General features: G+C 68.8%; 57 protein-coding genes, 1 tRNA gene and 1 pseudogene (1 of these 59 only partly in view). 29 read left to right on the forward strand and 30 right to left on the reverse strand.

Going from position 1 to position 55,386, the window contains the following annotated elements; all coding sequences use genetic code 11:
- Positions 1-261: aquaporin (locus E3T54_RS06430; protein WP_174844398.1), on the reverse strand; the 261-nt coding region annotated here is incomplete at its 3' end.
- 252 nt (positions 262-513) lie between these two features.
- On the opposite strand from E3T54_RS06430, the gene dhaK reads away from it, so the two are divergent.
- Genes dhaK through E3T54_RS06450 form a run of 4 tightly spaced genes read left to right on the forward strand, consistent with a single transcriptional unit; the run spans position 514 to position 3,213 of the window.
- Positions 514-1,515, forward strand: coding sequence for a dihydroxyacetone kinase subunit DhaK (dhaK, locus tag E3T54_RS06435; RefSeq protein ID WP_134475038.1), 1,002 nt, complete (start codon positions 514-516; stop codon positions 1,513-1,515).
- Positions 1,516-1,522: 7 nt separating this feature from the next.
- Entirely contained in the window at positions 1,523-2,161 is a 639-nt protein-coding gene (dhaL, locus tag E3T54_RS06440) for a dihydroxyacetone kinase subunit DhaL (protein WP_134475039.1), read from the forward strand.
- Between the two features lies 1 nt (position 2,162).
- The gene (gene dhaM / locus E3T54_RS06445; protein WP_241977094.1) at positions 2,163-2,858 is read left to right on the forward strand and encodes a dihydroxyacetone kinase phosphoryl donor subunit DhaM; all 696 of its coding nucleotides are present in this window, start codon (positions 2,163-2,165) and stop codon (positions 2,856-2,858) included.
- Positions 2,859-2,907: 49 nt separating this feature from the next.
- Positions 2,908-3,213 (forward strand): hypothetical protein, encoded by a 306-nt coding sequence (locus E3T54_RS06450; RefSeq protein ID WP_134475040.1) that lies wholly within the window; start codon positions 2,908-2,910, stop codon positions 3,211-3,213.
- A 49-nt stretch (positions 3,214-3,262) separates the two neighbouring features.
- On the opposite strand, the gene E3T54_RS16735 is transcribed toward E3T54_RS06450, so the two are convergent.
- Complete coding sequence (locus E3T54_RS16735) at positions 3,263-3,409, reverse strand: hypothetical protein (RefSeq protein ID WP_166804854.1); 147 nt, start codon at positions 3,407-3,409, stop codon at positions 3,263-3,265.
- A gap of 677 nt (positions 3,410-4,086) precedes the next feature.
- Positions 4,087-6,474 carry an excinuclease ABC subunit UvrA gene (locus E3T54_RS06455; protein ID WP_134475147.1) on the reverse strand — a complete coding sequence of 796 codons (2,388 nt, stop codon included), beginning with the start codon at positions 6,472-6,474 and terminating at the stop codon, positions 4,087-4,089.
- Between the two features lie 11 nt (positions 6,475-6,485).
- Here E3T54_RS06455 and E3T54_RS17680 point away from each other — a divergent pair.
- Positions 6,486-6,953: pseudogene (locus E3T54_RS17680) on the forward strand (DUF308 domain-containing protein); the annotation flags it as partial.
- A gap of 51 nt (positions 6,954-7,004) precedes the next feature.
- On the opposite strand, the gene E3T54_RS06465 reads toward E3T54_RS17680, so the two are convergent.
- Entirely contained in the window at positions 7,005-9,047 is a 2,043-nt protein-coding gene (locus tag E3T54_RS06465; RefSeq protein WP_134475041.1) for a S9 family peptidase, read from the reverse strand.
- Between the two features lie 12 nt (positions 9,048-9,059).
- Entirely contained in the window at positions 9,060-9,836 is a 777-nt protein-coding gene (locus tag E3T54_RS06470) for an SDR family oxidoreductase (RefSeq protein ID WP_370255022.1), read from the reverse strand.
- 83 nt (positions 9,837-9,919) lie between these two features.
- On the opposite strand from E3T54_RS06470, the gene E3T54_RS06475 reads away from it, so the two are divergent.
- The 4 genes from E3T54_RS06475 (at position 9,920) to E3T54_RS06490 (ending at position 12,560) form a co-directional block, all read left to right on the forward strand.
- Positions 9,920-10,393, forward strand: a complete 474-nt coding sequence (locus tag E3T54_RS06475) for an NfeD family protein (protein ID WP_092321874.1) — start codon at positions 9,920-9,922, stop codon at positions 10,391-10,393.
- Positions 10,393-11,331 carry an SPFH domain-containing protein gene (locus tag E3T54_RS06480; RefSeq protein ID WP_134475042.1) on the forward strand — a complete coding sequence of 313 codons (939 nt, stop codon included), beginning with the start codon at positions 10,393-10,395 and terminating at the stop codon, positions 11,329-11,331. The genes E3T54_RS06475 and E3T54_RS06480 overlap by 1 nt, the downstream gene beginning before the upstream one ends.
- A gap of 9 nt (positions 11,332-11,340) precedes the next feature.
- Entirely contained in the window at positions 11,341-12,108 is a 768-nt protein-coding gene (locus tag E3T54_RS06485; RefSeq protein ID WP_092321877.1) for a glycerophosphodiester phosphodiesterase, read from the forward strand.
- An 86-nt stretch (positions 12,109-12,194) separates the two neighbouring features.
- Entirely contained in the window at positions 12,195-12,560 is a 366-nt protein-coding gene (locus E3T54_RS06490; protein ID WP_134475043.1) for an RNA polymerase-binding protein RbpA, read from the forward strand.
- Here E3T54_RS06490 and lnt read toward each other — a convergent pair.
- The 10 genes from lnt to E3T54_RS06540 all read right to left on the reverse strand — a co-directional run bounded on the left by lnt (position 12,557) and on the right by E3T54_RS06540 (position 22,952).
- Positions 12,557-14,137 carry an apolipoprotein N-acyltransferase gene (lnt, locus tag E3T54_RS06495; RefSeq protein ID WP_134475148.1) on the reverse strand — a complete coding sequence of 527 codons (1,581 nt, stop codon included), beginning with the start codon at positions 14,135-14,137 and terminating at the stop codon, positions 12,557-12,559. The two genes, E3T54_RS06490 and lnt, sit on opposite strands and share 4 nt — an antisense overlap.
- 12 nt (positions 14,138-14,149) lie before the next feature.
- Entirely contained in the window at positions 14,150-16,594 is a 2,445-nt protein-coding gene (locus tag E3T54_RS06500) for an RNA helicase (RefSeq protein WP_134475044.1), read from the reverse strand.
- 9 nt (positions 16,595-16,603) lie between these two features.
- Positions 16,604-17,356, reverse strand: a complete 753-nt coding sequence (gene tatC, locus E3T54_RS06505; RefSeq protein WP_092321883.1) for a twin-arginine translocase subunit TatC — start codon at positions 17,354-17,356, stop codon at positions 16,604-16,606.
- A gap of 45 nt (positions 17,357-17,401) precedes the next feature.
- Complete coding sequence (gene tatA, locus E3T54_RS06510) at positions 17,402-17,623, reverse strand: Sec-independent protein translocase subunit TatA (RefSeq protein ID WP_092321885.1); 222 nt, start codon at positions 17,621-17,623, stop codon at positions 17,402-17,404.
- Positions 17,616-17,957, reverse strand: a complete 342-nt coding sequence (locus tag E3T54_RS06515; protein ID WP_134475045.1) for a hypothetical protein — start codon at positions 17,955-17,957, stop codon at positions 17,616-17,618. The genes tatA and E3T54_RS06515 overlap by 8 nt, the downstream gene beginning before the upstream one ends.
- Positions 17,958-17,960: 3 nt before the next feature.
- A complete protein-coding gene (locus E3T54_RS06520) occupies positions 17,961-18,953 on the reverse strand; it encodes a YafY family protein (protein ID WP_092321889.1) in 993 nt (330 codons plus the stop codon).
- The gene (locus tag E3T54_RS06525) at positions 18,950-20,035 is read right to left on the reverse strand and encodes a YafY family protein (protein WP_134475046.1); all 1,086 of its coding nucleotides are present in this window, start codon (positions 20,033-20,035) and stop codon (positions 18,950-18,952) included. The genes E3T54_RS06520 and E3T54_RS06525 overlap by 4 nt, the downstream gene beginning before the upstream one ends.
- A gap of 107 nt (positions 20,036-20,142) precedes the next feature.
- Positions 20,143-21,108, reverse strand: coding sequence for an FKBP-type peptidyl-prolyl cis-trans isomerase (locus E3T54_RS06530; protein WP_166784367.1), 966 nt, complete (start codon positions 21,106-21,108; stop codon positions 20,143-20,145).
- Positions 21,109-21,210: 102 nt separating this feature from the next.
- The gene (locus tag E3T54_RS06535; RefSeq protein ID WP_134475048.1) at positions 21,211-22,212 is read right to left on the reverse strand and encodes a tRNA (adenine-N1)-methyltransferase; all 1,002 of its coding nucleotides are present in this window, start codon (positions 22,210-22,212) and stop codon (positions 21,211-21,213) included.
- On the reverse strand, positions 22,209-22,952 hold the full coding sequence (locus tag E3T54_RS06540) for an HAD family phosphatase (protein WP_255452836.1): 744 nt from the start codon (positions 22,950-22,952) through the stop codon (positions 22,209-22,211). The genes E3T54_RS06535 and E3T54_RS06540 overlap by 4 nt, the downstream gene beginning before the upstream one ends.
- A gap of 88 nt (positions 22,953-23,040) precedes the next feature.
- Here E3T54_RS06540 and E3T54_RS06545 point away from each other — a divergent pair, with 88 nt between their 5' ends.
- A complete protein-coding gene (locus tag E3T54_RS06545; protein WP_134475049.1) occupies positions 23,041-23,982 on the forward strand; it encodes a proteasome assembly chaperone family protein in 942 nt (313 codons plus the stop codon).
- 92 nt (positions 23,983-24,074) lie between these two features.
- Here E3T54_RS06545 and mshC read toward each other — a convergent pair whose 3' ends face one another.
- From mshC to E3T54_RS06560, 3 genes are read right to left on the reverse strand one after another with little or no spacing between them, the layout of a single operon-like run.
- Positions 24,075-25,340 carry a cysteine--1-D-myo-inosityl 2-amino-2-deoxy-alpha-D-glucopyranoside ligase gene (mshC, locus tag E3T54_RS06550; RefSeq protein WP_134475050.1) on the reverse strand — a complete coding sequence of 422 codons (1,266 nt, stop codon included), beginning with the start codon at positions 25,338-25,340 and terminating at the stop codon, positions 24,075-24,077.
- Positions 25,341-25,354: 14 nt separating this feature from the next.
- Positions 25,355-26,209: an undecaprenyl-diphosphate phosphatase gene (locus E3T54_RS06555; RefSeq protein WP_134475051.1), complete on the reverse strand. Its 855-nt coding sequence runs from the start codon at positions 26,207-26,209 to the stop codon at positions 25,355-25,357.
- Between the two features lie 19 nt (positions 26,210-26,228).
- Positions 26,229-27,554 (reverse strand): M20/M25/M40 family metallo-hydrolase, encoded by a 1,326-nt coding sequence (locus E3T54_RS06560; RefSeq protein ID WP_134475052.1) that lies wholly within the window; start codon positions 27,552-27,554, stop codon positions 26,229-26,231.
- Positions 27,555-27,662: 108 nt separating this feature from the next.
- Between E3T54_RS06560 and E3T54_RS06565 the strand changes: the two genes are divergently transcribed.
- The 10 genes from E3T54_RS06565 to E3T54_RS06610 all read left to right on the forward strand — a co-directional run bounded on the left by E3T54_RS06565 (position 27,663) and on the right by E3T54_RS06610 (position 37,346).
- Positions 27,663-27,746 (forward strand) — tRNA-Leu (locus tag E3T54_RS06565).
- Between the two features lie 223 nt (positions 27,747-27,969).
- The gene (locus E3T54_RS06570; RefSeq protein WP_092321905.1) at positions 27,970-28,860 is read left to right on the forward strand and encodes a xanthine dehydrogenase family protein subunit M; all 891 of its coding nucleotides are present in this window, start codon (positions 27,970-27,972) and stop codon (positions 28,858-28,860) included.
- Between the two features lie 4 nt (positions 28,861-28,864).
- Positions 28,865-29,359, forward strand: a complete 495-nt coding sequence (locus E3T54_RS06575; protein ID WP_092321907.1) for a (2Fe-2S)-binding protein — start codon at positions 28,865-28,867, stop codon at positions 29,357-29,359.
- Positions 29,356-31,749 carry an aerobic carbon-monoxide dehydrogenase large subunit gene (locus E3T54_RS06580; protein WP_134475053.1) on the forward strand — a complete coding sequence of 798 codons (2,394 nt, stop codon included), beginning with the start codon at positions 29,356-29,358 and terminating at the stop codon, positions 31,747-31,749. Before E3T54_RS06575 ends, E3T54_RS06580 begins: the two co-directional genes overlap by 4 nt.
- A gap of 1 nt (position 31,750) precedes the next feature.
- Positions 31,751-32,659, forward strand: coding sequence for an XdhC family protein (locus tag E3T54_RS06585; RefSeq protein ID WP_134475054.1), 909 nt, complete (start codon positions 31,751-31,753; stop codon positions 32,657-32,659).
- Positions 32,643-33,251, forward strand: a complete 609-nt coding sequence (locus E3T54_RS06590; protein WP_134475055.1) for an NTP transferase domain-containing protein — start codon at positions 32,643-32,645, stop codon at positions 33,249-33,251. The genes E3T54_RS06585 and E3T54_RS06590 overlap by 17 nt, the downstream gene beginning before the upstream one ends.
- Positions 33,248-34,171 carry a MoxR family ATPase gene (locus E3T54_RS06595; protein WP_092321915.1) on the forward strand — a complete coding sequence of 308 codons (924 nt, stop codon included), beginning with the start codon at positions 33,248-33,250 and terminating at the stop codon, positions 34,169-34,171. Before E3T54_RS06590 ends, E3T54_RS06595 begins: the two co-directional genes overlap by 4 nt.
- Positions 34,164-35,429 carry a VWA domain-containing protein gene (locus tag E3T54_RS06600; RefSeq protein ID WP_134475056.1) on the forward strand — a complete coding sequence of 422 codons (1,266 nt, stop codon included), beginning with the start codon at positions 34,164-34,166 and terminating at the stop codon, positions 35,427-35,429. Before E3T54_RS06595 ends, E3T54_RS06600 begins: the two co-directional genes overlap by 8 nt.
- An 18-nt stretch (positions 35,430-35,447) precedes the next feature.
- Positions 35,448-36,152, forward strand: coding sequence for an SRPBCC family protein (locus E3T54_RS06605; protein WP_134475057.1), 705 nt, complete (start codon positions 35,448-35,450; stop codon positions 36,150-36,152).
- 27 nt (positions 36,153-36,179) lie between these two features.
- Positions 36,180-37,346, forward strand: coding sequence for an XdhC/CoxI family protein (locus E3T54_RS06610; RefSeq protein WP_134475058.1), 1,167 nt, complete (start codon positions 36,180-36,182; stop codon positions 37,344-37,346).
- Between the two features lie 11 nt (positions 37,347-37,357).
- Here E3T54_RS06610 and sufU read toward each other — a convergent pair whose 3' ends face one another.
- The 3 genes from sufU to E3T54_RS06625 are packed head-to-tail and all read right to left on the reverse strand — an operon-like array spanning position 37,358 to position 39,607.
- Entirely contained in the window at positions 37,358-37,867 is a 510-nt protein-coding gene (gene sufU, locus E3T54_RS06615; protein WP_134475059.1) for a Fe-S cluster assembly sulfur transfer protein SufU, read from the reverse strand.
- Positions 37,864-39,180, reverse strand: a complete 1,317-nt coding sequence (locus E3T54_RS06620; protein WP_370255034.1) for a cysteine desulfurase — start codon at positions 39,178-39,180, stop codon at positions 37,864-37,866. The genes sufU and E3T54_RS06620 overlap by 4 nt, the downstream gene beginning before the upstream one ends.
- A gap of 55 nt (positions 39,181-39,235) precedes the next feature.
- Positions 39,236-39,607, reverse strand: a complete 372-nt coding sequence (locus E3T54_RS06625; RefSeq protein ID WP_134475060.1) for a hypothetical protein — start codon at positions 39,605-39,607, stop codon at positions 39,236-39,238.
- Positions 39,608-39,833: 226 nt separating this feature from the next.
- On the opposite strand from E3T54_RS06625, the gene E3T54_RS06630 reads away from it, so the two are divergent.
- Together E3T54_RS06630 and E3T54_RS06635 are read left to right on the forward strand one after the other, a co-directional pair.
- Entirely contained in the window at positions 39,834-40,640 is an 807-nt protein-coding gene (locus E3T54_RS06630; RefSeq protein ID WP_134475061.1) for a DUF4097 family beta strand repeat-containing protein, read from the forward strand.
- Positions 40,641-40,674: 34 nt separating this feature from the next.
- Positions 40,675-41,556 (forward strand): hypothetical protein, encoded by an 882-nt coding sequence (locus E3T54_RS06635; RefSeq protein ID WP_134475062.1) that lies wholly within the window; start codon positions 40,675-40,677, stop codon positions 41,554-41,556.
- Positions 41,557-41,564: 8 nt separating this feature from the next.
- On the opposite strand, the gene E3T54_RS06640 is transcribed toward E3T54_RS06635, so the two are convergent.
- Entirely contained in the window at positions 41,565-42,503 is a 939-nt protein-coding gene (locus tag E3T54_RS06640) for a J domain-containing protein (RefSeq protein ID WP_134475063.1), read from the reverse strand.
- Between the two features lie 99 nt (positions 42,504-42,602).
- On the opposite strand from E3T54_RS06640, the gene E3T54_RS06645 reads away from it, so the two are divergent.
- From E3T54_RS06645 to E3T54_RS06655, 3 genes are read left to right on the forward strand one after another with little or no spacing between them, the layout of a single operon-like run.
- The gene (locus E3T54_RS06645; RefSeq protein ID WP_134475064.1) at positions 42,603-43,391 is read left to right on the forward strand and encodes an alpha/beta fold hydrolase; all 789 of its coding nucleotides are present in this window, start codon (positions 42,603-42,605) and stop codon (positions 43,389-43,391) included.
- Positions 43,388-44,083 carry a triacylglycerol lipase gene (locus tag E3T54_RS06650; protein ID WP_134475065.1) on the forward strand — a complete coding sequence of 232 codons (696 nt, stop codon included), beginning with the start codon at positions 43,388-43,390 and terminating at the stop codon, positions 44,081-44,083. The genes E3T54_RS06645 and E3T54_RS06650 overlap by 4 nt, the downstream gene beginning before the upstream one ends.
- Positions 44,076-44,735 carry a DUF1345 domain-containing protein gene (locus tag E3T54_RS06655; RefSeq protein WP_134475066.1) on the forward strand — a complete coding sequence of 220 codons (660 nt, stop codon included), beginning with the start codon at positions 44,076-44,078 and terminating at the stop codon, positions 44,733-44,735. Before E3T54_RS06650 ends, E3T54_RS06655 begins: the two co-directional genes overlap by 8 nt.
- A gap of 30 nt (positions 44,736-44,765) precedes the next feature.
- On the opposite strand, the gene E3T54_RS16740 is transcribed toward E3T54_RS06655, so the two are convergent.
- From E3T54_RS16740 to E3T54_RS06665, 3 genes are all read right to left on the reverse strand, one after another.
- Positions 44,766-44,930, reverse strand: coding sequence for a hypothetical protein (locus E3T54_RS16740; protein WP_166784368.1), 165 nt, complete (start codon positions 44,928-44,930; stop codon positions 44,766-44,768).
- Between the two features lie 62 nt (positions 44,931-44,992).
- Entirely contained in the window at positions 44,993-45,478 is a 486-nt protein-coding gene (locus E3T54_RS06660; protein WP_092321934.1) for a DUF6328 family protein, read from the reverse strand.
- Positions 45,475-46,218 carry an SOS response-associated peptidase gene (locus E3T54_RS06665; protein WP_134475067.1) on the reverse strand — a complete coding sequence of 248 codons (744 nt, stop codon included), beginning with the start codon at positions 46,216-46,218 and terminating at the stop codon, positions 45,475-45,477. The genes E3T54_RS06660 and E3T54_RS06665 overlap by 4 nt, the downstream gene beginning before the upstream one ends.
- Before the next feature lie 135 nt (positions 46,219-46,353).
- On the opposite strand from E3T54_RS06665, the gene E3T54_RS06670 reads away from it, so the two are divergent.
- On the forward strand, positions 46,354-47,190 hold the full coding sequence (locus E3T54_RS06670; protein WP_134475151.1) for a DUF3097 domain-containing protein: 837 nt from the start codon (positions 46,354-46,356) through the stop codon (positions 47,188-47,190).
- Between the two features lie 239 nt (positions 47,191-47,429).
- Positions 47,430-47,633 (forward strand): cold-shock protein, encoded by a 204-nt coding sequence (locus tag E3T54_RS06675; protein ID WP_035840308.1) that lies wholly within the window; start codon positions 47,430-47,432, stop codon positions 47,631-47,633.
- Between the two features lie 314 nt (positions 47,634-47,947).
- On the opposite strand, the gene E3T54_RS06680 is transcribed toward E3T54_RS06675, so the two are convergent.
- The 3 genes from E3T54_RS06680 to E3T54_RS06690 form a co-directional block, all read right to left on the reverse strand.
- Complete coding sequence (locus E3T54_RS06680) at positions 47,948-49,240, reverse strand: DUF222 domain-containing protein (RefSeq protein ID WP_134475068.1); 1,293 nt, start codon at positions 49,238-49,240, stop codon at positions 47,948-47,950.
- A gap of 165 nt (positions 49,241-49,405) precedes the next feature.
- Positions 49,406-50,263 (reverse strand): DUF72 domain-containing protein, encoded by an 858-nt coding sequence (locus tag E3T54_RS06685; protein ID WP_092321938.1) that lies wholly within the window; start codon positions 50,261-50,263, stop codon positions 49,406-49,408.
- A 36-nt stretch (positions 50,264-50,299) separates the two neighbouring features.
- Entirely contained in the window at positions 50,300-50,779 is a 480-nt protein-coding gene (locus E3T54_RS06690; protein ID WP_092321939.1) for an Lrp/AsnC family transcriptional regulator, read from the reverse strand.
- Between the two features lie 106 nt (positions 50,780-50,885).
- On the opposite strand from E3T54_RS06690, the gene E3T54_RS06695 reads away from it, so the two are divergent.
- Positions 50,886-52,127 (forward strand): PLP-dependent aspartate aminotransferase family protein, encoded by a 1,242-nt coding sequence (locus E3T54_RS06695; protein WP_134475069.1) that lies wholly within the window; start codon positions 50,886-50,888, stop codon positions 52,125-52,127.
- Between the two features lie 135 nt (positions 52,128-52,262).
- Here E3T54_RS06695 and E3T54_RS06700 read toward each other — a convergent pair whose 3' ends face one another.
- Entirely contained in the window at positions 52,263-54,077 is a 1,815-nt protein-coding gene (locus tag E3T54_RS06700; protein WP_241977096.1) for a DEAD/DEAH box helicase, read from the reverse strand.
- A gap of 57 nt (positions 54,078-54,134) precedes the next feature.
- Here E3T54_RS06700 and E3T54_RS06705 point away from each other — a divergent pair, with 57 nt between their 5' ends.
- Positions 54,135-54,914 (forward strand): SGNH/GDSL hydrolase family protein, encoded by a 780-nt coding sequence (locus tag E3T54_RS06705; RefSeq protein WP_134475070.1) that lies wholly within the window; start codon positions 54,135-54,137, stop codon positions 54,912-54,914.
- 26 nt (positions 54,915-54,940) lie between these two features.
- On the opposite strand, the gene E3T54_RS06710 is transcribed toward E3T54_RS06705, so the two are convergent.
- Positions 54,941-55,386: the final stretch of a D-alanyl-D-alanine carboxypeptidase family protein gene (locus E3T54_RS06710; RefSeq protein WP_241977097.1), read on the reverse strand. It continues 790 nt past the right edge of the window; 446 of the gene's 1,236 nt are visible here — the last part of the coding sequence; the start codon falls outside the window, past its right edge — the gene reads right to left on this strand; its stop codon occupies positions 54,941-54,943.

The raw sequence follows: 55,386 nt of genomic DNA on the forward strand, positions 1-55,386 counted from the left end.
CGGCACGCCCGAGCCGAACTCGGTGGCGCCGGAGGCCACGAGGCCGAGCGTCACCGCCGGGTTCAGGTGCGCGCCCGAGTTGTAGGCGACGATCACGCCGGCGTAGACGCCGAGGCCCCAGCCGATCGCAACCATGAGGAAGCCCCCGCCGAAGCCCTTGTTCTTCGCGAGCGCGACGTTGGCGACAACGCCGCAGCCGAGGAGCACGAGGATGGCCGTCCCAACGACCTCCGACAGGAAAACCACACCGATGTTGTCCACGTCAACCTTCCACACTCAGTCTGGGGATGGGGTATCCGGCCCTTCGTGTTGACAGGTTGCGGCCCAGACTAGCGCGCGCCGCGCTCGGCTGTAATGGCAGGGCTGCATGGCGTCTCCGGGCCCTTTCGGGTCGTGCGCTCCTCGCGTAGGTTGAGCGGTGCGCCACGGACTGCAAGAAACCCGTAGCGGAAGAAACCCGGAGCGCAGGGCGTCGCCCAGCACCTCCGGCGCCAACAGATCCGAAGGACGGTCATGAAGAAGCTCATCAACGATCCGAGGAACGTCGTCAATGAGGCCGTCGCCGGCTTCGGCGCCGCCCACCCGGGCCTGGTCCGGGTGTCGCACGATCCCAACGTCATTGTGCGCACAGATGCACCGGTCGCCGGCAAAGTCGGCATCGTCAGCGGTGGCGGCAGCGGCCACGAACCACTGCATGGAGGCTTTGTCGGTCCGGGGATGCTGAGCGCCGCTGTGCCGGGAGCGGTCTTCACCTCGCCGACGCCGGACCCCATCGTCGACGCGACGAAGGCGGTCGACGGGGGAGCGGGTGTGCTGCATATCGTCAAGAACTACACCGGGGATGTGCTCAATTTCGAAACCGCGGCAGACCTCGCCGCGGCTGAAGGCATCGAGGTGCGGTCGGTGCTCGTCAACGACGACGTCGCCGTGAAGGACTCCGTCTTTACCGCCGGGAGAAGAGGGGTGGCCGGCACGGTCCTGGTCGAGAAGATCGCGGGTGCCGCCGCAGAGCGGGGAGACAACCTCGCCGCGGTCGTGGCCGTCGCCGAGAAGGTGATCTCCCGGGTTCGCACCATGGGCGTCGCCCTGACTCCCTGCGTCGTGCCGCACGCGGGAGAGCCCAGCTTCACCCTCGCCGATGACGAGATCGAGATCGGCATCGGCATCCACGGCGAACCGGGCCGGGAACGAATCAAGCTCGAACCTGCAGACGCCATCGTGGACCGCCTCCTCGAGCCCATCCTCGACGACCTTCCCTTCGTCAGCGGCGACAACGTGCTCCTGATGGTGAACGGGATGGGCGGAACCCCGCAGGTCGAGCTGTATATTGTCTTTCGACGAGCCGCCGAGGTCCTCGCCGAAAAGGGGATCACGATCGCACGTTCGCTCGTCGGCAACTACACGACATCACTCGAAATGCAGGGGACGTCCATCACGGTGCTGAAGCTCGATGACGAGCTGACCGGACTCTGGGACGCACCCGTGCACACCGCAGCGCTGCGATGGGGAAGGTAGAGATCGCGTGGGTCTGGGCGTGGGGTGGGCGGAAGCCTGGATCAGGCACGGTGCGGATGTCATAGCCGAGCACAGGCTGGAGCTGATCATCCTCGACCGAGACATCGGTGACGGGGATCACGGCGAGAACATGGACCGCGGGTTCCAGGCGGTTCTGCTCGAGCTGGACGGCCTGCCGCCCGAGGCCAATCCGGGGGACGTGTTCAAGCTCGTCGCCACCACGCTCATCTCCACGGTCGGCGGGGCTGCCGGACCCCTGTACGGGACGGCCTTCCTCCAGGGGGCCCTCGCGGTCGCCGGCGCATCGACGCTGGACGGGGCCGCTCTCGTTGCTCTGCTGACGGCGGCACGGGACGGAATCGTGCTGCGGGGCAAGGCGGAATCGGGCGACAAGACCATGGTCGACGCCTGGACCCCGGCCGTGGACGCCGCGGCCGCCGCTGCGGCGGGCGGCGCGGACGAGAGGGCCATTCTTCTGGCAGCGGCCTCCGCGGCCGAGGCCGGAGCCGTGGCCACGGAGCCGCTCGTCGCGCGGAAGGGTCGGGCAAGTTACCTCGGCGAGCGTTCGGCCGGTCACCGCGACCCGGGGGCGCAATCCTCCGCGTTGCTCCTGCGGGCGGCAGCCGACGCCGCGGCACGGGGGTAGCGTGACGGGAACACCCGGGAAAGTGGGACTCGTCTTCGTCTCGCACAGCGTGAAGATTGCCGAGGGGCTCGTCGATCTCGCCCGCCAGATGGCGGCCACGACGTCGCTGGTTCCCGCCGGCGGGACCGATGACGGGGGGATCGGCACGAGTTTCACCAAGGTCATCGAGGCGATCACGGCGGCAGATTCCGGGGCGGGCGTTGCGATTCTGTGCGACCTCGGCTCGGCCATCCTGACCGCCGAGACCGCGCGCGATTTTCTGGGCCATGAGGTGCGTTCCCGGGTGCACATCGTCGACGCCCCGCTGGTGGAAGGGGGAGTTGCCGCCGCGGTGGCCGCCGAAACCGGGGGAGACCTCCCCGCCGTCGTGCGGGCGGCCCACTCCGCACGCGCCCTCGCGGAGAAAGCGGGTGCGGTCCCGGCCGCCGCCGGCACCGCGATCACGCGCACGGTCATCCTGCGCAACAAGGACGGGTTGCACGCGCGGCCGGCAGCCGAATTCGTCAAGCTGGCCAGCGCGTTCGATTCCGAGGTGACGGTGAACGGCAAAGACGCCAAGAGCCTGCTCGGCATCATGTCCCTGGGTTTGAACTGCGGGGCAGCGGTCAAGCTATCGTCTTCCGGAGCAGAGGCGGAGGCTGCGGTGACGGCCCTGGTGCGGCTCATCGAATCGGGTTTCGACGAGTCAGGATCGTGAGCGCATATCACAGCTGGGCTCAGGAGTCCAATCGGCGTATTGTGGAGCCATGGTCCAGCACAAGAAAACTCAGGGGAGCGGTTCGCGCACACACCTCTTCGAATGGGTGGAAGACAAGCTGCGCCCCATCTTCGACTCTCCGCCCGTCGGCAGCTACGAGGCCGAGCACGCCGTGAACCTGCAGGAGTGCCCGATCTGCGGCCATTCCATGCGCGAGCACACGATCGACCATTCGGTGGCGAACACGATCCTGGTCTGTCCGGTCCCGCACCCCGGGGCCTGGGACCGCGACGCCTTTGAGCCGGTCAACGAGTTCGGCATGGTGCGCCGCGGCAGGTCGCCCGCACCGGAGTAACGACTTCTCGCCGGATTCGGGATGAGGCCCGGGGGAGTAGATCGAGGAACTACGGGAGCAGGTTGTCCAGGACACGCGCCGCGTATTCCTGGGCGAACACCGCGGCGAAGAACGTGATCGTGGGGATGATCAACGATCCCACCGCATGGCTCAGCGCCTGTCTCCGTTTCGGACTGGTGGGGGAGTCGCGGATCATGTCGTGCAGTTGGATCAGCTGCCGGACCCGCTTCAGCGCTATCGGAGGCAGCTCTCGCCGGAATGGTAGAGGATCATCACGAGGAGCGACGTGCTTCCGATCGGAAGCCGGCTGAGGGTGACCGGGGCGACCAGGCCGGCCAACAGGACGATGAAGAGCGTCAGTGCGCGACGTATGTGGAGAACAGGCGTTCGAAGGACTCGGCTCTCCTCTCGGGTCGCTGGTCGATCACGAAACCCCACCTCTTCAGAACCGCCTGACCTGGCCTGGCGTGGCGTCACAATACAGCCGCGTTTCGGTGCTGAATAGGGGTGAGGCGGGGCAGGGAGTGGCCGGGCATTGCGTATACCCAATTCACGACTTGACATAATGTGCATTATCGGACACATAATGCCTAGAAGGAGTTCGGACTCCCGGGGCTTGGTGATTGGGATGTTGCGCACCATCTGCCGGTGCAGAAATGCGTGTGCGCCCTCGCGAATGTGCGATCCAGTTGCAGCCGCAGTCGCAGTCGCAGCCACAGCCACAGCCACAGCCAATGCGACGGAGGCTCGACGCCGACCAGCGGCGTGCCGGTGGTCCAGATATCCACCCTCGACAAATCTCCCGGCAGGTCCCATGTTCTTGACATAATGTGCGGAAGGCGCCGGCCCGCCGGACAAGCCTCCGCAGCCCGGTCAGGCGCCGACGTAGGCCGCGAGGTGCACGCCGGTGAGGGTGGATCGGGCTGCGACGAGGTCGGCGGGTGTGCCCTCGAAGACGATCCGGCCTCCCTCGTGGCCGGCGCCGGGGCCGAGGTCGATGATCCAGTCGGCGTGCGCCATGACCGCCTGATGGTGGGCGATGACGATGACCGACTTGCCGGAGTCGACGAGCCGGTCGAGCAGGCCGAGCAACAGCTCGACGTCGGCGAGGTGGAGGCCGGCGGTCGGCTCGTCGAGCACGTAGACGCCGCCCTTTTCGGCCAGGTGGGTGGCCAGCTTGAGCCGTTGCCGCTCGCCGCCGGACAGCGTCGGGAGCGGCTGGCCGAGGCTGAGGTAGCCGAGCCCGACGTCGGCGAGCCGGTCGAGGATGGCGTGCGCGGCCGGCGTGCGGGCCTCCCCCGCGCCGAAGAATTCCAGGGCCTCGGTGACCGACATGGCGAGCACCTCGCTGATGTCGCGGCCGCCGAGGTGGTATTCCAGCACCGATGCCTGGAACCGCTTCCCCTCGCACACCTCGCAGATGGTGGCGACGCCGGCCATCACGCCCAGGTCGGTGTAGATGACGCCGGCACCGTTACAGGTGGGGCAGGCGCCCTCGGAGTTGGAGCTGAACAGCGCCGGCTTCACGCCGTTGGCCTGACCGAACGCCTTGCGGATCGGGTCGAGCAGTCCGGTGTACGTCGCCGGGTTGCTCCGCCTCGAGCCGCGGATCGCGCCCTGGTCGATCGACACCACACCGGCGCCGGCGGGGACCGACCCGTGCACGAGCGAGCTCTTACCGGAGCCGGCGACGCCGGTGACGACGACAAGCACCCCGAGCGGGATGTCGACGTCGACGTCCTTCAGGTTGTGCGCGCTCGCGCCCCGGATCTCCAATTTTCCAGTGGGGGTGCGCACGGTGTCTTTGAGGGTGGCACGGTCTTCGAGATGGCGGCCGGTGAGGGTGCCGCTGGCCCGCAGCCCCTCGACGGTGCCCTCGAAGCAGACGGTGCCGCCCGCCGTACCGGCCCCGGGGCCGAGGTCGACGACGTGGTCGGCGATCTGGATGGTCTCCGGCTTGTGCTCCACGACGAGCACGGTGTTGCCCTTGTCGCGCAGCTGCAGCAGCAGCTCGTTCATCCGCTGGATGTCGTGCGGGTGCAGCCCGATGGTCGGCTCGTCGAAGACATAGGTGATGTCGGTGAGCGAGGACCCGAGGTGGCGGATCATCTTGACGCGCTGTGACTCGCCGCCCGAGAGCGTGCCCGACGGTCGATCGAGGCTGAGATAGCCGAGTCCAATCTCGACAAACGAATCAAGGGTCCGCAGCAGCGCTCCCCGCAGCGGCGCCACCGACGGCTCGTCGAGACCGCGCACCCACGCGGCCAGGTCGCTGATCTGCATCGCACAGGCGTCGGCGATGTTGAGCCCTGCGATCCGCGACGACCGTGCGCCCTCGTTGAGTCGGGTGCCACCGCACTCGGGGCAGGCCGCGAAGGTGACCGCGCGCTCCACGAAGGCGCGGATGTGCGGCTGCATCGCGTCGACGTCCTTGGAGAGGAAGGACTTCTGGATCTGCGGGACCAGGCCCAGGTACGTCAGGTTGATCCCATCGACCTTGATCTTCGTCGTCTCCTTGTAGAGCAGGTCGTGCAGTTCCTTCCTGGTGTACTCGCGGATCGGCTTGTCCGGGTCGAACCAGCCGCAGCCGCGGAAGATGCGGCCGTACCAGCCGTCCATCGAGTAGCCCGGGATCGTGAGCGCGCCCTCATCCAGCGACTTCGAGTCGTCGTACAGCGCAGACAGGTCGATGTCGCTCACGGTGCCCATGCCCTCGCAGCGCGGACACATGCCTCCGGTGATGGAGAAGCTCTGCCTCACCGCCTTGCTGGACCCACGCTCGACGGTGACCGCCCCGGCGCCGTGCGCGGAGGCGACGTTGAATGAGAACGCCTGGGGCGAGCCGATGTGCGGCCGGCCGAGCCGGCTGAAGAGGATCCGCAGCATCGCGTTGGCGTCGGTGGCGGTGCCGACGGTGGAGCGGACATTGGCGCCCATCCGCTCCTGGTCGACGAGGATGGCCGTGGTCAGTCCGTCGAGCACGTCGACGTCCGGCCGGGCCAGCGTCGGCATGAAGCCCTGCACGAAGGCGCTGTAGGTCTCGTTGATCATCCGCTGCGACTCCGCGGCGATCGTGCCGAACACCAGCGAGCTCTTGCCCGAGCCCGAGACGCCGGTGAACACCGTCAGCCGGCGCTTCGGGATCTCGATGCTGACGTCCTTGAGGTTGTTCACGCGGGCGCCCTGCACGCGGATCAGATCGTGACTGTCGGCAACGTGCGGCGCAGGTGACTGCGTGTCGGTTCTCGTGGCCAGGCTCATCGTGTCTCCCCATGTTAGGCGGGGCCGCTTCGCGGTCTCCGCCAGCGACGCCTGGCTCGATCCAACCAGCTTCGAGCAGTACATCAGATTCTCCTGCGTCGGCGCGGTCGCGGCAACGGTCCCTGTCACGGGGAATCTTTGCGGGCGGAGCGGGTGTCGGCGGCCGCGTGCTCAGCATCCTGCTCGGAGTGCTCCTGGTCATCGCCGGCATCATCGGGATCAGGAACCGACTCAGCTCGCTCGCCCTGCTCACGATGGTGATCGGGATCTCCCGGATCATCGAGGGCGTTGTCGGCCTCGTCGAGACGTCCCACGACTCCAGCAGATGGTTCGGCTGGCTCTTCGGAATTGTCGCCATCGTGGCCGGCACCGTCCTGCTCCTGACGGCGATCGAGTCGCTGGGCGTGCTGGTCTGGATCGGCGGAATCTTCCTGGTCGGCTCCGGCGTCATCCAGCTGGTCCAGGCCTTCACCTTCGGCAAGCGCGCACGCACAGCGAATCGCGCTGAACCGAGGGCAGGAGGGGCCCGTTCAGCTAACGGCCCCCGGGTTCTCCGCGGTGGGCAGGTGGCGGGCCCACCAGTCGAGGATGATGTCGAATCGGTGAAGGCGGTGCCGAGGGCTGCCCCCGCGGCTGAGCTCGTGATTCTCGCCGGGGAAGATGACGAGTTCGGCGGGCACTCCCCCGCGTTTGAGCCCGGAATAGTACCGTTCGGCCTGGGACAGCGGGCACCGCAGGTCCAGCGCCGAGTGCATGACCAGGGTGGGCGTCCTGACCGCTCCCACGCAGGCCTGGGGGCTCTGCGCACGCACGAGGTCCGGATCGGTGCCCACGTACTCATCGGTGAACGAATCCCCGATGTCCGATGTCCCCACGAATGCCTCGGGGTCGAGGTAGCCGCGCTCGACGATCGCGGCGGCGAAACGGTGATCGTGCGCGATGGTCCATGCGGTCAGGTACCCGCCGTAGGAGCCGCCCATGATGCCGAGTCGGTCTGGGTCCAGCGACGGGTCCTCGGCCAGGGCGCCGTCCAGGAAGTCGAGCACATCGGCCTGGTCGAGGACTCCCATGCTCTGCCGGATGGCCCGGCCGTGTGCGTGGCCGTACCCGGATGAGCCGCGAGGGTTGCACATCACGACCGCGTAGCCGGCATCCGCGCAGACCTGGGCCTCGTCGAGGAGCGCGACCGTGTACTGGGCGAAAGGGCCGCCGTGGATGGTGAGCAGCACCGGGTGCGGGCCGGGCCCGGGAGGCGCGACCACCCATCCGTGCACGGGATAACCGTCCCCGCCGGCGACGGTGAGTTCCCGCGCGGACGTCATTCCCGTCCCGCGCAGGGGCGCGGAAAAATCGGTGAGCCGCCGAAGCCGCGGGGTCTCGGCCAGGGCGAGGTCGCCGGCGGTGAGCGCGTCCTGGAAGGCGAAGACGGTGTTCTCCCCCACGGTGTCGACCCCGGACACGACCACGGCGCTGTCCGTCACCTGCAGGACCACGCCGTCGGCCGATACGCTGACCAGGTGCACGCGGCCGCGCGATTTGCTGTGCGCGAGCACCAGCCCGTCGGTCGTGATGCCCAGCTCCATCTGGTTGTCGAGGTCAACCTCTTCCGGCTCGGTGAGCCGGACCGGTCCCCCCTCCCCGCGAATGCGATAGAGCCCGGTGGTGCGGGCAACGAAGTCCCGCCCGCTCTCCCCCACGGCCTCGGCCAGCGCGTAAATGGTGCCGTCGACCGCCCAGGCGACCTGGCCGATATGAAGGCCGGCCTCCGCTCCGACGGCGATTCGTTCCGGCACGCGGGGCGACGCGCCCGCCGGGTCGAGCAGGAGTTCGACCAGCTCGGTAGCGAGGTCTCGGTCCCGGCCCTCGTGGCGGGCGGAAATGGTGAGGAGCTTCGTGCCGTCGGGGGCGAAGGCCAGGCCGGAATGGTCGAAATCACCGGCCGTGACCTGGCGCGCCTGCGGCAAACCGAGCGGGACGCCGTCGCCCCCGGCCAGGCCGGCCGGTTCGTCGCCCGGCGAGGGCGCCGGGGCCGCCGGCGGCTCGGCCCAGACGTCAGGCACGTCGACCAGGAACAGGTGGGCGCGCTGGTCGACCGTGAAACCGACACCGTTCGACTGGTAGCGCAGGGTCGTGATCCGGCGCGGGGGTTCGGAACCAGGATCGATCCCGGGGACGGTGCCGTAGCGGCCGGGTTCAGGCACACGGGCGACGAAACCCAGGACCCGGGAATCGGGGCGCCAGCGGTAGTCGGTGACGCCGAGGGGCGCGTTTGTTACCCGGACGGGCTCTCCCCCGGCGGCGGCGACAACGTGCAGTTGAGCGGGTCCGTCGGGGGAAGTGCGGAGGAAGCCGAGGAGGCGTCCATCCGGTGAGAAGCGCGGGGCGGTGTCGCGGTGGCCCCGCGTTACTCGGCGCGGAGAGGGCTTGCCCGTCAGGGCGACCGTCCAAAGCTGGCCGAGGTAGTCGTCGGCACTGAAATCAGGGCGCACCACCGAGAAGACTGCCCGGCTGCCGTCGGGGTGGATGGTGGGCCGTGAAACCGTCGATACAAGAGGGAGGTCAGGCGCCTTCATCCATCGCTCCTTCTAGCCGCCGTTGAAGTCGGTGGTGTCGCCAACGTAGCGCGTATTGTTCTCCGGTACGGGCTCGACCGCAGCCAGGGCGATCTCCGCGGCGAATTCGCTCACGTTGTACAACCGGCCGGCGGCGTCCTTCCGGGCGCTGATCGCACCGGGGTTGGCTCGTTCGAGCAGGGTGGCCGTGATCGTGCCCTCGATCATGTCCCCGGACACCACGACGAATCCGATGCCGGCTGCCTGCAGTTCCGGGATGAGGGCGCGCAGGGCGTCCTCGCCGGCGCGCTTGCTGCGGGCCACCGGTTCGTACTCGGGCATCGTCGCCGTCGTCTCGATGAAGTGGGCCTGGTGGCTGGTCACGAACACCACGCGGGAGCCCGGCCCGAGCAGTGGGATGGCTCGGCGCAGCAGATCGACCTGCGCGTGCCGGTTGAGCTGCATGGCGTAGTCGGCGGCCATGCCGCTTTCCATGCCACCGGAGGCGTTCATCACGAGAATGTCCAGGCCGCCGAGTTCCGCGCGGATCGAATCGAACATGGCGGCGACGGAATCCGGGTCGGTCAGGTCGGCGCCAACGGTCATGGCCGTGCCGCCGGCCGCGCGGATGGCGTCGGCGAGCTTCTTCGCCCGTGCCTCCTTGTTGCGGAAGTTGATCACGACGTCGGCGCCGGCCTCCGCGAAGTATCCGACGGTGTCAGCTCCGATTCCGCGGGAGGAACCGGTGACGAGGACGCGCTTGCCGGTGAGGGAACCGGGTGCGAGGGGATTGTTCGAAGGGATGCTCACGAAAAACAACCCTAGCAACATGACTCGGCGCCCGGACCCGGGATGATAGCTTCTGAGATGTACCGACACGCGAGGGGGGCGGGATGCCCGATCTGACGCAATACCTGTGGATTATCTGGCTGGTCTTCATCCTGATCTGCGTGATCATCGAGCTGCTGTCCCTCGAGTTCACCTTCCTGATGATCGCCGCCGGCAGCCTCGCCGGCCTCGGCGCGAACCTGCTCGGCGCCGTCTGGTGGCTTCAGATCCTGGTCGCCGCCGTGCTCTCGGTCCTGCTGCTGCTGACCATTCGCCCGCTGCTCCTGCGCGTGATGGCGAAGGGGGCCGATCCCACCCCGACCAACGTCGCCGCGCTGATCGGACTGAGCGGCCGGGTGGTGTCCACCGTCGGCGGGGATACCGGCGGGCTGGTGAAGCTGGCCAACGGTGAGACCTGGACCGCACGACTCTCCCCCGGCACCGGTCACGGGGCACTCGAACCCGGCGACGAGGTCCACGTCGCCGCGATCGAAGGCTCCACCGCCGTCGTCACCCCCTCGGAAAGGAACACCGCGTAATGCTCAATCCTGGAGAATTCATCGGGCAGATCTTCGTCATCGCCCTCCTGGTCGTGATCGGGGTGTTCGTCATCGTGGTGCTCGCGCGGGCCATCAAGATCATTCCGCAGGCCAACGCCGGAGTCGTCGAGCGCCTCGGGAAGTACCACAAGACCCTCCTCCCCGGGCTGAACATCCTCGTGCCGTTCATCGACCGCGTGCGGCCGCTCCTCGACATGCGCGAACAGGTCGTCTCCTTTCCTCCGCAGCCCGTGATCACGGAGGACAATCTGGTCGTGTCGATCGACACGGTCGTCTATTTCCAGGTAACGGATGCCCGGGCCGCAACCTATGAGATCGCCAACTACCTCGGTGCCGTTGAGCAGCTCACCACGACCACCCTGCGCAACGTGGTCGGCGGACTCAACCTCGAAGAGGCGCTGACCAGCCGGGACAACATCAACGGCCAACTGCGCATCGTGCTCGACGAGGCAACCGGCAAGTGGGGCATCCGGGTCGGCCGCGTCGAGCTCAAGGCCATCGACCCGCCGCACTCGATCCAGGACTCGATGGAGAAGCAGATGCGCGCCGAGCGCGACCGCCGCGCGCTGATCCTCACCGCCGAGGGCACAAAGCAGTCGGCGATCCTGACCGCCGAGGGCGCGCGCCAGGCCGCGATCCTCCAGGCCGAGGGCCAGGCCCAGGCCGCGGTGCTCCGCGCCCAGGGCGAGGCCGAAGCCATCCAGATCGTGTTCAAGGCCATCCACGACGGCGATCCGGACCCGAAGCTCCTGGCCTACCAGTACCTCCAGACCCTCCCCAAGCTGGCCGAGGGCAGCGCGAACAAGCTGTGGATCGTACCGAGCGAACTCACCGAGGCCATGAAGAGCATCGGCCGCGCGTTCGGCCAGAACGCCGTTCCCGGTTCGCACGGCGGGCCTGCCCACACGTCGGAGTAGCGAAGCGCCATGCCGGCCGAGCAAGCGTCGCAGTTCCTCCTGCCGCCGGTGCCTCGCGTCTTCGCGCACCGGGGGCTGAGCCTGGAGGCGCCGGAGAACACGCTGCTGGCCTTCCTCAAGGCCCTCTCCAGCGGCGCCACGCACCTGGAGACGGATGTGCACGTGTCGCTCGACGGGGTCGCCGTGCTCAGCCATGACCCCGACCTGGCCCGTGTGGCCGGGAGCACGGCGCGCGTCGACCAGCTGACGATGGCGGAGCTCAGTCGGGTCGACCTGGGCGCCGGCCAGTCGTTCGTGTCGCTGTCCGAAGCGCTCAGCGCATTCCCCGAGGCCCGATTCAACATTGATGTGAAGGTGGCGGGAGCGGTGGAGCCCACCGCGGGGGCGATCCGGGATGCCCGCGCGAGCGCCCGGGTGCTGATCACGTCATTTTCCGAGTCCCGTCGCCGGAGCGTCGTGGGGCTTCTCCCCGGCGTGGCGACATCCGCGTCACCCTCCGTGCTGATCAAGGCCCTGCTGTCTTCCCGGATCGGCCTCACCTGGTCCGCCCGGCGGGTGTTGCGGGGGTTCGCAGCGGTCCAGGTCCCCGAGCGCTACGGCCGCGTGCGGGTGGTCACGCCGCGCTTCATCCGAGTCATGCACGCCGCCGATGTCGAGGTGCACGTCTGGACCGTGAACGATCCCGCCGCAATGAGCCGGCTGCTCGATCTGGGCGTGGACGGCATCGTCACCGACCGGTGTGACCTGGCGGTCGCCGTCATCGCCGCCCGAGCCTGAGAAATGACCGTGAGAACGCGCATAACGGAAAGATAACGTTCAGCTTCATGGTTTATACCTGAGAGTGCATCGAGAGGAGAAACACGATGGCGGATCGCAGTTTGCGTGGTATGAGGTTGGGCGCCCAAAGTCTTCAGAGCGAAGAGGGTGTCACGTTTTCACCCCGAATCAGTCACACGTACCGGTGTGCAACGTGCGATCGCGAGACGGTGATGGTTTTTTCGGCCGACGCAGAGGCTCCCGACGAGTGGGAGTGCCGGTTCTGCTCGCAGACGGCGACCCGGCTGGTGGATTCCAAGCCTGTTGTCGTCGACCACTCTGATGAGAAGGTCGCTCGTACCCACTGGGACATGCTCCTGGAACGGCGCACCCGTCCCGAACTCGAAGAACTCCTCGAGGAACGACTCACGGTTCTTCGTGAGCGCCGTGGCTCGCACAAGATCGGTGCCTAAGGCACGGTAGTCATCTGACGCTTGCTCCCAACAGACCGTCCGCGAGCGGGTGAGGGACGGCTCGTCACCACTCCCCCGAAGCACATCATCAGGCCGATAAGGCCGAGTCCGGTGACGAACCATTCGATCTGGCGTCCGAACGCCATGGCCGGCGTGATGGTGTCGCTGAGCGGCACGGTCTGCACCATCGACCCTGGCTGCCAGGTCGGAATGCTGTCGATCGTCTGCCCGTCCGGGGCGATGATGGCACTGGACCCGACCGTGGAAATGTTCACGACCGTCCGGCCGGCCTCGATCGCCCGGAGCCGGGCGATCGCCAGTTGCTGAACGCTTTCATCGGTGCGGCCGAAGTCGGCGTTGTTCGTCTGCGCCAGGATGATCTGGGCATCCTGGTCGATCATCTCGTGCACAAGCTGGTCGTCCGCGATGTCGAAGCAGATCGCGATGCCGGCCTGAAGGCCGTCGATATCGAACACGTTGCTCTGGGTGCCGATGCCGTAGTCGCGAGAGACCAGGTCGATCAGTTCCGGGGCGAACGGGCGCCAGAAGTCCCGATCCGGCATGTACTCGGCGAAGGGCACCGGGTGCACCTTGTCATAGACTGCGACGGCGCCTTCGCCGGCCTTCCAGAGCAGGGAACTGTTGTAGTAGGTACCGTCATCGCGGCGGGTGATGGTGCCGGTGATGAGCGGGGCGTCCATCTCCCGGCTGATGGCGTCGGCGACCCGGGCGGCGTCATCCGATCGGGTCGGATCGATGTCGCTGGCGTTCTCGGGCCAGACCACGAAGTCGACCTCCTCGCCGATCAACGGCAGGGTCTCCGAGACGTGGTCGTCCAGGATCTGGCCCGGCGAGAACCTCGCGAACAGTCCAGCGTCCGACGCGCCCTGGACCGCGGCAAGCCGGGTCGTCCCGGTCTCCACCGTGGGCCAGGCCGGAATCGCGAGCAGGAGGGCAACCGCGCCGACGGCGATGCCCGAGCGGAAGCCCCGGCCCACCTCCGCCTCGCGCAGCAGCTGCACGCACAGCGCGCTGAGCCAGACGAGCAGGAAGCTCAGGCCCGACAGGCCGACCCAGGCGGCCAGGGAATTGAATGGGCTCTCCGACTGGGAGAGGGCCACCCGCCCCCAGGCGAAACCACCGTACGGCCACACGGCCGAGAGCGCTTCTCGCGCCGTCCAGATCCCCGCCACGACCACGGGGACCATGCCCAAACGGCCCAGCGGTGTCGGCCAGACCACGGGGCCGACGCGCAGGACGAAGGCGATCAGCGCCAGGCCGACTCCGAAGAACAGCGCCTGCAGGACGGCGAGGGCGAGCCACGGCACCGGTCCGAGGTAGAGAGTGAGCCAGGAAATGTGGATCAGCCAGAAGGACAGCCCCGCAACCATGCCGACCAGGAGGCCCGTCCATGGTCCGCGCCCGAGCAGGGCGACGAGCATCAGACCAACGGCGAGCGGAGCGAGGAACCACCAGTCACGATCGGGGAAGGCGGAGTCGAGAATGGCGCCGGCGCCCGCGGCCACGATGAGGGATGCCCACAGCGGCAAGCGCAATGAACGTTCGGTGCCCTCCATCACGTCACCAGCCTAAGCGACGGACGAGTAGGCCACGATGCCGCGGCGCACGGCGTCCATCGCCTGGCGGGCGGTGCGGCCGACCGGGTCGTCGGCGACGACCGAGAGCTGGTCGAGCAGATCGATGGTCTGTTTGGTCCAGCGCACGAAGTCCCCGGCCGCCATCTCCGCCTCGGCGAGGACGTCGGTCAGGGCACCGCCCCGAGCCCATTTCCACATGGCCAGGCTGAGGCCGAGTGCCAGGGGGTTGCTGCCGGGCAGCTTGTTGTCGCGTTCGAGATCGTCCAGGCGGCTCCACAGCTCGTGAGTGCGGTCCAGGGCCGGCATGAAGGTTCCCCTGGGGAGATAGCGCTCATTGATCAGGCCCTCCTCGCGTCTTGGTTCGAACACCAGCGCGCAGGCCATCGCGGCCAGGCCGGCCGGGTCGAGCTCGGACCAGATACCCTGGCGCAGGGCCTCGGCGACGAGCAGGTCACGGTCCGCGTAGATGCGCCGCAGGATGCGCCCGCTCTCGCTGAGCCGCACGGCCCCAGCCTCGTCGTTCTCCAGGTAGCCGTAGCCGAGCAGCACATCGGTGACCCGGTCGAAGATCCTGGCGATGGCGCCGGTCCGCGATGAGATCTGCCGGCTGAGGACATCCGTTTCTCGCGTGAGTTTCCACCACCGTTCGGCCCAGCGGGCGTGCTGTTCGCGCTCGGGGCAGTTGTGGCAGGAATGCGCCTTCAGGCGCTTGCGCAGGCTCTGGAGCTCGCGCTGGCGGCGTTCGCGTTCCCCGCGCGACGCATGCTCGACCCCGTCGCCCCCGCGCTCCAGCGCGGTCAGGCTGCGGCGAAGGGACGAGTAGTCCGCGAAATCGCCGAGGTGGCAGGTCATCGACGTGGCGAAGCCGGCGAGGGACTCCTCCTGCTGCCGCACCTTGCGGGCCAGGTCGACGACCGCCCGGTCGGCCTGGAACTGGGCGAAGGAGGATTCGAGCACCTCGCGGGTGCGCTCCCGCCCGAACTGGTCGATCAGGTTGACGGCCATGTTGTAGGTCGGTTTGAAGCTGGAGTTGAGCGGATATGTGCGCCGGGAGGCGAGCGAGGCGACCGCCTGCGGGTCGAGCCCCTGCGCCCACTGGATCACGGAATGCCCCTCGACGTCGATTCCCCGGCGGCCGGCCCGTCCGGTGAGCTGCGTGTACTCCCCCGGCGTGATCGGCACCCTCGCCTCGCCGTTGAACTTCTCGAGTTTGTCGAGCACGACGGTCCTGGCCGGCATGTTGATGCCGAGGGCCAGGGTCTCTGTGGCGAACACGGCCTTCACGAGCTTCTTCTGGAACAGCTCCTCGACGACCTCCTTGAAGGCGGGCAGGAGGCCGGCGTGGTGCGCCGCGACGCCCCGTTCGAGGCCGTCGAGCCACTCGAAATAGCCGAGGACGCCGAGGTCCTCGTCGAGCAGGGTGCGACAGCGTTCGTCGACGATCCGGCGAATCTCCTCACGCTCGCGGGCGTCGGTAAGGCGTACACCCGCGCGCAGGACCTGGCGCACGGCCTGGTCGCAGCCGACCCGGCTGAAGATGAAGAAGATGGCGGGAAGCAGGTGCTTGCCGTCGAGCATCCGCACGATTTCCGAGCGGTCCATCCTCCCCGCGTCTGCCTGTGCCCGGTCGAGGTAACTCCCCCGGTCCGAGCCGCGCCGCCGGGACGAGGAGCGATCGCCGAGTGACCGCTGGCCCGACCGTGCCAGCTGCACGAGTTCCGGGTTGACCCTGTGGTCCTGGCCGAGTCCCGAGCTGTCGAAAAGGTCGATCATCTTGCTCTTGACCAGCACGTGCTGCTCGAGTGGGACCGGACGCTCCTCCGAGACGATGACATCCGTTCCGCCGCGCACGGCCTGCAGCCAGTCGCCGAATTCCTCGGCGTTGGAGACGGTCGCGCTCAGCGCGATCATCCGCACACTCTGCGGGAGGTGGATGATGACCTCCTCCCAGACGGCGCCGCGGAATCGGTCGGCGAGGTAGTGCACCTCGTCCATGATGACGAAGGCGAGGTTGGTGAGCAGGTCCGAGTCGGCGTAGAGCATATTGCGCAGCACCTCGGTGGTCATCACCACGATCCGGGCCTGCGCGTTGACGTTCGTGTCTCCGGTGAGCAGGCCCACGGATTCGGGGCCGTACTCGGCGACGAGCTCCTGGAACTTCTGGTTACTGAGGGCCTTCATCGGGGCGGTGTAGAACACCTTCGCCCGGGGCTCTTGCATCGCCAGGAACACCGCGAACTCGGCCACGATCGTCTTGCCCGCACCGGTCGGTGCGGCGACGAGCACGCTGTTTCCCTCCTCGAGGGACGCGCAGGACGCGAGCTGGAACGGGTCGAGGTCAAAGCGCAGGCCGGACCGGAAGGCCTGCAGCCGCGGATGACTCGTCCGGGACCGGGAGGCCGCGTACTGCTCGGCCGGTGAGGGAATGGTTGTCATGCGGTGAGCCTAAAGTCCCAATTCCTGCTCGAAAGCCAACGTGCGCCGGGCGACGCGGCGGTCGTGCAGGTAGGCGATGCCGTAGGCGGCGAAATACAGCACCACCATCGGGATGGCGAGGAGGAACATCGACACGACATCGGCGGCCGGGGTGGCGATGGCGGTGAACAGCACGATGACCAGGATGGCCACGCGCCAGGACTTGATGATCGACTCCGCGGTGATCACGCCGGCCAGGTTGAGCAGCACGAGGAAGACGGGAAGTACGAACGCCACCCCGATGGCGATCATCAGCTTGAGCACGAAGTCGAGGTAGTTCTGCGCGTTGATGAACGCCGCATCCTCGGACGGCGCGAAGCTCGTCATCAGCCCGACCACATTCGGGAGCACATACCAGCCCGCGGCGCAGCCGGCCAAGAACAGCGGGACCGCCGAGAAGAAGAAACCGAAGGTGTACTGCTTCTCCTTGCGCGTCAGGCCGGGCACGAGGAAGGCGAAGATCTGGTACAGCCAGACCGGGCTGGAAACGATCAGGCCGACGTAGAAGGAGATTTTGAGCTTCAGGTCGAAGGCCGAGGTGATGTCGGGGTAGTTGATCTGGGCGTTCCGATGTTGCGCCTGGATGATCGCGTAGATCGGCTCGCGCAGGGCGTCCCAGACGTAGTCGGACAGGATCCAGCCAATGACCGCACCGACAAGGATGCCGGCGGCCGCCAGGAAGAGACGCTTGCGGAGTTCCAGCAGATGTTGCCCGAGCGACATCTTCCCTTCGCTGCCCGCACGCCGCGAGGTGCGCACGGCCAAGGGTTACGACTTCGTCGTGGGATCGGCCGATCCGGCGGCCTTCGACGTCTCGTCGCCGGACTTGCCGGCCTCGTCATCGACAGCGTCGCTTTTGATCTCGCTCTTGAAGATCTTCATCGACTGGCCGAGGCTGCGGGCCAGACCCGGCAGCTTGGGCGCGCCGAACAGGAGCAGAACGACGACGAGGATGATCAGGAAATGCCATCCGGTCAGGTTGTTAAGCATGAGGGTCAGTCCTCTGGTTCAGGGCGGTTTGTGTCATTAGTTTACTCCGCTGAACCAACCGATCCCGACGCAGCTGCCGGCGGCGTTCCGCGGCGGCGCGCTGGAGCTGGGCCGCGTCGGACAACTCCTGGTGGCTGCGGAAGATGGCCGGGGTGAACCTCACGGCGTCCGATTCGACGGGGCCGGGATCCAGGTCGACCATCCCGCCGAGGTCCTCGAGGGCGCGGAGGGTTCTCATCAGCTTCCGGAACAGCGTGAAACCGAACCAGGCCAGCATGCCGAGCAGGGCCAGACCGAGCCCGGTCCAGATGAGCACCCACGACCACCAGGGCATGGGCTAGGCCCGGCCGGTGGGCTCGTCGTAGCGGGCCGCGCCGGCCGCGGCCCACTCGGCGACGACCTGCCGCGCCTCGGCCGGTTCGACCACGGTGACGAGTCCGGCAAGGCCCCCGACGAGTCGTTTCAGGCCGTGATAGTGGGCAACGCGAAGCGTCGTCCGCACGCGATCGCCGCCAACGGGAGTCGTCGCCCGATCCGGCGCGTAGTCGGCCAGGAGGGCCAGGGCCGACGAAGGCAGTTCGATGACGACCGAGAGGTCCTCGTCCGAAGCCTGGAAGAGCGTGTCCGAGAGCACGAGGCCGGCGTCGTGCGAGCCGACCGGTTCCGTCGTTGCCCGCAGGTCGCTCATCCGGTCGAGCCGGAAGGTGCGGGGAGCCTGCCGGAGGTGGCACCAGCCGCGCAGGTACCAGTCGCTGTCCACGGACTCCAGGCGCAAGGGATCGACGAACCGGTGTTCGTTCTCGCCGCGGGCGTTGAGATAGTCGAATTCGACCTGGACGCCGTCCCGCCCGGACGCCTGGATCACCGTCATCGCGGCATCCGAATCGGGGCTCGACACCGCGAGCTGGGTCGGGGTGGCGGATGCGCCGCGGGTGAGCTTGGCCATGAGCGACGCGACGGCGTCCCGGTCGGCGTTCTCGGGCAGTGAGGAGAGGTACTGGAGCCCGGCGATGAGGGCGGCCGCCTCCCGTGCGGAGAAGCGGGGGGAATCGTCGATGGCGACGAGGTGGGTGAGCGCGATCCGGTCGTTGTCCTCGAACTCGTCCCAGTGGATGTCGAAGAGGTCCCCGTCGAGGTACTGGTGCGTCTCGCCGGGAATGCCGGACACCGCGATGAGCCGGACGGCGTCGCGCACGCGCTCCGGCGGAACACCGAAGTGCCCGGCGGCCTCGGTGACGGTGACGTTGTCGTGGTCCATCAGGTACGGGATGAGCGAGAGCAGGAAAGTGAGCTTGTCCGATGCCCCGAGGACCGGCGTGCGTGCGGTCATGCTGCGCTCCCCCGGGTCGTGCCGGTGTGCGCGTCGCGCACCCCGACGAGGCGTGTGCGGACGGCCTGGCGGAGCGCGAGCGGTGAGCGCACAAGCACCTCCGGACCGTAACCGGCCAGTTCGTCGGCGAGGATGTCGATATCCGTGTAATGCAGGGTCACGGCGTGCAGGGTCCCCGCGTCGGGGGTCACAGCGTCGGGGGTCACGTCGTCCGGGGCTGCCGTCGTCCCCCGGTCGGTCCCGCCGGTGTGGCGTTTGCTGAGTCGCACGGCGGCGTCGCTGCCGGGTTCGACCACCAGCTCGGCGACGTTGGCCTCCCAGAGGGCGTCGAGTTCGTCCAGCGCCTGCCGACCGGCGCCCTCCCCGTCGGGAATGAAGGTCTCACCGGGCACGGTCACGACGGGCCCGACGATGCGCGAGAGCAGGAAGGTGCGGGGGGCCCGAGCCTCCTGGTCGGTGCCGTAGAGGTGCCACCGTCCACCGTGCAGCACGATGGCGCGCGGGGCGACCCTTCGCCGACGCGGGGCACTCTCGCCCGGCTTGAGGTAGAGGAAGGCGACGACCTGGCCGTGATCCAGGGCCTTGCTGAGCGGCGCGAACGACGCGTCGCGGGCGCGCAGGTGCGGGGCGTAGCCGAGCACGGGATCGCTCGAGTCCACACCGAGTGAATTGAGTTTTGTCAGCGCCCGCCGGGACTCGGCCGACAGGGAGCCCTCGCGCCAGACCGTGGCGGCGAGCTTGAGGAGCATCAACTCGTCCGGGGAGAACGACACGTCGGCGGGCAGGTTGTAGAGGCCCTTAGGGATCCGGTACCGCAGCAGATGGTTGTTGCCCGGGTCGTCCTGCGGCTCGACGGTCTCGAGCGGGATGCCCAGCTCGCGGATGTCGTCCTTGTCGCGTTCGAACTGGCGCTCGAGGTTGGCGTTGTCGCCGCCGCTCAGATAGCGCTGGCGGTAGCCCTGCACCGTGGACAGGATATCGGACTTGGTCAGGCCGATCTCGGTCGCGATGAGCGCCAGGACGAGGCTGAACAGTCGTTCCTCAACGGTGATGCGGGGAGTCTGCTCTGGGGTGGACGGCACGCTGCGATTCTAACCGTGTCACTCGCCCGCGCCACGCAAAACCGCAGTTGTGCCGCCTAAAACGAGCTTAGGAACGGCACAACTGCGGTTTTGCGGGTGGGACCGGGTTACTTGATGCCGAGGATGTCGACGACGAAGACGAGCGTCGATCCGGCCGGGATGGTGTCAGACGCCTGGTCGCCGTAGCCCTGGTCGGGCGGGATGACCGCGATGACCTGCGAGCCGACCGTTTGGCCGACAAGTGCCTTGGCGAACCCGGGAATGACGCCGCCCTGGGTCGTGGAGCCGTCGGCGGCAGCGAACTCGGCGGGTTCGCCGGTCTTCCAGCTGGAGTCGAAGACCTTCTTGGTGTCCCAGAGCACGCCCGTGTAGTGCACGGTGACCGGGTCGCCCTCCTTGACCTTCTTGCCGTCGCCCTTCTTCAGCACGTTGATCTCGAGCTTGGTCGGGGCCTTCGAGGCGGGAATGGTGATGCCGGGCGCGCCGTTGTCGGCGAGTACGACGGCGGGCATCCCTGCCTTGGCCGGCTGGGCGTCACCGTCGGCGCGGGTCTTGTAGGCCTTGACGACATCGAGGACGAAGACGAGAGTGTCGTTCTTCTTGACGCCGATCTGCTCGTTTCCGCCCTGGGGGCCGAAGGCGTCCTTGGGGGCGACGGCGAGCGTCAGGCGCGACCCCTCCTGGGCACACTTCAGGCCCTGGGAGAGACCCTTGATGGTCTTGTCGTTGAGCACGAAGCCGGCCAGCGTCGTTCCGTCGTACTTGCTTTCCTCGATGACCTTGCCGGTGGTGCCGTTGTAGACACTGAGGTCGATCTTGACCTTCTGGCCCGTGGCGAGTCCCTTGCCCTCGCCGGCGATGACCTCGCTGCGCTCGGTGGTCTTCGCCTTGAGTGGTGTCGGGAAGTCGACCTTGGGCTTCGAGCCGAACTTGCCGTCGACCTCGACCAGCTTGGAGGCCGCACCCTCCTTGACGGGCGCTTCACAGCCCGCTTCGTTCGTGCCGGGGGCGCACGCGGTCAGCGCGACAATCAGTAGTCCGGCGGTGGCAATCGATGCGAATGCTTTGCGCACAAGTCCTCTTCTCGGTATTGCGGGGGGCACGGCGGCATGGGCCGCTGCGCAGTGCTTGGGGCGATTGGTGGTTGCCGCTTGGGTTGAGGGCAAGGGCCCATCCTAACCGGCGTCGAGGTCGCGAGCCTTGGAAAGTGCTGCACCCGTGCCGGCAGCCCGCACGCGCTTGCGCAGGACCTTCGGGCTGACACTGCGTTCGCCCAGGGCCCCGGGGGTCCAGGCCTCGACGTCCGCGTCGGCGAAATCGGTCTTGGACGGGCGGCGCTTGAGCTCGGGCAGGACGGTGTCCGGCGCCAGTCGACGGGCCGTGATCAGGAAGCCGGTGTGGCCGATCATCCGGTGGTCGGGCCGCACGGCCAGGCCCTCGACATGCCAGCCCCTGATCATCGTCTCGTTGGAGTCCGGATTCGTGTACAGCCCGGAGCCGCGGATGGCTTCGGCCACCCTGGACAGCTGGGTCACGGTGGCGACGTAGCAAAGCAGAACTCCGCCGGGCCTGAGGGCGTCCGAGACGGCGCCCAGGCATTCCCACGGGGCGAGCATGTCCAGCACGACCCGGTCGACGGACTGCGGCTCCACGGTGGTCGGCAGCGCCTCGGCGAGGTCGCCCAGGGTGATCGTCCAGTTCGCGGGGTCCGAGCCGAGGAAGGTGGCGATGTTGGCGCGGGCGACATCCGCGAACTCGCCTCGCCGTTCGAAGGATGCGAGCCGGCCGGCCGGCCCGATCGCCCGGAGCAGCCAGAGGGACAGCGCGCCGGATCCGACGCCGGCCTCGACCACGGTCGCGCCGGGGAAGATGTCCGCCTGGGCGAGGATCTGCGCGGCGTCCTTCGGATAGATGATGGCGGCGCCGCGCGGCATCGACATGACGAAGTCGCTCAGCAGCGGGCGCAGGGCCAGGTGCTCGACGCCGACGTTGTTGGTCACGACCGAGCCGTCCGGCAGGCCGATGATGTCGTCGTGCGACAGGATGCCGCGGTGGGTGTGGAAGACCTCGCCCGGAACCAGGGTGATCGTGTTCATCCTGCCCTTGGGCCCGGTCAGCTGAACTCGGTCCCCGGCCCGGAACGGTCCGCTGTTCTGGATGACCTGACTATCGTTCATGCGGTGGCTGCGCCCTCGTTGGTGGTGGTTCCGGTCTGCATCGGTATGTGGATTCGATCGAAGGCCCTCCGCCGTTCGCCGAAGAGTTCGGTGAGGCCGGCCACGGTGCGCCCGGCCAGGCTCGGCCAGAGCGTGTAGTGCACGCTTTCCGGCAGGTCGATCTGGTGCGGCACGCCGATGACGACGGCCCCGGCTGCGACGGCGGCCGTGACGCCCGGTATGGAGTCCTCGAAGGCGACACAGTGCTCGGGGTTCACCCCGAGGTAGGCGGCTGCGGCAAGGTAGGCCTCCGGGTGGGGCTTGCCGTGGGTGACCATGTCGCCGGCGATGATGGTGTCGAAGGCAGCGAAGTCGATGAGGTCCGCGACCTGGCGCGCCATCCGTTCCACCGACATCGTCACCAGCGCCATCGGAATGCCGGCGTCCTTCAACTCCGCGAGGAGCTCCCGCGCTCCCGGACGCCAGGGCACGCCGTGCTCGGTGAGCTGCGCCTGCACCCGGTCGGTCAGCCAGTACACGATCGCGTCGGCGTCCATGTCGACGCCGCGGTCCTGCAGGATGGCGGCCGAGGCCCAGAGCCCCGACCCGATGTTGAGCATGCAGTCGGCGTGCGTCCACTCCCCCCCGAAGGACGCGACCAGTTCCGTTTCGGCCACCATCCAATAGGGTTCGGTGTCGACGAGGGTTCCGTCCATGTCCCAGAGGACCGCTGCCGGGATGTGGGGAATTACGGGGATCAGGTTCACGGGGTTCAAGTGTAGAGGGCACTGACTATCCTTGAGTGAGGTTCTCCGAGTGGAGCATCCGTAATGATCGGGGTCTCACGCAGTGACAGACGGCAATGGGCTTCTCAGCGCTCGACTTCTGGTCGTGGCGTTCGAGGGCTGGAATGACGCGGGCGAGGCGGCCACCGGTGCCGTGCGCGCGCTGAAAGAGTTGCTCGACGTTGCCGAAATCGCCCAGGTCGATCCGGAGGTGTACTTCGACTACCAGTTCAATCGGCCGACCATCGCCACGAACGAAGACGGCCGACGCCTGATCGAATGGCCGAGCGCGATCATGTTCGGCCCGACAACCCCCGGGGCCGCCGGCGCCCCGCTCGCCGAGGACGCGCAGCTGCGGGTCAGCGGCACGAACGCGGGGAACATCTACCTGCTGCTGGGCACGGAGCCGTCCCGGAGCTGGAAGGGCTTCGCGGCGGAAATCCTCGACGCCGCCCTCGCCGCCGATGTGAGCGCCATCGTGTTTCTCGGGGCGATGCTCGCCGATGTCCCGCACACCCGGCCGATCTCGATCTTCGTGTCCAGCGACAACCCCGAGGTGCGGGCCGAGCTGGAGATCGAACGCAGCAACTACGAGGGCCCGGTCGGGATCCTGAGCGTTCTCGCGGAGGCCGCCGAGAAAGTCGGCATCCCGACGTTGTCGATCTGGGCGTCCGTCCCGCACTACGTGCACAACGCCCCCTCCCCCAAGGCGATGCTGGCCCTCATCGACAAGCTCGAGGAGATCATCGACGTCGTCATCCCCCGCGGGAACCTGGTCGCCGAGGCGGCCGAGTGGGAAAGCGGCATCGACGCGCTCGCCGCGGAGGACGAGGAGATGGCGGCGTACATCGCGCAGCTCGAGCAGGCCCGCGACACCGTGGACTCGCCGGAGGCCAGCGGCGAGGCGATCGCCCAGGAGTTCGAACGCTACCTGCGCAAACGCGGGGACGGCCAGGGCGGCTGGGCCGACGGCCGCCCTGGCCCGGACGCGCCGCGCGCGCCCTGACCCCCGACTTCCCCCCTCTTAGTCCCCGCGAAACCGCACTTGTGCGCGTTATTCGGGCGTCATAACGCGCACAACTGCGGTTTCGCGGGAGTTCAGAGGGCGACGCCGAGCAGCGCGTCGATCGCGCGCACGAGCAGCGCCGGGTCGTCCAGCGGATGCTCGGCCGCGGCGTCCACGACGGCGAGTGCCCTGGGCGTGTCCAGGTCGTCGGTCAGGGCTGCCCGCAGCCGGGCCACCACCGCGGCGGCGCTCCCCGGCGCCGACGCGGCCGGAGCTCCGAATGCGGCCTGCCAGCGCGAGAGGCGCCGTTCGGCGTCGCCCACCTGGGCGTCGGTCCACTCCCAGTCCGCGCGGTAGTGGTGGGCCAGGAGGGCCAGGCGGATGGCACGCGGGTCCACGCCCGCTCGGCGGAGGCTGGACACGAGCACGAGGTTGCCGAGCGATTTGCTCATCTTCTCGCCCTGGTAGGCGACCATTCCGGTGTGGCTGTATACCCCGGCGAGGGGGTGCCCGGAGAGCGCGGCCGCGTGGCCGGCGCTCATGTCGTGGTGCGGGAAAATGAGGTCGGAGCCGCCGCCCTGCACGGTGAAGTCCGTGCCGAGCTCCTTCAGCGCGATGACGGAACACTCGATGTGCCAGCCCGGCCGGCCCGCCCCGGCCTTCGACGGCCAGGCCGGTTCCCCGGCGCGGGCCGCGCGCCAGAGCAGCGGATCCAGCGGGTCGCGCTTGCCGGCACGGCCCGGGTCTCCCCCGCGCTCGGCGAATAACGCGAGCATCGTGGCCGGGTCGAGGTTGCTTTCCTCGCCCAGCTTCCAGGGTGCCTGCCGCTCGGCCTGCCGGATGTCGAAGTAGATGTCCGCCGCGGGTTCACCCGACGCACCCGGCAGGGCGTCGCTCGTGTCCACCGGATAGGCCAGGCCGGCGTCCCAGAGCTGGTCGACCGCGGCGGCGATTTCGTCGATGACCTCGGTGACGGCGACGTAGTCGTCGGGCGGGATGATGCCGAGCGCTTCCATGTCGGTTCGGAAGAGCTCCACCTGGGATTCGGCCAGTTCGCGCCAGTTGACGCCGGTGGCTGTGGCTCGCTCGAGGAGCGGGTCATCCACATCGGTGATGTTCTGCGCGTAATGCACGCGGTAGCCGGCATCCAGCCAGGCCCGCTGCAGCGTGTCGAAGGCGAGGTACGTGGCGGCGTGGCCGATGTGCGTCGCGTCGTACGGAGTGATCCCGCAGACGTAGAGCCGGGCGATATCCGTCGGCCGGGCCTTGACGACCTTTCCGGTGGCGGTGTCGTGCAGCCTCGGTGCGTCGGAGTGACCCGGGACGGAAGGGACGACGGGTCGTTTCCATGCACGCATGGTTCCCAGCCTAACTAGGCGCTGATCGTGTTCGTGGCCAGCAGCACGAACAGAGCGGAGCCGAGCAGGATGCGGTAGATCACGAACGGCAGGAAGCTGTGCCTGGAGATGTAGTTCATGAAGAAGGCGATGACGGCCAGTGCCACGCCGAATGCGACGACGGAGGCGACCAGGGTCTCCAGCGGGCCGAAGAGTTCCGGCGTGCAGTTGCCGGCGGACTCGACGCACGGCTTCGCGACCGACTTGTACATCTGGTAGAAGCCGCTGCCGAGAACGGCGGGGATGGCCAGCAGGAAGGCGTAGCGAGCGGCTGCAGCGCGCTCGTAACCCATGAAGAGCCCGGCGGTGATCGTGCCGCCGGAGCGCGACACGCCGGGGATGAGGGCCAGCGCCTGCGCGAATCCGTAGACCACGCCGTGGCCGACGGTGAGGTCGTTCAGGCGCCGTTTCTTCGCGCCCACATAGTCGGCGATGCCCAGCAGGATGCCGAAGACGATCAGCACGGTGGCGGTGATCCACAGGTTCCGCAGCGAGGTCTCGATCTGGTCCTGGAAGAGCAGCCCGAGCACGATGATCGGCAGCGAACCGAGGATGATCAGCCAGCCCATGCGGGCGTCCGGGTCGCTGCGCGGCACCTTTCCGACGAGCGACTGGCCCCACTGCCCGATGATGCGCACGATGTCGCGCCAGAAGAACAGCACGACAGCGGCCTCGGTGCCGATCTGGGTGATCGCCGTGAAGCGTGCGCCCGGGTCGGCGCCGGTGCCCAGGAACTCGCCGACGATGCGGATGTGGGCGCTGGATGACACCGGGAGGAACTCGGTGAGACCCTGCACGAGTCCCAGGATGACGGCGTTGAGGAAGTCCACGTTGCTGGTGCTCCGGTTGCTAGTAGGTCGACAGCAGGTCGGTCAAAACCCGCCTGCCAAACACTAATGCGTCCAGCGGCACCCGTTCGTCAACCCCGTGGAACATCGCCGGGAAGTCCAGCTCCGGCGGCAGCTTCAGCGGGGCGAACCCGTAACCCTTGATTCCGAGTTTGCTCAGCGCCTTGTTGTCGGTCCCCCCGGACAAAAGGTATGGCAGGACGGGTGCCCCGGGGTCGTGCTGTCCCAGCGTGGCGACGACCGCGTCGACGAGGGGTCCGCTGAACTCGGTTTCGAGGCCGATGTCCCGGTGGATGATGACGATCTCGATGTCGGGGCCGACCAGCTCGGCCACCTCGGCGAGCACCGCATCCTCTTCGCCGGGCAGCGAGCGGATGTCGATGAAGGCCTCGGCCAGGTCGGGGATCACGTTGTGCTTGTAGCCGGCCCGCAGCAGCGTGGGGTTTGTCGTGGTGCGCAGGCTCGCCTGGATGAACCCGGAGGCGGTTCCCGTGGCGAGGGCCAGTTCGTCCGGGCCGACCCTTTGCGGGTCGACGTCGAGGATGCGGGCGAGTTCCCCGAGGAGCTGGGTGGTCGTGTCCGTGAGCCGGATCGGCCATTCGCGCCTGCCGACCTTCGCCACCGCCTCGGCCAGGCGGGTGATCGCGTTGTCATGGATGAGGCGCGAGCCGTGCGCGGCCTGGCCGCGTGCGACCAGCTTGATCCAGATCAGGGCCTTCTCGCCCGTCTGCAGCAGGTAGGCCCGCTTGCCGCCGAGGGTGATCGAGTAGCCGCCGACCTCGCTGATCGCCTCGGTGGCGCCGGCGAAGAGTTCCGGGTGCGTGTCGACCAGGTAGTGCGAGCCGAACACTCCCCCGGCCTCCTCGTCGGCGAAGAACGCGACGACGAGGTCCCGGGCGGGTTCCTTGCCGGCGCCGAGGATGTCCTGGAGCGACGCCAGCATCATGGCGTCCATGTTCTTCATGTCGACGGCCCCGCGTCCCCAGAGAAGTCCGTCCTTGATCACGCCCCCGAACGGATCCACGCTCCAGTTCGCCGGATCGGCCGGGACCACGTCGAGGTGGCCGTGCACCACCAGGGCCCCCTTGCTGCTGTCGCGGCCCTTGACCCTGGCCACGACGCTCGTGCGGCCGGGCGCCGAATCGAACACCTGCGGTTCCAGCCCGAGGCCCAGCAGCCGGGCTTCGACGTATTCGGCGGCATCCGTCTCGCCGTTCGAGCGCCCCTCCCCGTAGTTCGTGGTGTCGAGACGGATGAGATCGCGTGCGATCTCCGCCGTCAGATCCAGTCGGTTGTCGGCCACGGTGCTATCAACTGAGGGTGCCATGGCCCTCACGCTACCGGCATCCGATGGGTGCCGGGTGAATCAGGAGGGGTGGGAATCCGTGCTAAGTTATTCCTCGGCAGTCGATGCGAATCAGCTGCCGAAACACCTGCCCGGGTGGCGGAAATGGCAGACGCGCTAGCTTGAGGTGCTAGTGCCCGTAAGGGCGTGGGGGTTCAAGTCCCCCCTCGGGCACGGAGATTGACAGCACTGAGAAGTGCGGGCAATCAACGGGAACTGGTTGAGACAGTTCAGAGGGGCCGGATCGAGAGATCCGGCCCTTTTTCTATGCCCGTTGTGGCTGCCGTTCGCTCGCCGATGCTCTTGACACCCCGGTGTCTCCGGAGCAGTATGTGTGACACATCGGTGCCCTCTTTCGCGTGCAATGGGTGGGGCACATCGCGAAGAGGAGAGCCTTGTGCAGATTCCGGCCCCATTCGATTACGCTCGCGCCACCACCGTCAACGACGCCCTGGCGCTTCTGGAGCGCCATCCCGACTCACGGGTGGTCGCCGGCGGACACAGCCTGTTGCCGATGATGAAACTCCGGCTGGCTCGGCCCGAATGGCTCATCGACATCAACGACCTGTACGAGCTCGACTTCATCCTGCGCGAGGGCGACTATCTGCGCGTCGGGGCGATGACCCGGCACACGACGCTGCTGGAGTCCCCCGAGATCGCCCGCCTTTTCCCGATCATCACGGACGCCGAGCGGGTGATCGCGGATCCCATAGTGCGCAACCGCGGCACCATCGGAGGTTCGCTGTGCCAGGCCGATCCGGCCGAGGACCTGTCTACCTGCTGCGTTGTCCTGCGCGCCGAGGCGGTCATCCGCGGCCCGGGCGGGGAGCGCACGGTCTCGATGAGCGAGTTCCACCGGGGGCCGTACGAGACGGCCGTCGCCCAGAACGAGATCCTCGTCGAGGTTCGCTTTCCGATCCTCCCGCGCTCCGGAAGCGCCTACGAAAAGGTCGAACGCCGGGTCGGCGACTGGGCCGTCGTTGCGGCCGGCGCCGCTGTCTCACTCGCTGAGGACGGTACGATCGACGACGTCGCCATCGGGCTCACGGCGGCCGGTATCGACCGGACCATCACGGAGGCCGAAGCCGTGCTGCACGGCAAGAAGCCGACCGAGGGTCTGTTCATCGAGGCCGGTCGGATTGCGGCCGCGGCATCCGACCCGATCGCCGACCAGCGCGGCCCGGTCGACTACAAGCGGCACCTCGCAGACGAACTCACGCGACGGGTGCTGCGGCACGCCTGCGCGCGCGCACTCGAAGTCCGGCACACGACAACCCAGGAAGGCTGAACCCATGCAGATCAGCATGACGGTGAACGGCGAAGACATCACCCGCGAGATCGAACCGAGGGTGCTGCTCGTACACTTCATTCGCGACGTCCTGCGTCTGACCGGCACACACTGGGGCTGCGATACCAGCAATTGCGGTACCTGCGTCGTGCTGATGGACGGCCTGCCGGTGAAATCCTGCACCGTGCTCGCGGCGATGGCCGACGGGCACGCGATCACCACCGTCGAGGGCCTCGCCACCGGGGCAAAGCTTGACCCGGTGCAGCAGGGATTCATGGAGGAACACGGCCTGCAGTGCGGTTTCTGCACACCGGGCATGATGCTCACCGCCCGGGCCCTGCTCGACCGGAATCCGCACCCCGACGACGGCGAGATCCGCGAGGCGATCTCGGGCCAGATGTGCCGGTGCACCGGATACGCCACCATCGTGCGCTCAGTGAAGTGGGCCGCCGAACACCCCGCAGCGCAGGAGACCACCGGAGAAGAGGTGACCGCATGACCATCATCGAAGAGCACCCCGCCAACCCGGCGGCCGGCGACGCCGACCGCCCGATCGGGTACGGCCGTCTCCAGCGCAAGGAAGACCCCCGGTTCGTCCGCGGCAAGGGCAACTACGTCGACGACATCGTGCTGCCCGGCATGCTGCACGGCGCGATCCTGCGCGCCCCCGTCGCGCACGCCCGCCTGGTCTCGATCGACACGAGCAAGGCCTTCGCCCACCCCGGCGTCAAGGCGGTCATCACCGGCCAGGACCTGCTGGGGCTGAAGCTCGCCTGGGCGCCCACCCTCTCCGCCGATGTGCAGGCCGTGCTCGTCACCGACAAGGTACGTTTCCAGGGCCAGGAGGTCGCCTTCGTCGTCGCCGACGACCGCTACTCCGCCCGCGACGCGCTCGAACTGATCGAGGTCGACTACGACGTGCTGCCGCCGGTCGTGGATGTCCGCAAGGCGCTCGACCCCGGCGCGCCCGTCATCCGCGACGAGATCGAGGGTCGGACCGACAACCACATCTTCGACTGGGAGGCGGGCGACAAGGCAGAGTGCGACGCCGTCTTCGCGTCGGCAGACATCGTCGTGTCGCAGGAGATGGTCTACCCGCGCGTGCACCCGGCGCCGATGGAAACCTGCGGTGCCGTCGCGGACTACGAGCCGATCGACGGCACGCTGACCCTCTACGAAACCTCGCAGGCTCCGCACGCCCACCGAACCCTGTTCGCGATCGTGGCCGGGATCCCGGAGCACAAGATCCGGATCGTCTCACCCGACATCGGCGGGGGGTTCGGCAACAAGGTCGGCATCTATCCGGGGTACATCCTCGCCGTCGTCGGGTCGATCGTGACGGGCAAACCGGTCAAGTGGATGGAGGACCGGTCGGAGAACCTGATGTCGACATCCTTCGCCCGCGATTACATCATGCAGGGCGAGATCGCGGCCACGAAAGACGGCAAGATCCTCGCGCTGCGAACGAACGTGCTCGCCGACCACGGGGCCTTCAACGCGACGGCACAGCCGACAAAGTACCCGGCCGGCTTCTTCCACATCTTCACCGGCAGCTACGACCTGCAGGCCGCGCACTGCAAGGTGACCGGCGTGTACACGAACAAGGCGCCCGGCGGCGTGGCCTACGCCTGTTCCTTCCGGGTCACCGAAGCGGTGTACCTGGTCGAACGGATGGTCGACATCCTCGCCCGGAAGCTGGAGATGGACCCCGCGGAACTCCGGCTGAAGAATCTGATCAAGCCCGAGCAATTCCCGTACAAGAACAAGACGGGCTGGGAGTACGACTCCGGCGATTACGCGACGGCGCTCCGCAAGTCGATGGACATGGCGGGCTACGACGAACTCAGGCGAGAGCAGAAGGAGAAGCGTGCGCGCGGCGAGCTGATGGGCATCGGCATCTCCTTCTTCACCGAGACGGTCGGCGCCGGACCGCGCAAGCACATGGACATCGTCGGCCTCGGAATGAACGACGGGGCCGAGCTGCGGGTGCATCCTACGGGCAAAGCCGTCGTCAGGATCTCCGTGCAGAGCCAGGGCCAGGGCCATGAGACGACGTTCGCCCAGATCGTGGCTGAGGAGCTCGGCATTCCGCCGGAAGACATCGACGTCGTGCACGGCGACACCGACCAGACGCCGTTCGGCCTGGGCACCTATGGCAGCCGGTCCACACCGGTCAGCGGCGCCGCCGTTGCCCTCGTCGCCCGCAAGGTCAGGGAGAAGGCGAAGTTCATCGCCGCCGCGATGCTCGAGACCCGGCCGGAGGACCTCGAGTGGGAGAAGGGCCGCTGGTTCGTCAAGGGCGACCCGAGCGCCGGGAAGACCATCGCCGAAATCTCCATGGGCGCCCACGGCACCGTCGCCCTGCCGGAGGGCATCGACGGCAACCTCGACGCCGAGGTCACCTACGACCCGCCCAACCTCACTTTCCCGTTCGGCGCGTACATCTGCGTCGTCGACGTCGACCCGGGAACCGGCCACGTCAAGGTGCGGCGCTTCATCGCCGTCGACGACTGCGGCACGCGGATCAACCCGATGATCATCGAAGGGCAGGTGCACGGCGGTCTGACCGACGGCGTGGGCATGGCGCTGATGCAGTTCATCGAGTTCGACGCGGAGGGCAACAACCTCGGCGGGACGTTCATGGACTACCTCATCCCCACGGCCCTGGAGGTGCCGAACTGGGAGACGGGATTCACCGTGACACCCTCGCCGCACCACCCGATCGGCGCGAAGGGCATCGGCGAGTCGGCCACCGTGGGTTCTCCACCCGCGATCGTCAACGCCGTCGTGGATGCGCTGGCGCCCTTCGGAATCCAGCACATGGACATGCCGTGCACCCCGGCCCGCGTCTGGGCCGCCATGCAGGGCCGTCCTCGGCCCCCGATCTAACATGGCGGGGCTGGGGGCAACCCTCACGGAGAGGGCGCAGGAGCTCGCCGGTCGCCGGGAGCCGTTTGTTCGCGCCACGGTGGTGCGAGCCCAGCATCCGACCAGCGCGCACGCCGGCGATACCGCCCTGATCCATGCGAGTGGGCAGATCGACGGGTTTGTCGGAGGCAACTGCGTGGAGGCGTCGGTGCGGGAGTACGGCCTGATGACCCTGTCCACCCAGGAGCCGATCCTCCTGCGGGTCGTTCCCGGCGAGCCGTCGCAGCTGCGAGAGGAAGGCGCGGTCGAAGTCTCCAACCCGTGCCTGAGCGGGGGCGCGATCGAGATCTTTCTCGAGCCATGGATCCCGGCGCCCCGGGTGCTGGTGGTCGGATCGACACCCGTCGCTGCGGCCCTGGCCCAGCTGGGGGCCGGGGTGGGCCTGCACATGGAGCTCGCAGACGGGGGTTCGGCGGAACCGCGCCCCGACGACGCGGCCCTCATCGTCGCCTCGCACGGCCGGGACGAAGAACCCGCCCTGACGGCTGCCCTCCGCGCCGGCGTCCCCTATGTGGCACTCGTGGCCAGCGCGACCCGCGGCGCCGCCGTGCTCGCCTCCCTCGACGTCGACGAGGAGCAGCGTTCCCGGGTGTACAGCCCGGCCGGTCTGCGTCTCGGTGCCCGCACGCCGGGCGAGATCGCGCTCTCGATCCTCGCCCAGCTGATTTCCGAACGCGCCCAGGACCGGCCGCCGGAGACCGCACCCTCGGTCGCGGTCAGTGCGGCGATCGACCCCGTCTGCGGGATGACCGTGGTCGCGGTGGAGGCGAGCCTGCACGCCGACTGCGCCGGCGAAACGGTCTACTTCTGCTCGGAGGGCTGTCGCAGGGCATTCCTGGCCGATCCGGAGCGGTATGCCGTCGCCCCCTGATGTCCGCACCGCCGGACTCGTCCTGGCCGCCGGGGCGTCGCTCCGGTTCGGCCGGCCGAAGCAGCTGCTCCCCTACCGCGGCGGGGTCATCCTCGACGCCGTCCTCGCCACGGCACGGGCGAGCGGTCTCGACCAGATCGTGCTGGCCCTCGGCGGGGCGGGCGACGCCGTCCGGCACACGGTTGACACCCGGGGCTGCGATCTCGTCGACAACCCCGACTACCCGGCCGGATGCTCCTCCTCGATCGCCGCGGCCATTCCGGCCCTGCACCCCGACACCGGCGTCCTGGTGCTGCTGCTCGGGGATCAGCCGGAGGTGCGCCCGGAGACGGTGCGGCACCTGCTGGAGGGACGCGGCCGGTCCCCCATCGCGGTCTGCCGCTACGACGACGGCATCGGGCATCCGTTCGCCTTCGACCGCACCATCCTGCCGGGCCTCGCCGCCCTGCACGGGGACAAGGCGGTCTGGAAGCTCCTCGAGCAGCGTGCGGACGATGTCACCGAAGTCCGGATACGCGGACCGATTCCCCTGGACATCGACACCGAAGCCGACTACGAGCGTGCGCTCGCCGACGTGCAGGAGCTCGGATGAGTCGCCCGGCGCGCCCGGGCGTGGATGAGGCGATGCAGCGTCTGGTCCCCGACGTCGCCACCCTGCTGGATTCCCTGAACGCCGAGGACTACCTGGCCGACGTCGGCCTCGCGACCGCGCTGTTCCTCGCGGTGCGGTTGCCGCAGCCCATCCTGCTCGAGGGCGAGCCGGGCGTGGGAAAGACGGAGGCGGCCAAGGCCCTGGCCCGAGTGCTGGACACTCCGCTGTACCGCCTGCAATGCTACGAGGGCATCGACGCGGGCGAGGCGCTCTACGAATGGAACTACCCCCGCCAGCTGCTGGGGATCCGGCTGGCCGAGGCCCGGAACGTCGACATCGACGAAACCGACCTGTTCGGATCGAACTACCTGCTGCGCCGCCCCCTGCTGCAGGCGATCGAGCACCCCGGGCCGCGCCCTGCCGTCCTGCTGCTCGACGAGATCGACCGCGCCGACGCCGAGTTCGAGGCGTTCACCTTCGAGCTGCTAGCCGAGGCCGCGGTCACGATCCCCGAACTCGGCACGGTGCAGGCCTCCCATCCGCCCATCGTCATCCTCACCTCCAACCGCACCCGGGACCTGCACGACGCCCTCACCCGCCGGTGCCTGTACCACTGGATCGACTACCCCGGCCCCGAACGGATCGCCGAGATCGTTCGTCGCCGAGTGCCGCGGAGCGCCGAGCGGATCGCGATCGACGCCGCGTCGGCCATCACCCGGCTGCGCACCCTGGACATGGTCAAACCCCCCGGCATAGCCGAGGCCATCGACTGGGTGTCCGCGCTCACCGTGCTCGGCGTGGACCGGCTCGACGCCCGCACCGTCGACCAGACCTGGGGATCAGTCCTCAAGAACCGCGACGACCTCGACCTCGCCGGCAGCCGCGGGTCGGCCTGGGTCGTCGGAGGCGACCATGGCTGAGCCCGGACGCTCGATCACCCCGACGAGCGTGGAGGCGGCCGCGCTGGCAGTGGGTTTCATGACGGCGCTCCGCCGGGCCGGACTGCCCACCTCGCCCGACCGCGCGGCGCGGCTCGCCGACGCGTTCCGGCTCGTGCCCCCGGATGCCCGGGAGCGCCTCTACTGGACCAGCAGGGTCGTGCTCGTCTCCTCGAGTGAACAGGTGCCCGTGTTCGACGCGGTGTTCGACGCCGTGTTCGGCGGCTTCCTCGACCCGGCCGACAGCCGCGGTGACACCAACGCTCCCCCGGCGATCGGCTCAGAGCCGCGGACCCGCCCGGCGGCACCCGACAACCGGCCGACCGGCGCCGCGGAGACGGACGCGAGCCCGCGGCCGTCCGCGGCGCTGCCCGGGCCGGAGGGCCAGGCCGACCAGTCGGGTCCGGAACGGGAGGCCCTGCTGCTGGTGGCCTCCGCCGAGGAACGCCTGCACGAGACATCCTTCGCCGATCTCTCCCAGGACGAGATCGCCCAGATCCGACAGCTCGTGCGCCGGATCGTGTTGTCCACGCCCGAACGCCGCAGTCGGCGCACGCGTCGATCGGCGCGGGCCACCGAGCGCCTGGACCTTCGACGCACCGTGCGCGCCGCCGAACGTTCCGGGGGCGACTCCATCCGGCTCGTCTACTCACGCCGCCGCCCGCGCCTCCGCCGGCTGGTCCTGCTGTGCGACGTGTCCGGCTCGATGGAGCCGTACACGAGGGTCTTCCTGTCTCTGCTGCAGGGATCGGTCGCCGGCGCGCAGGCGGAGGCGTTCGTCTTCTCCACCCGGCTGACCAGGCTCACCCGCCAGCTGGCCACCCGCGACCCGGACCAGGCGCTCGCGCGCGCCGCCGGGAGTGCCTCGGACTGGGCGGGCGGCACCCGCCTCGCGGAAAGCATCCGCCGGTTCATCGACGAGCACGGCCGCCGCGGCCTCGCGCGGGGCGCGGTCGTCGTGGTCATCTCCGACGGCTGGGCACAGGATGCCCCGGAGCAGGTCGGCGCCCAGATGGCCCGCCTCCGGCGCCTCGCCCACCGCATCGTCTGGGTCAACCCGCGGAAGGTGGCCGCCGGCTACCAGCCGCTGGCGGGCGGCATGGCCGCCGCGATGCCGTACATCGACTCCTTCGTCAGCGGGCACAGCTTCGCGGCCCTGGCCGAGGTGGCCGCGGCGATCCGGAACGACCGCCCGGCGATGCCGGGCAGACGGCAACACACGACCAGCGACAACACCTGACAAGAAGAGGACACCATCATGGAACTAGAGAGCACTTTTTCCGTCGTCGCACCGATCGACGAGGTATGGGCGACAATCATGGACTTTGAACGGGTCGCCGGCTGTGTGCCGGGGGCTCAGATCCTGAACAAGCTGTCCGAGGACGCGTACCAGGTCGGCATGAAGGTCAAGCTGGGACCCGTGTCCATGCAGTACAAGGGCCTGCTGAACGTGCTCGAGCGCGACGTCGCAAACCACCGTGCCGTGTTCGAAGGGAAGGCGCAGGAGGCCCGCGGCCAGGGAACCGCCCAGGGAACCGGGAGCCTCGTGCTCGTCCAGGACGGAGACACCACGCGCGGCACCGTCACCGGGGACATTGCCCTGTCCGGCAAGGTCGCCGCGATGGGCAGGGGCGTCATCGGAAGCGTCACGGACCAGATGATGGCCCTGTTCGCCGAGAACCTTCAGGCCATGATTGCGGCGCCGGTGGGTGGGTCACCCGCCGCAGGCGCGTCGACACCGGCGACCGAAGAGCGTCCCGCAGCCGCCGGTGCGGCCCCCGGCGGCCCGGCGCGACCGAAGGCTGCACCGGCGCCGGACACGAGCCTGGACGCGTTCGCCTTCGCCAAGGGCATGATCACCGACCAGCTCAGCAGCCCGCCGAAGCTCCTCGGCCTGCTCGCCGCGGTCGCCTTCATCGCCTACCGGATCGGCCGACACGGGTCGCGAAAGTCCGGGCGATGATGATCGCGCTCCCCGGGTGCGACTCGGATGCGTGAGGTTCTCGGTCCCCTCGTCGCCGGGTGGAGGAAGGGCGGAACGGCCGGCCTCGCCACGGTCGTGCGAACGTTCGAGTCCGCGCCGCGGCCGGCGGGGGCGTCCATGCTCGTCACGCCCGACGGCGACGTCGTCGGCTCCGTCTCCGGCGGGTGCGTCGAGGGTGCGGTCTACGAGCTGGCCGGCCAGGTCGTCGCCGACGGCACACCCGTGCTCGTGCGCTACGGGATCAGCGACGACGACGCCTTCTCGGTCGGACTGACCTGCGGCGGCATCCTGGACGTATTCGTCGAACCGGTCTCCCGGAAGACGTTCGAAGAGCTGGACGCGGTTCGGGATGACATCGAGAACTCCCGGCCGGTCGGCGTCGCGACCGTCATCGACCACCCTGACAGCGGCTGGACCGGGCGCCATCTCGTGGTCCGGCCGCACGGGTTCGACGGCAGTGTGGGGTCTGAGCGAGCCGACCGCGCCATCAGCGAGGACGCCCAGGGGTTGCTGGCCGCCGGCCGGAACAGCGTCCTGATCTACGGGCCGGACGGGGAACGGCGGGGAGAGGGGATGCGGGTCTTCGTCAACAGTTTCGCGCCCCGCCCGCGGATGTTCGTCTTCGGGGCAATCGACTTCGCCGCCGCGCTCACCCGGCTGGCCGCGTTCCTCGGCTACCGGGTCACCGTCTGCGACGCTCGGGCCCTATTCGCGACACCGGCCAGGTTCCCGGACGCAGACGAGGTGATCGTGGCGTGGCCGCACCGGTACCTGGCGGAGCAACTCGCCGCCGGGCTGGTCGACGAACGGGCCGTGATCTGCGTGCTCACCCACGATCCAAAATTCGACGTGCCCCTGCTCCAGGTGGCCCTGGGCGCCCCGCAGGTCGCCTACATCGGGGCGATGGGATCCAGGCGCACCCACGACGACCGGCTGAGGCGCTTGCGCGAGGCCGGGGTCGGAGAGTCCGACCTGGCGCGCCTGCACAGCCCGATCGGACTCGACCTGGGCTCACGCACCCCCGAAGAGACCGCCGTGTCCATCGCTGCCGAGATCATCGCCCTGCACTGGGGCGGCGGCGGTGAGCCGCTCGGCCGGCTGGGCGACCGGATACACCACGACGACCTGGCCGAACCGGCCTCGCGCGCCGGGTCGACGCCGGGCGGCCTCTGAACGGGCGGAGCCTAGCGGGCCGCCGCGCGCGCCAGCGCCTCTTCGAACGCCACCCACGCGAGCATGGCGCACTTCACCCGGGCCGGGTAGCGGGAGACCCCGGCGAAGGCGGCGGCATCCCCGAGCTGCTCCTCGTCGGGCGCGGTGGTGCCGCGCGACCGCAGCATGTCACGGAACGCGCCAAGCAGCGCGGTGGCCTCGCCGGCCGGGAGACCTCGAACGGTGTCGCTCAGCACGGAAGCGGATGCCATCGAAATGGAGCACCCCGCACCGCGCCAGGCGAGGTCCTCAATCCGCTCGGTCCCCGGCCGAGCGTCGCCGGCGGAGGCCGCGCCGACGCTCACGCGGACGGTCACCTCGTCGCCGCAGGTCGTGTTGACCTGGTGGGACTCGGCGGTGCTGGGGCCGTCGGCCTCGCGCGCGACGAGGTCGGCGAACGGTTCGGCGGAGAAACCGTGCCTGGCCTTCGCATGGTCGAGGATGATCTGCTGGTAAAGCTGCTGCAGGTCGCTGGACGTCATCGGCTCACTCCAAAGAAGGGGGCGACCTCGCGCAGGGTGGCCAGGAAGTGGTCCACCTCATCGGTGGTCGTGTACAGGTAGGTGCTGGCCCTGGTCGACGCCGTCACGCCCAGGCGCCGGTGCAGGGGCTGGGCGCAGTGGTGGCCGATGCGGACCGCGATGCCGGCTTCGTCGAGGAACTGGCCGACATCGTGCGCGTGCACGCCGGCGACGTCAATGCTGGCCAGGCCGATGCGCTCGACCCCGACCGCGGGTCCGAGCACCCGCACACCCGGGATATCGGTGAGCCCGGTCAGGAGCCGCTGCCCGAGTTCCGCCTCCCTGGCCTCGATCCGGCTCATCCCGACGGCGGAGAGGTAGTCGACCGCGGCGGCCAGCGCGATCGCCTGCGAGACGCGTTGCGTGCCGGCCTCGAAGCGCTGGGGCGGCGCAAGGAACTCGGCTCCCCGCATGTCGACGGTGGTGATCATCGATCCGCCGGTGAGGAACGGGGGCATATCGGCCAGCAGCTCGGCACGGCCGAACAGGACGCCGATCCCGGTGGGACCGAGCATCTTGTGACCGGAGAACACCGCGAAGTCCACATCGAGTGCGGCGACGTCCACGGGCAGGTGCGGCACCGACTGGCAGGCGTCGATGAGAACGAGGGCCCCGACCGAACGGGCGAGGGCCACCAGATCGGCGACCGGGTTGACGACGCCCACCACGTTGGAGGCATGGGTGAAGGCGAGCAGGCGCGTGCGGGCCCCGATGATGGTCGCGGCGGCGTCGAGGTCGAGGGTGCCGTCATCCGTGACCGGGATGAACCGCAGCGTCGCACCCGTGCGCAGCGCCAGCTGCTGCCACGGGATGAGGTTCGCGTGGTGCTCCATCTCGGTGACGACGATCTCGTCGCCGGCACCGAACCGGAAGCGTGCGGCCGCCTCTCCCCCGAGCCCGAGGGATGCGTTCGAGAACGAGTAGGCGACGAGGTTGATGGCTTCCGTGGCGTTCGAGGTCCACACGACCTCGTCGGGCTGCGCCCCGATGAAGTCGGCAACGGTCGCCCTCGCCGCCTCGAAGGCTTCGGTCGCCGTGAACGCGAGCGTGTGGGCGCCACGGTGCACGGCGGAATTGTGCTGCTCGTAGAACTCCCGCTCGGCATCCAGCACGCTGGCCGGGTTCTGCGAGGTGGCACCCGAGTCGAGGTAGGTGAGGGGCCTGCCGTTGACCAGCTGCCCGAGGATGGGGAAGTCACGGCGGATTTCGCGGACCTCCTCGTCGGTCAGCGAACGAGGGGGTGCAGACTTCAACGCATCAACGGAGGACATCATGTTTCAGGATATTCCTTCACTCCGGGTATCGCGCGGACGGTGAGGCGCGTGCGGCTCACCCTTGAGCCGGGGCCTCGTCGAGGATTCCGACGAAGCGGCTGCCGACGCCGTCGTACTCGCGCCGCCTGAGGCCCGCCGCCGGTGCGGGCAACTCGTCGTAGCCGTGGTCGTCGCAACTGACATAGGTGAAGTCCGGCCACCACTTCTTCGGCCGGGCGGCCTCCGTGAACCCGCAGACGTCGCAGCGCAACTCGACCCAGACCGGCTTCTTCCCGGTTCGGTTCGCCCGCGACTGGGCGAGCCAGGCCGGCGGGTTCGCCTCCATCTCGGCGACCTCCGCCTCGGAGAGCCGAGCGGGAATGCCGTGCCGGTGCGCCATTTCCAGCGGGATATCCAGCCGGAGGGCCGCTTCGCGTCTCGTAATCATCTGACTCAACGATAGACGCTGCGCTCGTCGCCGACCACCCGGAGCGGGCGGCAGGCTCGGCGCTCGCGCCGGGCGGCCAGCGCACGGGCCCTGACGGAACAGCTCCGAGGCGGGTACTCTGACCGGCAGGACACCCCCGGGCCGGAGCGCATCCGGTCGGCGCCGCGCCCCATGGACGTCAAGACACCGGACCGTTGAGATGAGAGGGTGAGGCGAGAGGGTCCAGATGAGCGAGCCAGTCGCCGGGCAGCCTTCCGCAGGGAAGGGCTCGGGTCCCACCGCCAACACGGTCATCCTGATCGTCGGCCTGTCGCTGGTGGCGGTGGCGACCATCGTCGGCCTGCTGTTCGCGTTGAACTTCCGTGGGGGGCCGGTCGACCAGGCGGAAGACCTCGCCGCCGGCCGGAGCGTCTCCGTGGAGATTCCGAATGCCGCGCTGATCCTGGGTGCCAGCGACGACGATGACGTTCACGTCACGATGCGCGGCACCTACCTGGGCGCGGCTCCCACCCTGGAGGCGAGCACGTCCGGCGGGGTGACCACCATCAGCGGCGGCTGCCCGCGCCAATGGTTCAACTTCTGTCAGCTCGAGGTCACCGTGACGCTGCCGGCCTCGCTGCCGCTGACCGCGGCGGGCGAGAACGGCGCGATCACGGCATCCGGGCTCACCGGCGAACTCAGCCTGCACACGACGAACGGGCGCATCGAAGCGACCGGCACGGAATCCAGGATCGACCTGCGCAGCACCAACGGGGCCATTCGCGTGCGGGAGGCGACCTCGGCGGAGGTCAGCGCAGGCACAACGAACGGCAGCGTCGACCTGGGCTTCCTCGAGCCGCCCGACGAGGTCGTCGCGAGAAGCACCAACGGATCGGTCACGGTGCGGGTTCCTGTGCGCGGCGTGCGCTACTCCATTACGGCCCGGACGACCAACGGGTCGACCAACACGAACTCCGTGCCGGGTGACCGCGATTCCGAGCACACGATCGTTGCGGAGACCACGAACGGGAGCGTGTCGGTCATCCCGAACTGACGGATCGTCCCGCGCCTCGGTGGGACAATGAGGCATGCGAGACACCGTTTCCCCGCTGGGGCTCCTGCTTGACGTCGATGGTCCGATCGCGAGCCCGGTCACCCGGTCGATCGCGACTCCGAGCATCCTGACCGACCTGATTCTGCTGGCCGGCGCCAATGTCCCGATCGCCTTCATCACCGGGCGTTCGGCCGCCTTCATCCGCGACGAGGTCGTCACGCCGCTGGTCGGAGCCGGCCTGCCGAGCGAATTCCGGATGTACGGCGTCTGTGAGAAGGGCGCCGTGTGGTTCCCCATTTCTGCGGCCGGGATGGGCGAGGTCGTGGTGGACGCTAGCGTCGCACTGCCCGAGGCCGCCGTCGCCGCACTGCGGCGGCTCGTTGCCGATTCATACGCCGACACCATGTTCTTCGATGAGACCAAACAGGCCATGGTCTCGGTGGAGCAGCGCACGGATGTCGCCCACGCGGCGTACCTGGCCGCCCAGGATTCGTTCAACGAGGCGGCGTTCGCGCTGCTCGCCTCGCGCGGGGTGGGGGTTCGGCTCGGAGACCGCGAGGCACCGGACGCCTCGGGGCAGATTCCCTTCCGAATCGACCCGACGATCATCTCGACGGATATCGAGTCGGTGCTCCTGGACAAGGACAACGCCGCCGAGCGAGCGCTCGCATTCTTCGCCGAGGGCGGTCCGCTCCCCCACCTGTGGCGTTCGGTCGGCGACTCCCGCAGCGACTACCTGATGGCGGATCACCTGCATGCCGCCGGGTACGACGTCTCGCATGTGGACGTGCGGCCGGCCGACGGTATCCCCGACCGGCCCTACCCCGTCATCGTCATGGGCGAGCAGATCCATGACGAGGCCGGCGCCAGTTTCCTCGACTACTGGGTCGACAAACTCGGGCTCCGGGCGGGCTGATCCGCCGGTCAGTCCTCGACGAAGCGGATGCCGTTCTGAAGTCGGCTCCGCAGCTCGAAGACCTTCTCGAAGCTCCCCCGCTCCATCCCGGGAAGCCCCTCACGCAGGAGGCCGACCAGACGTGACCGGGGAACCGTGACCACGCTCGGGCGCCGGCCGCGCCTCGGCACGGCCAGCGGTTCGGCGACGCCGCCATCGGGCACCACGATGACGAGGGCCGTGAACTTCACCTTGAGGGAGCGCGCCAGCGTGCGGGCACCGTCCTCGAGGTCCTGGATCGGGGATTCCCCCGGCGCGATGGCGTCGCCGATGAGCTCGCCGCGCCTGAGCTGCACCGGTGCGCCCCAGTCCTCCGACAGGATGGCGAACAGGCCGGCCGGGCCCAGGACGACGTGGTCGAGCTTTAGCCCCTGATCCCCCGGGTCGACGTCGTGCCAGGCCGTGAAGCCGATGCCGAGGCCGGAGACGAGCTGCGCGGTGGCTTCCTCGGCGATGGCCTTGGCCAGCCGGTGCCGGATCTCCCGGGGGGCCGTTCGGACCAATCCCGGGTCGTACGGGTCGTCCACGGTCGTTCCCCGCCCTGCCCATTCGCGAATGAGGGAGAGGAAAAGCTGCCTGGACTGCCCGCCGGGGTGTCCGTACATCCGCGCGCGCACGCCGCCGGTCTGTGACGGGCGGCTCTGCGCGGCCGGTGCGGCGTAGAACGAAGAGGCAGGCGACGGCTCGCCCTCCGAATACCGGTGTCGGTCGTAGTCGGCCCGGCTCTGCGGATTACCGACCCGTTCCCAGGCGATCTGCACGGCATGGAATCGTTCCGCGCTGCCGCCCACATCGGGGTGGGTGTGTCGCAGCAGCCGGCGATACGCCCGCCGCAGTTCGTCCTGGCTGGCGGTGGGGCTGACCCCGAGAATCTCGTACGGTGTGGCCGCGGCCGGGCTATCAGGCATCCTGGGCGGTCTCTTTCGGAAATGGTGGCGAGCGAAGTATGTCCTTACGATACCCATCCAGGCTGACATCCGGCCCGGCGGAGCCCTAGGCTCGGCGGAATGATCGACTTCATTCTTCGCCGGTTCGACCACGGGGAGCTGACCATGCTCGTGCGGCAGTACGGTCGCATGCTGCCGGATGGTCAGGGCCGCGCGTTCGTGCTCGTGCACGGCATCGGGGCATCGTCGCGGTACTTCGCCAGGCTGTCCCGGAGGCTCGCGCCGCACGGCATCGTGTATGCGGTCGATCTGCCGGGGTTCGGAGCGTCGCCGTCACCGTCCGCCCCCCTGGACATTCCCGACTTCGCCGCGCTGCTGCGGGCCTTCGCGGAGGCCTGGGGCATCATTGATCCCGTGCTCGTCGGACATTCAATGGGAACGCAGGTGGTCGCTGAGGCCACGCTGCAGGATCCATCGCTCTCCTCCAGCCTCGTGCTCATCGCGCCCGTCGTCGACCCGGCGGCGCCCACGGGGTTGGGGCAGGCCCTGCGCCTGGTCCGGGACGTATTCACCGAGCCGCCGTCGGCGAACTGGATCGTTGCCGTGGATTATCTGCGCTGCGGACCTCGACGGTATTTCTCTGCGCTGCCGGCGATGCTGTCGTACCGGTTGGAGGAGCGCGTTCGCCTCCTGACGGCGCCCACGCTCGTCATTCGCGGCTCGCAGGACCCGGTCACGCCCGCGGACTGGGCGGCTCGGCTGGTCGCCGCGATTCCCGGCGCGCGCAGGCTCGACGTGCCGGGCGCCTCCCATGTCGTGCAGTATGCGGCCCCCCAGGCGGTGGCGGCGGCCATCGTCTCGCACGCGCGGATCGGGGTTCCCGGAACCGCGTCGGAGCCGGAGCAGTGAACATCCTGGCCAAGGCGGCGTTCTGGGCGCTCGACTACGCCTACATCGGCATCCGGCAGCTGGATGCCGGCCGGTCGCGGGCCACCCTCGCACGGTACCGCTCCGGCGATTCCGCCCCGATCGTGCTGCTTCCCGGCATCTATGAGGCGTGGCAGTTCCTGCGCCCGGTGGCGGACGCGCTGCACGAGGGCGGCCACCCCGTGCACGCGATCCAGGCACTGGGGCGCAACCGGCGGCCGGTTGCGGACGCCGCACGGATCGCCGCGGAGTACCTCGCCAGGGAAGACCTGCACGGGGTGATTCTCGTCGCCCACAGCAAGGGCGGCCTGATCGGCAAGTATCTGATGATGTCCGCCGGAAGCCGGGATCGGATCGACCGGATGGTCGCGATCGCGACGCCGTTCTCCGGGTCGTCGCTGGCGAAATACACCGTGCTCCCCAGCCTGCGCGCACTGTCGCCGACCGACCCGATGGTGCGCCTGCTCGTCGATGAGCAGTTCGTAAACGCCCGGATCACGTCCGTCTACGGGGCGTTCGATCCACACATCCCTGACGGCTGCAGCCTGCCCGGGGCCACGAACGTCGCCCTGGCCGCGTCCGGCCACTTCCGCATCGTCGGCGACCGCGGGCTGATCTCGGCCGTCACCGCCGCGTGCGGCGACGACGGAACCGTAGGATCGCCTCATGAGTGAACTCCGAAACGGACCCGGGGGTCTCCCCGGACCCGTCAAGATCCACCACTCGACGACGCGTTTCGCGGCCATGCTCCTCGTCGGCATCGCAGCGGGCCTCATCACGGGAATGCGCGGCGAATGGGTACCGGCCGTCATCGTGGGGTGGGCGTCCGCCTGCGTCACTTACCTTCTCTGGGTCTGGTTCACGGTGTGGCGGATGGATGCGTCGACGACGGCCAGCCACGCGACACGCGAGGACCCGGGGCGCGCGATTTCCGACCTGCTCGTGGTGATCGCCAGCCTCGCCAGTCTCGGTGCACCCGTGTCACTGCTGATCGAGGCGCGGGCCTCGGAGCGGATCACCATTGCGATGCTCGCGGTCATGAGCGTGGCCCTGTCGTGGGCGCTGATCCACACTCTCTTCACCCTGCGGTACGCGTCCATGTACTACCACGGACCCGATGGGGGCGTGGATTTCAACCAGGCCCAAGCGCCGAACTACGGGGACTTCGCTTACCTCGCGTTCACCCTCGGGATGACGTTCCAGGTGTCGGACACGACCCTGCAGACACACGCGATACGCATGGCGGCGCTGCGCCACGCGCTCCTCTCGTACCTCTTCGGCACGATCATCCTGGCGACCCTGATCAATCTGGTCGCGGGACTCTAGCCGCCCGTCGACAGCAGGCGAGGTGTGGCCCTAGTTGCGGATGACCCGGGTCGGAATCCACAGCGCAATTGCGACCGCGAGGATTCCGGCGAAGAAGATCGGCGCCTGGAAGGCGGTGACCGCGAAGGCGAGCCCGAACAGCCAGAGACCGAGGACGAAGACGGCCATCGCGACGATGAAGGCGACGACATGCATGGGTGGTCCTTTCGATGCGGTGCCCGCCAGTCTCGCCGGGCCGATGATTTGAGCGTACCGGGTCAGGGGCCGTCGGGCCGAACCGAACGCGGCACAATGAGCCAAATCAAGAGGGTGAGCGCGAGGACGGCGGCGGCCGCGGCCAGCCCGGCCGCGCGCCCCAGCACGACATCGAAAATGAGCAGGGTCGTCCCCGTCAACACGATCGCCACCCCGGCCAGCGTGATGCGCACCAGGACGTTGCCGATCCTCACGACCTGGGCCATCGCGTGGCGCCGGAAGAGGATGCGGTGGAGACTGACCGGGCCGAGGCCGACGGCGGTCGTGATCGCCGCGACAGAGACCAGCGCCAGGTACACCGCGATCTGGTAGCCGTCGAGCTCCGTGAATCGCGGCTGGAAGGCGACGGCCAGCAGGAATCCGCTGAGGATTTGCGTGCCCGTTTGAGTGACGCGCAACTCCTGCAACAGCGAATCCCAGTTGCGGTCGAGACGCTCGTCGGACGTCTCCCTGCGGTCGTCGGCCTGCGCCGCCGGCTGTTCGCTCATCCGCGTGGGTCTCCGGACGCGCCGGCCACATGCTCGCTGCCCACCGGTTCGGTGAGTTCGGGCCCGTTGGCAGCGCCGGCCAGCGGGGCGACCTCATAGAAGCGCAGCCCGGCAGCCGGCGGTCGCGACGCCGCCACTGCGGCGTCGACCAGACTCTGGTCTCCTGCGGTGTGCGGGTCGAGCCACTGGTCCCACCACTCCTCCGGGAGCACAACCGGAGTGCGGTCGTGGATTTCGGCCAGGGCGCCCTGCGCGTCCGAGGTGAGGATCGTGGCGGTGAGGACCCAGCGCGCAGGGTCGTCGCCAGGCAGCGCGGGATTGCGCCACCAGGAATAGAGGCCCGCGAAGGCCAGGGGCAGGCCGTCGTCGGAGTGCACGAAATAGGGAGTCTTGACCTTGCCCGCCGTGTGCCACTCGTAGTAGCCCGCGGCGGGAATGAGGGCCCGCTTCGACGCCACCGAATTCTTGTACGAGGCTTTCTCCGCGGCTTCTTCCGCCCGGGCGTTGAAGGTGGGGTAGCCGGACGTGAGCTGCTTCGAGAACGACGGGACGAGTGACCAGCGGGCGGATTCGAGGCGGCGCACGACGGGGCCGTCTTTTACCGACTCGAGCACGATCGGTATCTGCTCCGTGGGTTTGACGTTCCACGAGGGTCCGGGGATACCTTCCCCCACGTGCTCGACGTCGAACATGGCGGCGAGGTCCTCCGCCGTATCGGTGATGACAAATCGACCACACATACTGACAGGCTATCGCGGGCCGGCGACAGTCGACGATGCCGGAGAGCGCCTGACCTGTGGCCCCTCGGAGCGCAGCGCGTGACACCCGCCCGCCTCCGGAGATCGAGTCCAATCTCGGCTAACGTCGATCGGATGATGAACGAACGATACGGCGCCGACGTGCTCTCCCCAGGCTGGCGCGACGTCGGTCGCACAGTGATCCCCTCCCGGGAAGCCGTCCGCGACCTGGTGGTCGAGGAGGCCACGACCGGGTTCTGCGGTGCCGTGATTCGCGTCGAGAAGAAGATCGTCACCCTCGAGGACCGGCACGGCAAACTCCGTCTGTTCCCCCTCGGCGCCGGGTTTCTGATCGACGGCAAGCCGGTGGTGCTGGTCGTCCCGGCGGCGAATGCGCCCGCGACCCGGGCCCGCACAGCGTCCGGCTCCATGGCGGTGAAGGACGCCCCCGCCCGCATTGCCCGGGCCAGTCGCATCTTCGTCGAAGGACGCCACGACGCCGAACTCGTCGAAAAGGTCTGGGGCGCCGACCTTCGCATCGAGGGCGTCGTCGTCGAATACATCGAAGGCGTAGACAATCTCGAAGAACTCCTGTCCGGGTTCCGTCCGGGCGCCGGCCGCCGGGTGGGCGTGCTCGTCGACCACCTCGTGCCCGGGTCCAAGGAGAGCCGCATCGCGGAGGCGGTGGCCAGGGGACCGCACGGCCGCAACGTTCTCGTGGTCGGGCATCCGTACGTTGACGTCTGGCAGTCGGTCAAACCCGAACGTCTCGGCCTGGCCGCCTGGCCCCAGGTGCCTCGCTCGGTCGAGTGGAAGCACGGCATCTGCGCGGCGCTCGGCTGGCCGCACGAGGACCAGGCCGACATCGCCCGCGCCTGGCAGCGCATTCTCGGCCGGGTGCGGTCCTTCGCCGATTTGGAACCCCAGTTGCTCGGACGAGTCGAGCAACTGATCGATTTCGTCACGGCCGAATAGGCCCCCGGCGGGACCGTCCGTCCGGCAATCATTACGGTTCGACATGGTTCTTTTGACCAATACGGCACTAACTCAGCATTGTGGGCTAGTGTTGTGTCAGTAGTTGTAGTGCTTGCACGTCTTAAAATCGCATCGATCTCGGTTGATGCGCGCTATTCCTTAAGGAAGCGGACGACGAATACCGCGACGAACGGGCCCGACAGTCGGGTTCGATCTAAACACTCCTGGAGGAGTTTCAAATGGCAACAGGTACCGTGAAATGGTTCAACGCTGAAAAGGGCTTCGGCTTCATCGCTCCCGACGACGGAAGCGCCGACGTGTTCGCGCACTACTCCGCGATCGCTTCGAACGGCTACAAGTCGCTCGACGAGAACCAGAAGGTCGAGTTCGAGGTAACCCAGGGCCCCAAGGGTCCCCAGGCCGAGAACATCCGCGCCCTCTAAATTGCGCAACTGCTCAATCTGAGCTTCGACAACGCCCCCACCTCGGTGGGGGCGTTGTCTCGTTAACGGCCGGCATGCGGTCGCCCGCCGCACTCGTTTTGAGCACGACCGCACGCCCAAGTCGTACCGAGCCTCCCGCCGAACCGTGAGTTCGGCACGTTCATTCCGGTGGGAAGGGTCCGAACTCACGGTTCGGCGAGCCGGAAGGGTGACGTGTTAGGAGGGCTGTTCCTCTGAACGTCCTTCGTCGCTCCGCGTGGCCTTCTGTCGGAGTTCGGCGCTGATGGCGGTGCCGATTATGGTTTCGGATTCGGTCACGTAGGTGTGGCCGGTCGGGGTTGTCCAGGTGAGGGTGCCGGTGCCGTCCTGGGCCTGGCTGACTTTCCAGCCGGCCTCGTGTTTGAGGGCGTGGCTGGCGGGGCAGAGGTGGGCGAGGTTGTTGTGGTCGGTTCGTCCGCCGAATGCCCAGTCGAGGCCGTGGTCGATGTCCGAGCGGCTGGCCGCCCGGCTGCACCCGGGGTGCCGGCAGGTTCCGTCCCGCACCTGAAGCATCGTGCGGAGCGAGGCGGGGNCACCGAGAGCACCGCGCCGGTCTCCGGGTGGGTGAGGATCCGCACCGCGCTCGGACACTTCGCCGCCAGCGCCCTGGCCGTGTCCGGATCGATCGGCCCGTACCCGTCGAGGTTGCCCGGCTCCTCGGTGACACCGAGGAGGGTGAGCATCGGGACGGTCACGATCAGGTTCGGCCGGAGCCCACTCATCGCGCCGTTCATGCCGGCCGCCCCGGCCGCTACCGTGCCGCCGGCCTCCGTGCAGCCGGCCTCCGTGCAGCCAGTCTCCGCGCAGCCGGTCTGCAGGAGCAGGTCCCGGAACACGTCCGCCCGCAGCTGGGTGAGCGTGCGCGGCTCGTCCGGCCCCTGCAGGGCGATCGCCCGGTCCGTCACCTGGCCGTACATGCCTAGAGCATCTCCGGCCGGCAGGTAGGCGCTCAGCCAGCCCATCCCGTCGCGGGCGGGGTCGAACCGCACGGCCCGGTCGGCCACGCTCCGCGCATGCCGGGCCGTGATCGACTCCGGATCGATCCGCTCCCGCAGCTTCCTGGTCTTCCTCTCGAACTGCGACGCGGTCAACCGGCCGGCCGACGGCAACGCCTCCTGCTCCAGCTGCCGGGCCGCCGCCTCCGGAAGTCCCGTGGTTTCGTTGACGAGGATGATCGCCTGCCGGTAGCCGATCCGCCCCGCGGCCAGGGCCGCCAGGGTGTCGGGCAGGTCGTGGACCAGGCTGCGGCTGCTCTCCAGCAGGCCCGAAGCGGTCGACTCTGGGATCCGCAACGCGCAGGCCAGCTCGGCCACCAGCGACCGGCGGGTCAACGCCGGACTGAACGCACTGCCGTCGAGCTCCCGCTCGCTGCAGACCCGCGCGGCGTCGATCGCGACCACCCGCGCCGCGGCCTGCACCGCCATCGCCCGGTCGATGGCGGTGACGTCGTCGATGAGTGCGCCGAGTTCCTCCAGGTGGACCGCTGTTGGTGTCAGCGGGCCCGGGCCAGCGCCCGGGTTAGGGCCGGCCGGGAGTGCCCGACCGGGTGGTCCTTTGATGGTTTCCATACGCCAACGGTACGGCGAACCACCGACATTCCTCCGGCCTAAAACCACCCCTGACCAGCCCTTGTGCACAATTTTCCGGCACGCCCGACCTGTGGAGGACAAGCGCAGGAATCAGGCGTTCCCGGGCCCACGCGCCCATTGTTCAGGGGTGACGCTCCTCAGGGTTCATCCTGCCCCGGTACGGAGTCGATCACGGAGGGACATCGCGTCGAACGGGGCCCGAACCTTCGCGTCATTGTCGAAGTAGACGTACACGTCGCGGCCAACTCCATCCGGGCAGGATGCCCCGCCGGACCAGCCGCGCACCCGGGCGGCCCAGTCGTCGAGCGCCGCATCGGTATAGCCCGAGGCGTAGAGCTCCTCGGCCCCGTGCAGCCGCACATAAACGAAGTCAGTCGTTACCTCGGTAAAGCGCGGCCAGTCCCCGGCCGCGTCGGCCACGACGAGGGCGACTCCATGGCGCCGCAGGATGTCGTAGCACCGCTCGTCGACGAACGTCGCCGAGCGCACTTCCAGCGCATGCCGAAGAGGCCGGTCCTCTCCCGGCAGGGTGAACGCCCTCCCGTCGAGCCGCTCGTCGTGCTCGCCGGCCAGGGCTGCGGCCCGGGCGGTGGCGTGCGGGAGCAGGGCCAGGAATTCGTCCAGTTCGGCGGCGTCAAAGGTGTGCCGGGCCGGCAGTTGCCAGAGCACAGGGCCCAGTTTCCTGCCGAGGGCCAGCGGCCCGGACGCGAAGAAGTTGGCGAGGGCCAGCCGCGCGTTCCGCAGGCGGAGCATGTGCGTGATGTATCTCGGGCCCTTCACCGAGAACACGAAGCCCGGCGGCGTCTCGTCCCGCCAGCGGAGGTAGCTCTCCGGCCGTTGCAGCGAATAGAACGACCCGTTGAGTTCGATGGTGTCGAGGTGCTCCGCCGCGAACTCGAGCTCCCGCCGCTGGGGCAGGTGCGGCGGGTAGAAGACCCCGCGCCAGGGCGCGTAGCGCCAGCCGGAGATGCCGATCCGGATCAGCGGCGCAGTCGTGGACACGCCACGACGCTAGCGAATCTGCGGGCCGTCCGTCACCTACTTGACGAGATCCTGCCAGCCGTCCCCGTCCACGTACTCGAAGATGAGGTTGGTCTCCGTGTGGGCGACGGCAGGATGCTCGGCGAGGTGTTCGAGGACGAAGTCGCGCAGGTGAGACGCGTCGGCGGCGGCCACGTGCAGAAGGTAGTCGTCCGCCCCGGCCGTGTGGAACATCCCGATCACGCCGGGCCAGTGCGGGGCCGCGTTGCGGAACTCGTCGATCTGCCCGCGGGCGTGCTTGGCCAGTCGCACGGAGATGAGCGCCTGGAGGGAGGCGCCGAGGGCCGCAAGGTCGATGTTGGCCCGGTAACCGCGGATGTGGCCGAGCTGCTGGAGCCGGCGGAGCCGCAACGACACGGTCGACTCCGCGACGCCGATTTCGGCGGCCAGGGCCGCCCCCGACGCGCGCGCATTCACCGACAGCGCGCGGAGCAGCGCGCGGTCAACCCGGTCGAGGTCGGCCTTCTTCGAATCCATGCGTGCAGCCTTTCGTCACAGGAAAGCATATTCGATGAATGGGGCTCGATCAGAAGACTCTCCACGTGTTCTTGCGCTGGAACACAGCATCTGCTTTCCTCAGAGCATGTTGCCATCGTCGTCACACATTGAAACCATCGCCGTCCACGCCGGGATGGAGGGTGTCACCGAGTCAGGGTCGCACGTTCCGGTGATCGACCTGTCGACCACGAACCCGCTTACCGGGGTCGAGTCCGGAGGCGACTCCTACGAGAACCTCGCCACCGGCGGGGACATCGTTCCCGGCGAGTCCGCGGTGTACCAGCGGCTCTGGCAGCCCGGCGTCGCCCGCTTCGAGGATGGCCTGTCGGCTCTCGAAGGCACCGAGGGCACTGTCGCCTTCGCCACCGGCATGGCCGCCCTGGCCGCCGTGCTGATCGCCTCCGTTGCCGCCGGCAAGAACCACGTCGTCGCGCTGCGCCCCATCTACGGCGGCACGGACCACGTCCTGGCGACCGGGCTGCTCGGCACCACGGTGACCTGGGTCGATGCTGCCGGTGTCGCGGCCGCCATCCGCCCGGAGACCGGCCTGGTCATCCTCGAGTCGCCGGCGAACCCGACCCTCGAGCTCACCGACATCCGGGCCGTCGCGGATGCCGCGGGCAACGTCCCGGTGCTCGTCGACAACACCTTCGCGACCCCCGTGCTGCAGCGCCCGATCGAGTCCGGCGCGACGCTCGTGCTGCACAGCGCCACGAAGTACCTCGGCGGCCACGGCGACGTCATGGGCGGCACGGTCTCCGGCCCCCAGGATTGGATCGTGCGCCTGCGCCAGGTGCGCGCGGTGACCGGGGGCATCCTGCACCCGTTCGGCGCCTACATGCTCCACCGCGGCCTCCGCACCCTGCCCCTGCGCGTGCGAGCCCAGCAGGCGACCGCAGCCGAGGTGGCGAACACGCTCGTCGGCCACCCCGCCCTCACGCGCGTGCTCTACCCCGGACTGCCCGGCCAGGACCCGCAGGGCCTGATTGGCCGGCAGACCGCCGGCGCCGGCTCCCTGATCGCCCTCGAATTCGCGGGCGGGTTCGACGCGGCAGCGCGTTTCACCGAGGCCTGCCGCCTGATCACCCACGCCGTCTCGCTTGGCGGGGTCGACTCCCTCGTGCAGCACCCGGCCTCGCTCACCCACCGACCGGTCGAGGCGAGCGCCAAGCCCGGGGCCGGAATCGTGCGCATCTCGATCGGCCTCGAGCACGCCGACGACCTCACCGCCGACATCCTGGCCGCCCTCGAGGCCGCCTCTCCCGAGTTCGTTCTGGTCGCCGAGCCCGCGGCCGAGCTGCTCGTCGAGCTGGTCGAAACGGCCTAGAGGCCGCTGCCCCACCCGCCGAACTGTGAGTTTGGCACCTTCCCGGGCCGGCAAAGGTGCCGAACTCACAGTTCGGCGACGGATCGGGGGACGCTTCGGCGAGGGCGGCGAGGGCGGCGAGGGTGAGGGTGAGGGTCAGCTCCGGCCGAGACGGCGACGGAGCAGGTCGATCCGCTTCTGCAGCTGGGTGACGCTGGCCTGGGCGACGGCCGGGCCGCCGCACTCGCGGCGAAGTTCGGCGTGCACCATGCCGTGCGGCTCGTCGGCCATCTTCGACCACATGCCCACCAGGCTCGCCAGCAGCGTGCGCTGCTCCTTGAGCGTGCGGTAGAGCGGCGGCGGCTCTTCCGGGGCGATCTCGCCGGTGACGGGGTCCTTCCGCCGGTCGGTGGAGCGCCTGGACTGCCGGTGCTGCCGCTGGCGCAGCAGCTCGGAGACCTGCTCGGGCTCCAGAAGCCCTGGGATGCCGATGAAATCGAATTCCTCGTCGGTGCCGGGTTCGGCCAGCGCGCCGAACTCGTCGCCGTTGAACATGACCATGTCGAAGGTCGCCTGGGAGTCGATGGCCTGCCAGGTGAACTCCTCGCCGAGGTCGTCCGAGGCCTTCTCCTGCGTGTTGGCCGCGGCCACCATGGCGTCTTCGGGGTTGAACATCCCGTCATCGCCGTCGTCGCGGTTGCTGCGGTCGAGGGCGTGGTCCCGCTCCAGTTCGAGGGCGTTGGCCAGGCTCAGCAGGCCGGGAACGTTCGGCAGGAAGATCGACGCGGTCTCGCCGCGGCGCCGGGCGCGCACGAACCGGCCGATCGCCTGCGCGAAGAACAGCGGGGTGGAGGCACTGGTCGCGTAGACCCCCACGGCCAGGCGCGGAACGTCGACGCCCTCGGACACCATCCGCACCGCGACCATCCAGCGGCTGGTGTTGTGCGAGAACTCGTCGATCCGGTCGCTCGACTCCTTCTCGTCGGAGAGCACGACCGTCACCTTCTCGCCGGAGATCTCCTCGAGGATGGCCGCGTATGCCCGCGCGGTGGTCTGGTCGGTCGCGATGACGAGCCCGCCGGCATCCGGGATGCCGTGCCGCACCTCGGTGAGGCGGATGTCGGCCGCCCGGAGCACGGCCGGGATCCACTGCCCGGTGGGCTCGAGCGCCGTGCGCCAGGCCTGGGAGGTGATGTCCTTGGTGTTGCCCTCGCCGAGTTTGGCCTCCATCTCGTCGCCGGCCCGCGTGCGCCACTTCATGTGCCCGGCGTAGACCATGAACATCACCGGGCGCACGACACCGTCTTCGAGGGCGCGCCCGTAGCCGTAGTTGTAATCGCTCTGGGACAGCCGGATGCCGTGCTTGTCGGGCAGATAGCTCACGAACGGGATCGGTGAGGTGTCCGACCGGAACGGAGTACCGGTCAGCGACAGGCGCCGCGTCGCCGGTTCGAACGCCTCGCGGATGGCGTCGCCCCAGCTGAGAGCGTCACCGCCGTGGTGCACCTCGTCGAGGATCACGAGCGTGCGGCTGGACTGGGTCAGTTCCCGGTGCAGGGCGGCCCGACTCGCCACCTGCGCGTAGGTCACGGCAACGCCGTGGTAGTGGTTGCCGTACCGCCCGTTCGCGTTCTTGAACATGGGGTCCAGCCGGATCCCGGCGCGGGCAGCGGCGTCGGCCCACTGGCGCTTGAGGTGCTCGGTCGGGGCGACCACGGTGATCCGGTCGATCACCCGCCGGGCACGCAGCTCCGCGGCCAGCCGCAGGGCGAACGTGGTCTTGCCGGCGCCCGGTGTGGCCGCGGCGAGGAAGTCACGGGGCTCGTGCAGGAAGTACGCCTCGAGGGCCTCCGCCTGCCAGGCGCGGAGTTTGCTGGCCGTACCCCACGCAGCGCGTTCCGGAAATGAGGGCGACAGGTGCTCGGCTGCACTCGTTCCCTGCGCAGGACCGAAAACAGGTGGAGTATTCACTTCATAAGAACCTATCAAGTCGGACCGACACTTTCGCACGGAAGGGAAACCCGAGCCATGTCCCAGCAGCAGCATCCCTGGTCGCGCTACGTGGCTCTCGGTGACTCCTTCACGGAAGGCATCGGCGACCCGGAGCCGGCCAGTCCGGGCGGGCACCGGGGCTGGGCCGACCGGGTGGCCGAGGTCCTCAGTCAGCGCACAGACGACCTCGCCTACGCGAATCTCGCCGTGCGTGGGAAGCTGATCAGGGAAATCGTCGCCGAACAGGTCGAGCCCGCCCTCGCCCTGCGACCGGACCTCGTCACCCTGTCGGCCGGCGGCAACGACGTGATCCGCCTGGGCACCGACCCGGACCTCATCGCCGCGCGGTGCGAGGAGGCGGTACGGCGCCTCACCAGGGACGGCGCGCAGGTCGTGCTGTTCACCGGGGTCGACGTCGGCTTCTCCCCCGTGCTCCGGCACCTGCGGGGGAAGGTGGCCATCTACAACGAGAACATGCGTGCGATCGCGGCCCGGTACGACTGCGTCGTCGCCGACCTCTGGGGGCTCACCGAGATTCGGGATGTGCGGATGTGGGCGCCGGACCGGTTGCACCTGAACGCGCTCGGCCACCACACGGTCGCGCGAATGGTGCTTGCCTCCCTCAACGTGCCCAACGCGCTGGAGCCGCAGCGGCCGGAGCCGATGCCGGGCACCACCTGGCGCCGGGCCAGGACGGAAGACCTGGCCTGGGCGCGCGAATACCTCGTCCCGTGGGTGCTCCGGCGGGTGCGGCACCAGTCATCGGGCGACCACGTGCTGCCCAAACGTGCCGAAGCGGCACCGTTCGGCCGGTGAGCATCCGGGCCGTCGAGGCGGCCGGGTCAGCCCTCGGCGTTGAGCTCGCCCGGGTGCGAGAAACGCCAGGCCGGTCCCGGGTCGCTGATCGTGCGGTCGAGCACGAGCGGCACGCTGACGGTCTTGTCGCCGACCAGGAACTCGACGGCGCCGACGGTGTCCTTTTTGCCGCCGAGGGTGAGCGCGCGGGCGGTCGCGGCGCCGGATATCGGCGTGTCCGACCAGACCAGGGCGGATGCCGCCCGGGAGGCGACGGCGCTGCTCTCCTGGCCCCAGGCGGTGGCGTAGGTGCCGTAGGCCGTGCCCTTCTCGGTCAGCGTGACCTCACGGAACCCGGCCTTCGCGGTGGTGATCAGGTCGGCGACGGCCCGGTTCACGTCTGTGTGGTTGGCGCCGCCGAGCACGACGCCGACCAGGGTCACCGTGCGGCCGCCGACCTTCAGGTCGGTGGAGAAGAGCAGGCAGGCGCCGG

It is taken from the genome of Cryobacterium sp. Sr8 (genome assembly GCF_004403225.1).
GTDB lineage: Bacteria > Actinomycetota > Actinomycetes > Actinomycetales > Microbacteriaceae > Cryobacterium > Cryobacterium psychrotolerans.

Excerpts from the sequence above, each read along its gene's own strand:
- E3T54_RS06670 (WP_134475151.1), top strand. The coding sequence starts at position 46,354 with ATGAACGAACGATACGGCGCCGACGTGCTCTCCCCAGGCTGGCGCGAC.
- E3T54_RS06580 (WP_134475053.1), top strand. The coding sequence starts at position 29,356 with ATGACCATCATCGAAGAGCACCCCGCCAACCCGGCGGCCGGCGACGCC.
- dhaK (WP_134475038.1), top strand. The coding sequence starts at position 514 with ATGAAGAAGCTCATCAACGATCCGAGGAACGTCGTCAATGAGGCCGTC.
- E3T54_RS06575 (WP_092321907.1), top strand. The coding sequence starts at position 28,865 with ATGCAGATCAGCATGACGGTGAACGGCGAAGACATCACCCGCGAGATC.
- E3T54_RS06455 (WP_134475147.1), bottom strand. The coding sequence starts at position 6,474 with ATGAGCCTGGCCACGAGAACCGACACGCAGTCACCTGCGCCGCACGTT.
- E3T54_RS06620 (WP_370255034.1), bottom strand. The coding sequence starts at position 39,180 with ATGATGTCCTCCGTTGATGCGTTGAAGTCTGCACCCCCTCGTTCGCTG.
- sufU (WP_134475059.1), bottom strand. The coding sequence starts at position 37,867 with ATGACGTCCAGCGACCTGCAGCAGCTTTACCAGCAGATCATCCTCGAC.
- E3T54_RS06485 (WP_092321877.1), top strand. The coding sequence starts at position 11,341 with ATGCCGGCCGAGCAAGCGTCGCAGTTCCTCCTGCCGCCGGTGCCTCGC.
- E3T54_RS06695 (WP_134475069.1), top strand. The coding sequence starts at position 50,886 with ATGTTGCCATCGTCGTCACACATTGAAACCATCGCCGTCCACGCCGGG.
- lnt (WP_134475148.1), bottom strand. The coding sequence starts at position 14,137 with ATGGAGGGCACCGAACGTTCATTGCGCTTGCCGCTGTGGGCATCCCTC.
- E3T54_RS06480 (WP_134475042.1), top strand. The coding sequence starts at position 10,393 with ATGCTCAATCCTGGAGAATTCATCGGGCAGATCTTCGTCATCGCCCTC.
- tatA (WP_092321885.1), bottom strand. The coding sequence starts at position 17,623 with ATGCTTAACAACCTGACCGGATGGCATTTCCTGATCATCCTCGTCGTC.
- E3T54_RS06450 (WP_134475040.1), top strand. The coding sequence starts at position 2,908 with ATGGTCCAGCACAAGAAAACTCAGGGGAGCGGTTCGCGCACACACCTC.
- E3T54_RS06500 (WP_134475044.1), bottom strand. The coding sequence starts at position 16,594 with ATGACAACCATTCCCTCACCGGCCGAGCAGTACGCGGCCTCCCGGTCC.
- E3T54_RS06610 (WP_134475058.1), top strand. The coding sequence starts at position 36,180 with ATGCGTGAGGTTCTCGGTCCCCTCGTCGCCGGGTGGAGGAAGGGCGGA.
- E3T54_RS06475 (WP_092321874.1), top strand. The coding sequence starts at position 9,920 with ATGCCCGATCTGACGCAATACCTGTGGATTATCTGGCTGGTCTTCATC.
- E3T54_RS06605 (WP_134475057.1), top strand. The coding sequence starts at position 35,448 with ATGGAACTAGAGAGCACTTTTTCCGTCGTCGCACCGATCGACGAGGTA.
- E3T54_RS06640 (WP_134475063.1), bottom strand. The coding sequence starts at position 42,503 with ATGCCTGATAGCCCGGCCGCGGCCACACCGTACGAGATTCTCGGGGTC.
- E3T54_RS06675 (WP_035840308.1), top strand. The coding sequence starts at position 47,430 with ATGGCAACAGGTACCGTGAAATGGTTCAACGCTGAAAAGGGCTTCGGC.
- E3T54_RS06660 (WP_092321934.1), bottom strand. The coding sequence starts at position 45,478 with ATGAGCGAACAGCCGGCGGCGCAGGCCGACGACCGCAGGGAGACGTCC.
- E3T54_RS16735 (WP_166804854.1), bottom strand. The coding sequence starts at position 3,409 with ATGATCCGCGACTCCCCCACCAGTCCGAAACGGAGACAGGCGCTGAGC.
- E3T54_RS06690 (WP_092321939.1), bottom strand. The coding sequence starts at position 50,779 with ATGGATTCGAAGAAGGCCGACCTCGACCGGGTTGACCGCGCGCTGCTC.
- E3T54_RS06465 (WP_134475041.1), bottom strand. The coding sequence starts at position 9,047 with ATGAAGGCGCCTGACCTCCCTCTTGTATCGACGGTTTCACGGCCCACC.
- E3T54_RS06625 (WP_134475060.1), bottom strand. The coding sequence starts at position 39,607 with ATGATTACGAGACGCGAAGCGGCCCTCCGGCTGGATATCCCGCTGGAA.
- E3T54_RS06635 (WP_134475062.1), top strand. The coding sequence starts at position 40,675 with ATGCGAGACACCGTTTCCCCGCTGGGGCTCCTGCTTGACGTCGATGGT.
- E3T54_RS06705 (WP_134475070.1), top strand. The coding sequence starts at position 54,135 with ATGTCCCAGCAGCAGCATCCCTGGTCGCGCTACGTGGCTCTCGGTGAC.
- E3T54_RS06645 (WP_134475064.1), top strand. The coding sequence starts at position 42,603 with ATGATCGACTTCATTCTTCGCCGGTTCGACCACGGGGAGCTGACCATG.
- E3T54_RS06600 (WP_134475056.1), top strand. The coding sequence starts at position 34,164 with ATGGCTGAGCCCGGACGCTCGATCACCCCGACGAGCGTGGAGGCGGCC.
- E3T54_RS06665 (WP_134475067.1), bottom strand. The coding sequence starts at position 46,218 with ATGTGTGGTCGATTTGTCATCACCGATACGGCGGAGGACCTCGCCGCC.
- E3T54_RS06520 (WP_092321889.1), bottom strand. The coding sequence starts at position 18,953 with ATGACCGCACGCACGCCGGTCCTCGGGGCATCGGACAAGCTCACTTTC.
- tatC (WP_092321883.1), bottom strand. The coding sequence starts at position 17,356 with ATGTCGCTCGGGCAACATCTGCTGGAACTCCGCAAGCGTCTCTTCCTG.
- E3T54_RS06535 (WP_134475048.1), bottom strand. The coding sequence starts at position 22,212 with ATGAACGATAGTCAGGTCATCCAGAACAGCGGACCGTTCCGGGCCGGG.
- E3T54_RS06490 (WP_134475043.1), top strand. The coding sequence starts at position 12,195 with ATGGCGGATCGCAGTTTGCGTGGTATGAGGTTGGGCGCCCAAAGTCTT.
- E3T54_RS06590 (WP_134475055.1), top strand. The coding sequence starts at position 32,643 with ATGCCGTCGCCCCCTGATGTCCGCACCGCCGGACTCGTCCTGGCCGCC.
- E3T54_RS06655 (WP_134475066.1), top strand. The coding sequence starts at position 44,076 with ATGAGTGAACTCCGAAACGGACCCGGGGGTCTCCCCGGACCCGTCAAG.
- E3T54_RS06515 (WP_134475045.1), bottom strand. The coding sequence starts at position 17,957 with ATGCCCTGGTGGTCGTGGGTGCTCATCTGGACCGGGCTCGGTCTGGCC.
- E3T54_RS16740 (WP_166784368.1), bottom strand. The coding sequence starts at position 44,930 with ATGCATGTCGTCGCCTTCATCGTCGCGATGGCCGTCTTCGTCCTCGGT.
- E3T54_RS06585 (WP_134475054.1), top strand. The coding sequence starts at position 31,751 with ATGGCGGGGCTGGGGGCAACCCTCACGGAGAGGGCGCAGGAGCTCGCC.
- mshC (WP_134475050.1), bottom strand. The coding sequence starts at position 25,340 with ATGCGTGCATGGAAACGACCCGTCGTCCCTTCCGTCCCGGGTCACTCC.
- E3T54_RS06560 (WP_134475052.1), bottom strand. The coding sequence starts at position 27,554 with ATGGCACCCTCAGTTGATAGCACCGTGGCCGACAACCGACTGGATCTG.
- E3T54_RS06595 (WP_092321915.1), top strand. The coding sequence starts at position 33,248 with ATGAGTCGCCCGGCGCGCCCGGGCGTGGATGAGGCGATGCAGCGTCTG.
- E3T54_RS06630 (WP_134475061.1), top strand. The coding sequence starts at position 39,834 with ATGAGCGAGCCAGTCGCCGGGCAGCCTTCCGCAGGGAAGGGCTCGGGT.